The organism is Streptomyces mesophilus (assembly GCF_040300965.1).
GTDB lineage: Bacteria > Actinomycetota > Actinomycetes > Streptomycetales > Streptomycetaceae > Streptomyces > Streptomyces mesophilus_A.
Window position 1 is genome coordinate 54971 of sequence record NZ_JBEPEW010000012.1, and the last position, 40833, is coordinate 95803.

A 40833-nucleotide genomic window follows, 5' to 3' on the forward strand; every position below is an offset into this window, starting at 1 on the left:
AGAACTGGTAGACGAGGTTCGCCGAGGAGCAGAAGGCCAGCGCGGCCGGGTGCACACCGCAGGCGATCAGCGGCAGATAGAACGGCCAGGACGTCACCGAAGTCCAGGGCTGGCGCAGGGCGGTGGAGAGGTTGAACTTGCGGCTGGAGTGGTGGACCACGTGACAGGCCCACAGGATGCGGATGACGTGGTGGCCGCGGTGGGACCAGTAGTAGAAGAAGTCCTGCGCGAGCAGCATCAGCGGGACCGTCCACCACAGCACGGGCACGCGCGCGGGCGTGAGCTCGTACACCGCGGTGTAGATCGCGACGACCGGGATCTTCCACAGGAAGTCGAAGCCCAGACTGCCGAGGCCCATGGTGATGCTGGTGGCGGCGTCCTTGGTCTCGTAACCGGCGGCGTCCTCGTCGGGGTGCAGCCGCGTGCTGACGATCTCGACGATCGTGAGCAGCACGAAGGCCGGTATGGACCACAGCACGACATCGGGCAGGTTCGGCATGAGTGCACCGTAAGGGCGCTGGTCGGGGCTGGGCTAGAGGTAGTTACCGACAAGTATTACCGGGGGTACGGGCCGGTTGTTGGCCAGGTCCGCCAATGGCCCGGCCCTCAGTAGGTCCGCATCACCTCACTGAGCCGCGCGTCGATCTCGCCCAGGTCCTGCGTCTCGGCCAGGACCTGGGACGGGACGGCGCCGGGGTCGCGCACGATGGCGAGGAAGAGGTGCTCGACACCGACGTAGTCGTGCCCGAGCCGGACGGCGATCCGTGCCGCCTCGGCGATGACGTTCTCGTGGCGCGGTGTGGGTACGGGGGCGGGATCCGCAGGCATACGTTGCAGGGTCCACCCTCGGCACGACGGGAGGAACACCCGTGCAGGGACTGGAAGTTGCGCTCGCCGAACTGGCCGGAACCGTACTGTCGGCGGTGGCCAGGCCGCTGCTCAGCCGGCCCCCGGGCGCGGGTCCGGCCGCCGCCCGCTGCCCCGGCAGCAGCCCGGCACCCCCTCACCTCACACCCCCACCGCCCCCAACAACGACCCCGCCCCGTACGTCACCGCCATCGCCAACGCACCCCCGAGCACGTTCCGCAGCACCGCCGGCCCCGTCGGCGCCGATCCGAGGCGGGCGCTCCACCAGCCCGTGAGCCACAGCGCGGCGAGCACCGCGCCGACCGTGACGTACAGCCGTACGGACTCGGGCGGCAGCACGATGGCGAGCAGGGGCAGCAGTGCGCCCACCGTGAACGCCAGGAACGACGCCCACGCCGCGTGCCATGGGTTCATGAGCTCGTCCGGGTCGATGCCGAGCTCGACCCGGGCGTGTGCCCGCAGCGCGTCCTTCTCCGTGAGCTGTTCCGCGGCCTCGCGGGCCACGTCGGCGCTGAGGCCGCGGCCTTCCAACAGCTCGGTCAGCTCGTCGAGTTCGGCCGCCGGCTGGTCGCGCAGTTCGCGCTTCTCCATCGCGAGCGCCGCCTTCTCCGAGGCACGCTGCGTCGATACGGAGACGTACTCGCCGGCCGCCATGGACATGGAGCCGGCGAGCAGTCCCGCGAGGCCCGCCGTGAGCAGGGTCGAGCGGTCGGACGTGGCGCCCGCGACGCCGACCACGAGCCCGGCGGTGGAGACGATGCCGTCGTTGGCGCCGAGCACCGCGGCGCGCAGCCAGTTGAGGCGGGTGGACATGCCCTGTTCGTGCGGCTCGTGGGGCACTTCGGGCGCGTCGGGAGCGGTCATGCCGGGAGGGTCTCATATCCGACATGACCGACCCCGCACGCCACCTCGCGTGGGGAGTTCAACGTCCCCGGGGGTTCCGGGCGCTCCTGTTCGCCGCCCCTGGCGGCATCACCGGGTCACCACACGCGGACCTTGCCCCCGGGGGCGAAGACGGGGGAAGTCGCGTCCGCAGGCGGCTCCTTCAGCGGCTCCGCCAGCTCCTCGACCGTCGGACCGACCTTCGCCGCGATCGGGTCGAGGAAATCGAGGTCGAAGCCGTAGACCCGGGCCGCGTTGCCGCCGCACATCGCGGCGATCTCCGCGGGGTCGAGACCGGCGTACGCGATCCGCAGGCCCTCCCTCGTATACGGATACGTGCCTTCGTCGTGCGGGTAGTCGCTGCCCCACATGATCTTGTCGAGGCCGATCCGGTCGCGCAGCGGCACCTCGTGCGGGCGCATGAAGCTCGCGCCGACGAAGCAGTTCTCGCGCCACACCTCGGAGGGGCCCTTGCCCATGGAGGCCGCGAGGCCCTGGCCGAACTTGGACTCCGCCGTGTTCGCCTTCGGGCCCGCCGCCTTGGTCGCGGCCTTGACCAGGCGTGCGTGGTAGTAGTCCAGCATGTCCAGGACGCCGGGGATCCAGCCCGAGCCCTGCTCCGTCAGGACCAGCTTCAGGTCCGGGTGACGGCGGAACGCTCCGCCGAAGATCAGGTGCCACAGCGCCCGGTGCGAGAACCAGGTCGTCTCCACCATGAACACCGCGCGCGCCGCGGGCTCGTCGCCCAGTGGCGGGGAGGCCGATCCTGCGTGGTGGTTGACCGGGATGCCCAGCTCGGCGCAGGTGCTCCAGATGGGGTCGTACACCTGGGAGTACAGCTCGGGCAGACCCGAACCCGGCGGCGTACCGGGCAGGAGAAGTCCGCCGGTGAGGCCCGCTCCGTGGGCCCAGCGGATCTCCTTGACCGCCTCGTCCACGTCGTTGAGGAGGATCTGGAAGACGCCCGCGCGCCGACCGGGTGCTGCTGAACAGAAGTCCGCGAGCCAGCGGTTGTGGGCGCGCAGACCCGCCCACCGCTGCTCGAACTCCTCGGGCGTGGGCGCGGGAGCCATCAGCGCGGCGGAGGGGAAGAACGGCGGGATGGTGTTCGGGAACACCACCTCCGCGACGATCCCGTCCTCCTCCAGTTCGGCGACACGGCGGTCGGAGTTCCAGTTCTTGTCCGCGGTGTCGGCGAGCAGATCCTCGTACGGATTGACGTAGGTCGCCGCCCAGGCGTCGAAGGCCTCGTGGTGCTCGGCCGCCAAGTAGGGCTTGTAGTCGAGGAGATCGGCGCCGGCGTGGCAGTCGGCGGAGATCACCGTGTACCGGTCGGTGGGTGCGCTCGGCACTCCGCGGCTCTGGTTCACGGGTTCACCCCCAGTACGGGAAAGTCGTTGCCGGTGATCCAGTGCCGGCCCACCTCGCGCGAGCGCGCCCAGGAGGCCTCGACGGCGGCCTGGTCCTCGGGCTGTCCGAGGTCGGCGGGGGTCGGGCCGATGCGCCGGGCGATCGGCGCGAGCTTGTCGGTGTCGAAGCCGAAGACGTCGGCGGCCGCGAGCCCGAGCATCCGCCGGGTCTCGGACACCGGGATGTCGTGGAAGGTGTTCTTGAGCCAGTTGCGGGTGTTGGGCCAGGTCCCTTCCGGGTGCGGGAAGTCGGAGCCCCACAGGATGTTGTCCACGCCGATCTCGTACCGCTGGGCGAGCTCACGCCGCTTGGTGTTCGTCGCGCAGATGAACACCTGCCGGTCCAGATACTCGCTCGGCGGACGCTTCAGCGCGGAGAACGGCGAGAGCTTCTTGCCGCCGTGCGCGCCGAGGTAGAGCCGGTCCATGAACCACAGGAGGTTGGGCAGCCACCAGCAACCCGACTCCGCCACACCGAACTTGAGCCCCGGGTGCCGCTCGAACACCCCGGACCAGATCAGGAAGTGCAGCGGCCGGGCCGGCCACCACGTCACCTCGCTGACGTAGATGCCGAGGTGGTCGCCGTACTCGTGGCGCGGCGCCGCGCCCGAGTGCGTCACCAGGGGCATCTGGGCTTCGGCGGCCGCCGCCCAGATCGGCTCGTAACGGGCGTCGTGATACGGCGGGTGGTCCACCCACATCGAGGGGATCATCAGGGCGCCGAGCCCGGACTCCTTGGCCCGGTGGATCTCGGCGACGACCTTGTCGGGTTCGGCGGTGATGGGCAACAGGGCGACGCCGCAGTGCCGTTCGGGGTTCTGCGACACGAACTCCGCGAGCCAGCGGTTGTGCGCCTGCGCGCCCGCCATCCCGAGTTCGGGGTCCTGGTCGCCGGAGAGTCCGAGGCCCACGCCGAAGGGCGCGGCGGTCTGGCTGTCGACGGCGTCGGCGTCCGGGAAGACCACTTCGGCGGCCACCCCGTCGCCGTCCAGTTCCTTCAGGCGCTGGGCGACGTCCCAACCGCCCCTCAGACCCTCCTCGTTGTCGCTGAACCACTTGTCGGCGAAGGCCTCGTTGCGGATGCCGAGCCGGGTCGCCTCCTCACGGCGACGGTCGCGGCCCGCGAGGAACTCGTCGAACTCACGGTGGAAACGGGAGTCCAGATACGGCCGGTACTCCTCGGTCGGAAGCCCGGCGTGGCAGTCCGAGGAGATGATCAGGTACGGATCCTGCGCATCGGTCATGACGGGCACCTCTCAGTCCAGGATGAAGCTTTCGAGATACGCGGGGTTCGCACGGTCGAGCATCGACTGCGACCGCGCCTTGATCTGCCGGTCGCTGTGCTCGCTGGCCGGCATCATCCAGAAGCTCCCGGCCTCGATGCACTCGGCCACGAAGTCGGCGACCTCCTCGACCGGCGTGAACTGCACCTCGTGGCCGGCCTCCTTCATCGCCGACTCCCACTGGTCGAGGCTGCGGTACGGCGTCTTGCGCGGCCGCTCCTTGGCGAAGCGCTCGGGCCGGTTGCGGTGCGACTCCCACAGTCCGGTGCGCAGCATGTGCGGTCCGGGGAAGAGCACGGACGCGCCCACCTGGACGCCCTCCGCCTTCAGATGCGCGTACAGCGACTCGGTCATGGTCACGACGGCCGCCTTGGTGACCGCGTACACCGAGGCGGTGGGCAGCGGGGCGATACCGCCATCGCCGGACGAGGTGTTGACCACGTGGCCGGGCTGCCCGCTCTCGATCATGCGCGGCACGAAGGCCTGGATGCCGTGGAAGACACCCCAGACATTGACCGAGAACGCCCACTTCCAGTCGTTGGGTTCGTGCTGCCACATCCGGCCCTCGGCGCCCGAGCCGACACCGGCGTTGTTGCAGAGCACGTTGACGGCGCCGTACGTGTCGTACGCGGCGTCGGCGAGCGCGAATACGGAGTCGCGGTCGGAGACGTCGACCACGCGGGCGAGCACATCGGCCCCGTCCTCGCGCAAAGAAGCGGCGGCCTTCTCCAGGGCATCCTCCTCCACGTCCGCGAGGACCACCTTGAGGCCGCTCGCCGCGAACCTGCGGGCCATCGCGAGGCCGATCCCGCTCGCGGCGCCGGTGACGACGGCGACCTGTCCTGCTTCCAGCTTCATCAGGCGTCGACCTTCCCTGCCTCGGGCGCCTTGTCGCTGCCCTCGGGAGGCCCGTCGAGGATCTGCTGCGGGTCGTCGTAGCGCTGATGGATGTACGGCAACAGGGCCTGGGCGCTGACCCGTTCGACGACCCTGCCCTTCTGGTCGGTGGTCTTCTCACCGATGGTGATCTCCACGATCGTGCGGACGGGGAGATCCGCGATCGGATCGAACATGGACTCCCGAAGCACCACGTCCCCGGTGATCCGCTCCAGCTTGCGCACCTTCTCGTTGCGGGTGCAGTGCACGAGCACCGGATCGGCGTCGAAGCCCGAACCGTCCACGGCGGGAAGGAACTTGAAGTAGAAGTCGGTCTTCGTGGCCGGCTCGGGGATCGGCAGGTCACCGCTGACCGCTCCCCGTACCTCCACGAACGCGATGCCGTGCCGGGCCAGCTTGGCGTTCACGACGAGACCGTCCCGGTCGACGGTGACCTCGCCGAGCTTCTTCGGTTCGCCGAAGACCTCGCGGCCGCCGATCAGCGCCCGTTCATGGGTCATCGGCATGACGAGCGGATACCAGCCCACAACCCCGTCGTGCTCGGCGGCCACCGCGACCGAGCCCGCGCCCAGCGGATATCCGGGCAGGTCGACCTTGCTGATGTTCGCCCGCACCAGGGGCTTCTCGGCGGGCTTGAGCGGTGGCGGAAGGACCGCGGCCACCGCGTCGGGATCGCTCTCCCAGACGGCCACCACACCGGTCGACCAGATGTCGGGGAGCTTGGAACTCTTCTCGCGCGAAGCCTGGATCTCGGCCTCCGTGCGCGCGCCGTACCGTACTCGTGCCATGGCGTACCGCCCTTCGATGGGGGTGTTCCAGCGAGTCTGTAACACTGTTACACCGCCCGCGATGAAGGGTAAAGAGCCGTGCAGGAAACGGAAATTGGGGAGCCGATGAGCAGCCAGCCCAGCTCGCCGAAGCGCGCACTCACCCGGGACGCCGTCCTCGACGCCGCCGCGGCGATGGTCAAGAAGGACGGTCCGCGCGCGCTGACCATGCGCAAGCTCGCCGCCGAACTCGGCACGGCGGTCACCTCGATCTACTGGCACGTCGGCAATCGCGAGTCGCTGCTCGAAGCCCTGGTCGAGCGCACGGTTACCGACCTCGGCGAGATCCGCGCCCAGGGCCGCACCCCCGCGTCCCGCATCGTCTCGGTCACCCGCGCCCTGCGCGCCCAGCTGCGCGGGCATCCGCATCTGGTGGCGATGGTCCATGAACGGGGCCTGACGGAGCGGATGTTCCAGCCGGCGACTCAGGCCCTGGTGCACGAGGTCCATGCGGCCGGACTGCGCGGGACCCGGGCCGCCGACGTCGTACGGTCGCTGCTCTTCCAGGTGGTCGGCTTCGTCCTCGTGGAACGCAATCGCGAACGCGCGCCCGTTCAGTACCCCGGTGACGAGAGCCTCTGGGACGAAGCCACGGCCGAGCACGATCCCGCGCTCGCCAAAGGCCTTACCGGTCCGCCGGATCCGGAGCGGCTCTTCCTGCTCTCCGTACGCGCCATGGTGGACGGCTTGTTGGGGCCGGCGCCACGTTGAGCCCCGGCGGTCCGGAGTGTCAGTCGCGGGCCTTATCCTCGTGAACCATGCTCGAAGACCGCACGACCGCTACGCAGTGGCCGGCCGCCTACCCGTCGGGGTATGCGGTCGTCGACGTCGAGACCACGGGTCTCGCCCGCGACGACCGGATCATCTCCGCCGCCGTCTACCGGCTCGACGCACGCGGCGAGGTCGAGGACCACTGGTACACGCTGGTCAACCCCGAGCGTGATCCCGGTCCGGTGTGGATCCACGGTCTGACGAGCGATGTCCTCGAAGGAGCCCCGCTCTTCCCGGAGATCGCCGAGGAGTTCTCGGCGCGGCTCGAGGGCCGGGTGCTCGTCGCGCACAACGCGGTCTTCGACTGGCAGATGATCGCCCGCGAGTACGCGCGGGCCACGCTCACTCCGCCCGTACGGCAGCGGCTGTGCACCATCGCCCTGTCGAAGGAGCTGGCGCTCCCGCTGCCCAACCACAAACTGGAGTCGCTTGCCGCGCACTTCGGTGTCGTACAGCAGCGCGCGCACCACGCGCTCGACGACGCCCGGGTGCTCGCCGAGGCCTTCCGGCCGAGCCTGCGGGCGGCGGCACGGGACGCGGTACGGCTGCCGCTGCACGAGTGCCGGCCGCTGACCGAGTGGAACGCGCCGCCCGCGCAGCCGGGCATCGGCCACCAGTACCGTCCGCAGGCCAACTGGCGCCAGGCCCGCAAGCTCCCGCCGAGCCCGTACCCGAACCCGGGGCGTTACGAGGAGGGGCGGCCGCTGCGGCAGGGGATGCGGGTGGCGTTCTCGGGCGACACCTCGACCGAGCGCGAGCTGCTCGAGGACCGGGCGGTCGAGGCGGGGCTGCATGTGGCGACCAGCCTGTCGCGGCTGACGAGCCTGCTTGTCACGAATGATCCGGATTCCGGTACGTCCAAGGTCGTCAAGGCGAAGAGCTTCGGCACCCCGATCGTGGACGAGGCGGCGTTCGGCCAGCTGCTGCGGGATGTGGAGCCCGCGGCGGGCACCCCTGGGAAGCCCGGGCAGCTGTCCGGGTGATTATCAGCCCGCACGCCGCATGCCTCGGCGGCGAGGCGGTGTGCGGGTCCCACTCTGTGGCGCATGGCACGTTGTGAGGTCTGCGGAAACGACTACTCCATGAGCTTCGAGGTCCACGCCCAGGGCGCGGTCCACGTCTTCGACTGCTTCTCGTGCGCCATCCACCGTATGGCGCCCATCTGCGAGCACTGCCGGTGCCGGATCATCGGCCAGGGCGTCGAGGTCGAGGGGCACTGGTACTGCGGTGCGCACTGTTCGCGCGCGGAAGGGCAGGTGGGCATCGTCGACCGGGTGTGACCGCCTCGCGTCCTGACCGCTTACCGACCGATAACGCCCCCTACGGGACCCCTCCCGCAGGGGGCCTTCGTATGCCGGGGTACCGTCGTCGGCGTGTACCGCTTCCTGTTGACCCGGCAGTGGGTGTTCGTCACCCTGCTCGCCCTCGTGCTCATCCCCGTGATGATCGAGCTGGGCTTCTGGCAGCTGCACCGGCATCAGGCCCGCGTCGCACAGAACGCGCTGATCGCGAAGAGCCTCGACGCGAAGCCCGTCCCCGTCGAGGAGCTCAGCTCGCCGGGCGAGACCCTGCCGCGTGCCGACTACTGGCGCCGGGTCACCGCGACCGGCCGCTTCGACACCGGGCACGAGGTCGTCGTCCGCCGCCGCACCAACTCCGACGACCGGGTCGGCTTCCACGTCCTGACCCCGTTCGTGCTCCAGGACGGCAAGGTCGTCCTGGTGAACCGGGGCTGGGTGCCCACGGCCAGTGACCAGAAGGCGTTCCCGAAGGTTCCGCCGCCGCCGTCGGGCGAGCTCACGGTGACGGGCCGTCTGATGGCTTCGCAGACCACGGACGCCAGCGGCATCAAGGACCTCAAGGGCCTGCCGGACCGCCAGGTGATGCTGATCAGCAGCGAGCAGCAGGCCCAGCTCCTGAACAAGGAGGTGCTCGGCGGCTACATCGAACTGACCCACCCGGCGACCGACTCCCCCGAGCAGCTCCCCGAGCCGGACCACGACTCGATCGGCAACCACTTCGCGTACGCCATCCAGTGGTGGCTGTTCACGGCCGCCGTCCCGGTCGGCTGGGTCTTCCTCGTACGACGGGAAGTACGCGAACGGCGCGAGCGCTCGGCCGCCGCATCCGAGGAGCAGACCGAAGCGGTTCCGGCCTGACCCCCCACTCCCCTTGTCGGGGCGTGCACGGCAGGATGGGTCCATGGATCTTGGACTGAAGGACCGTGTGTACGTCGTCACCGGAGCCACCCGCGGCCTCGGATACGCGAGCGCCGCCGCCCTTGTCGCGGACGGTGCGAAGGTCGTGATCACCGGGCGTGAGGAGAAGGCCGCCGCCGAGGCGGCCGCCGCGCTCGGCGAGAACGCCGTCGGTGTCGGCGCCGACAATGCCGACCCGGCCGCCGCGCAGCGTCTGATCGACACCGCGCGTGAGCGCTTCGGCCGCTTCGACGGCATCCTCATCAGCGTCGGCGGCCCCGCTCCCGGTACCGCCGCCTCCAACACCGACGAGCAGTGGCAGGCGGCCTTCGACTCCGTCTTCCTCGGCGCGGTACGGCTCGCACGCGGCGCGGCCGCGGAGCTCGGCGAGGGCGGCGCGATCGGCTTCGTGCTTTCGGGTTCGGTGTACGAGCCGATCGGCGGTCTCACCATCTCCAACGGACTGCGCCCCGGACTCGCGGGCTTCGCCAAGTCCCTGTCGGACGAGGTCGGCCCGCGCGGCATCCGCGTCCTGGGCCTCCTGCCCGGCCGGATCGCGACGGACCGCATGCGCCAGTTGGACGGCCTGGCCCCCGACCCGGACGCGGCCCGCGCCGCCAACGAGTCCCGCATCCCGCTGCGCCGCTACGGCACCCCGGAGGAGTTCGGCCGCGTGGCAGCGTTCACCCTGTCGCCTGCGGCTTCGTATCTGACGGGTGTGATGGTGCCGGTGGATGGTGGGGCGCTGCGGGGGTTCTGATCCTCAGCGGGTTGTCAGTGGTGCCGGTGGATGGTGGGGCGCTGCGGGGGTTCTGATCCTCAGCGGATTGTCAGTGGGGGCCGATAGCCTGAGAAGGGCTTCGGCCCCCGGGCGGGCGGGGACTGTCCACCGGTGCACGTCAACTCACCCGCTGCGCCCGCCTCTTCACCGCCCCCATCTCCACCTCCGCCGGCAGCCGGTCGAGCCCGGCCGAATCCCGCGCCGTGGTCAGCGCCTCGTACGTGAGGTGCTGCAAGGTCTCGCGGGGAGCCGCATGCGCCTCCAACACGAGATGGACCTGCGCCGAAGGCGCATTGCGCCGCCCGACGAGCAGCACATCCGCCCGCCCGACCCCGTCCAGCTCCTCCGCGGCACCCGCCAGTACACCCGCCAGAGCCCGTGCCCGCAGCAGCGCCCCCTGTCCGTCCCCGCTGTCCACGAGCACCTCGGTGAGCCGGTTGCGCCGGACCTGGGCGACAAGCGACCACACCATCAGACCGAACAGCGCGCCCAGCGCCCCGAACACGGCCGGCCACCACCAGGTGTCCTGCCGGAACCGGTCCCGCGCGGACTCGGCGAGCAGCACATCGCCCTGGGCGTCGTAGAACCACCACGACGGCAGCGGCCCGCCCGCCCCCGCGATCAGCACGCTGACGCCCACGACCAGGAGCGCGAGCCCCACAAGCCCGAGCAGCACACGGTTGGCTATCCGCAGCATGGCCTCAGCCCTTCCCCGGTCGTGACACCGTCACCGACAGCGCGGGCCCCGCGACCAGGCCGAGGGACTTGATGCCGTCGCCGAGCGCGGTGTCCAAGTCGGCCCGTACCTCGTCGAGTTCACGGAAGTGCGAGACGGCCCGCACATCGACCTTCGACCGGTACACGCGTACCCGCACCGACTGCACACCGGACACCTCCATCGCCCGGTCCCGCAGGACGAGCGCGGCGGCGGCGCTGTCCAGCCACGCGCGGACGTCCGCGTTGCCGCTGCGCATCGGCAGTGCGGAACGGTGTCCGGGGGCAGCCGCAAGGACCAGGAGCCCGATCCCGAGCACCACGACCACCGCGGCCCCGGCGAGCACCCAGGGATCGTCCAGCGTCCTGACCGCGAGCTGACCGGCGAGCTCCTTGCGCCAGGCCATCGCGGACTGTTCGGCCCGTACCGCCGCGAGGTCGTAGATCAGCAGTCCCGCGCCGGCCGCGAGCAGCAGCGCGAGCACCGCCGCCGGGATCCGGCGCACGGACCACAGCCGGCCGCCGTCACCGTCCTCCTCGGGCGTGACCACCGGGCCGTAGCGCGCGGCGGAGGCCGACTGGTCCAGCTCGGACTGCGCCCGCTGCAGCACCTCGGCCTTCTCCAGGACGGGCAGGCTCCGTGTCGTGCCCTCGCTCTCGGGACCGGGCGGCGCCGCCCGCCCTTCGGGTCCTTCGCTCATCGTGTCCTCCCCACCGCCTGCGTCCGCACCGGATGCAGCCGCTCCACCTGGACCGCCACCTCGGGCACGGTCATCCCCGCCAACGCCTCTACCCGCCGGGCGACTTGACGACGCACGGCCGCGCACTGGGCGCCGATGTCGCTCGGGTAGCCGAGCTCGAGCGTGATGCGCGCCCGCACGACCGGTTCCCGCACGCGCACCGCGGCCTGTGGCACCCGGCCGGCCGCGGGCAGGCCCGGGCCGAGCGCTTCACGGGCCGCGTACGCGGCGATCTTCTCCACGACCCGGTCGGCGATGGTGGTCGCGCCACGGTCGCCCGGGGGCACCGCCCGCACGCCGGGACTGCCGGGACTGCCGGGACTACCAGGACTACCCGCCGCAGCCATCAGCGCCGCCGGTCGCCGCGTGACTCACCGCGGCCGCGGAAGAGATCGCCCAGGTCCAGATCTCCGTCCGCGTACCGCCCGACGAGAAACCCGAGCGCACCGAGCGCCGCCACGAGCAGGAACGCGCCGAACCCGCCGAAGTACGCGGCGAATCCGAGCGCCATCCCCGCGAGCAGCCCGATCGAAGCCCTGCTCATCGCTCACCCTTCTCACGTCCGCGTCGGTATGTGCCGGGCCCCGGGCGGCAGCCGGAGGCCCGGCGACCGTGGCCGGGGCTCACCTCGGGAGGTCTCACTGGAGCCGCGTTTCGTCGTCGTCCTCCTCGTCGGGAAGCTTCACATCGCCGACCGCGATGTTGACCTCCACGACTTCGAGTCCGGTCATCCGCTCGACGGCGGCGATCACGTTCTCGCGTACGGCGCGGGCCACATCGACGATCGAGACGCCGTAGTCCACGACGATCTCCAGATCGAGCGCCGTCTGCACCTCGCCGACCTCGGCCTTGACGCCCCGTGTCACCGACTTGGCGCCGGGCACGCGGTCGCGTACGGCGCCGAAGGTCCGCGACAGACCCATCGCGTGCACACCGACCACATCACGGGCCGCGAGCCCGGCGATCTTCTCGACGACGCCGTCGGCGATCGTGGTGCGTCCCCGTGTCGCGGGATCGCCGCCGCCCCGCTTCTTCACTCCCGTGCCGGTCTGTTCCTCAGACGCGGCCTCCAACGTGACTTCCTGGCCCGGTTGTACGGTCTCGGTCATCGCCTGTCCCCTCGCCGCCGATTGCGCTCCTTCGCCCACGGTAAGTGCGGGTGCCCCGTCGGTCACCGGGCAAGCTGCATCCATGGACGGTTTGGCACAGGCGATACGTCAACAACTGGGCCTGGGACGGCTGTTGGCGCTCGGCGGACCCGCCGACGGGGCGTGGATCGCGGAGTCGGCGGCGCGCGCGGTCCTGGTACGTGCCGCCGCCGCGTTACGGGGAGTGCGCCTCGATGCGGTACGCCTCGCACTCGCCGACCCGGACGCGGCCGCCGAGCCGGTGGTGCCCGGACCGCCGAGTGCGCTGCCGCCCGGGCCGCTGCGGATGACGGCCGAGTGCGCCGCGTCGGCGGATGAGCCGTTGCCGGTCGTCGCGCAGCGGCTGCGGTCGGGGCTCGCGATCGCCGCGCACGGGCTCGGCCTGGTGGTCGAGTCGGTGGATCTGCGGATCACGGAGCTGGTCGAACCCGAGGAGCTCACGGCCGCAACCCCCGTGCCGGGCAGGCGCGTTCGGACCGGCCGCACCGACCCCGGCAGCGACCCGGCCGCCCGCGCCGCCCTGGCCGTACCGGGAGTGACCCGGCTGACGGGGACGCAGGCGGGCACGGGCCGCGCCGTACTGGTGGAGGAGCGCCGCTCACCCGGTGCGCTTGCGGCGCGCCACCTCCGTATCGACCTGGCGACCGCCGCGCACCACAACGCACTCGAGGTCGCCCTGGCCGTCCGCCGCGCCGCTTCCGCCGCGCTCCCCGACCGGCCGACGGTGGCGGTTCTGGTCACGGAGATCGACGGACTCACGTAGGAGTACGGGGCTCGCGTAGCCGACAGGGCTCGGTACGGGAACGGGACGTCAGTCGCCCAGACCCGCCAGATCCCGCAGCCGCCGCGCCTGCGCCGCACGCTCGGCGACGCGCTGGTCCTCGTAGGAGCGGCTCACCGCACCCTGCAGCAGCGCCTTGGTCTCGACGACCGCATCGCGCGGCGCGGCGAGCAGGGCGCCGGCCAAATCGCGTACGGCGGCGTCGAGTTCGGTTCCGGGCACGACGAGGTTGGCGAGGCCGATGCGCCCCGCCTCGTCCGCGTGCACGAAGCGCCCGGTGACACAGATCTCCAGGGCGCGCGCATAGCCGACCAGACCGACCAGCGGATGCGTGCCGGTCAGATCGGGGACGAGCCCCAGGCTGGTCTCGCGCATGGCGAACTGGGCGTCCTCGGCCGCGACCCGCAGGTCACAGGCGAGCGCCAGCTGGAACCCGGCGCCGATCGCATGCCCCTGCACGGCCGCGATGGTCAGCACATCGCTGCGCCGCCACCACGTGAACGCCTCCTGGTACTCGGCGATGACCGCATCGAGCTCCGCGTCACCGCCGCGCGCCATCTCCAGGAACGAGGGCTCGCCCTCGAACCCCTCCGGTGTGAAGGCCTGCCGGTCGAGACCGGCGGAGAACGACTTGCCCTCCCCGCGCAGGACCACCACGCGCACGCTGCCCGGCAGCGCCCGGCCGGCCTCGGTCAACGCCCGCCAGAGTGCAGGACTTTGGGCGTTGCGCTTGGCCGCGTTGGCCAGGGTCACCGTGGCGAGCGTGTCGTCGATGGTGAGCCGGACGCCGTCCTTGTCGAGGACGACGGTGCCGGAAGTGTCGTACGAGGTCATGAGCGTCTCCGCGTGGCCGCAGTCAGAAACAGCAATGAAGTGACTGCACAGTAACCACCCGGTCGGCCATGCGACCGACCGGGTGGCCACCGCACCACTACCGAAGACCTCTGGGCAGCGGGAGGGTCAGGCTGTCGCCTTCTTGCCCCGCGTCGCCCCGCCGCGTCCCCGCAGCGTGACCCCGGACTCGCTGAGCATCCGGTGGACGAATCCATAGGAGCGGCCGGTCTCCTCGGCCAGCGCCCGGATGCTCGCACCGGAGTCGTACTTCTTCTTCAGGTCTGCCGCGAGCTTGTCGCGCGCGGCGCCGGTTACCCGGCTGCCCTTCTTCAGAGTCTCGGCCACCCGTGCCTCCTCATGGGAAGTGCGCTCTGGACTTCTCATGATCACCCCTCTTGAGCGTCCTGGCCACCCATTCGGCAAGGTCCGTCCGGCCGGAATCGGCGCTTCCAAGCGGGTCCTCACAAACGGAGGGAATGAATCCGGTGATCTCGGTTCACTCGGTCGAACACGTCCATGAACGAACCGGCAGGTCAAGGCGCACAAGGTCACGGTCAACCGCACACGGCCAGGCCATCCCTTGATCCGGTGTACGACACACCGCGGTACTAGGCGATCTCACTCATACGAAGGATCACGCGTCAGCAGAATGATCCAGACGAAGTGGATCAGGCTCGTCCTCCCGTGTTCGGGACGAGCCGTCCCGAGGCCGCACCGCCGCGAGGCGCTGCCCGCGCGGCCTTACGCGAGCGCCACCAGGTCCGCGTAATCCGCGCCCCACAGGTCCTCGACGCCGTCGGGCAGCAGGATGATGCGCTCCGGCTGCAGCGCCTCGACCGCGCCCTCGTCGTGCGTGACCAGGACGACCGCGCCCTTGTACGTGCGCAGCGCGCCGAGGATCTCCTCGCGGCTGGCGGGGTCGAGGTTGTTGGTGGGCTCGTCGAGCAGCAGCACGTTGGCGGAGGACACCACGAGCGTCGCGAGCGCGAGACGGGTCTTCTCGCCGCCGGACAGGACGCCGGCCGGCTTGTCGACGTCGTCACCGGAGAACAGGAACGAGCCGAGCGTCTTGCGGACGTCGACCAGATCGAGGTCGGGGGCCGCGGAGCGCATGTTCTCCAGAACGGTGCGCTGCGGGTCGAGGGTCTCGTGCTCCTGTGCGTAGTAACCGAGCTTGAGGCCGTGGCCGGGCGTGACCTCGCCGGTGTCGGGCTGCTCGACGCCCGCGAGGAGGCGGAGCAGGGTGGTCTTGCCCGCACCGTTGAGCCCGAGGATCACGACCCGCGAACCCTTGTCGATCGCGAGGTCCACATCCGTGAAGATCTCGAGCGAGCCGTACGACTTGGACAGGCCCTCCGCGGTCAGCGGGGTCTTGCCGCAGGGCGCGGGCTCGGGGAAGCGCAGCTTGGCGACCTTGTCGTTCACGCGCACGGCCTCGAGGCCGGAGAGCAGCTTCTCGGCGCGGCGGGCCATGTTCTGCGCGGCGACCGTCTTGGTGGCCTTCGCCCGCATCTTGTCGGCCTGCGAGTTGAGCGCCGCGGCCTTCTTCTCGGCGTTCTGCCGCTCGCGCTTGCGGCGCTTCTCGTCGGCCTCGCGCTGCTGCTGGTAGAGCTTCCAGCCCATGTTGTAGACGTCGATCTGGGAGCGGTTGGCGTCCAGATAGAAGACCTTGTTGACCACGGTCTCGACGAGGTCGACGTCGTGGGAGATCACGATGAAGCCGCCGCGGTACGTCTTGAGGTACTCGCGCAGCCAGACGATGGAATCGGCGTCGAGGTGGTTCGTGGGCTCGTCGAGGAGCAGGGTGTCGGCGTCCGAGAACAGGATCCGCGCGAGCTCGACACGGCGGCGCTGACCGCCGGAGAGCGTATGCAGCGGCTGGCCGAGCACCCGGTCGGGCAGTCCGAGCGCGGCGGCGATGGTCGCCGCCTCGGCCTCGGCCGCGTATCCGCCCTTGGTGAGGAACTCGGTCTCCTGGCGCTCGTACTGCCGCAGCGCCTTCTCGCGCGTACCGCCCTGGCCGTTCGCGATGCGCTCCTCGTTCTGGCGCATCTTCGTGATCAGGGTGTCGAGGCCGCGGGCCGAGAGGATCCGGTCGCGGGCCAGCATGTCGAGGTCGCCGGTGCGCGGGTCCTGCGGCAGATAGCCGACCTCACCGGAGCGCGTGATGGTGCCGCCCGCGGGCTGGCCCTCGCCGGCAAGGCACTTGGTGAGGGTGGTCTTGCCGGCGCCGTTGCGCCCGACCAGACCGATGCGGTCGCCCTTGGCGACGCGGAAGGTGGCGCTCTCGATGAGGACACGGGCGCCGGCGCGCAGCTCGATGCCGGTTGCGGTGATCACGGGACAGACTCCAGGCAGGGTGGGAAGACGGCGGAAAGGACGACAGGGCTGAGGGACGTGTCGACGCCGCCTAATGCACGAGGAGAATGGCCATACGGCAATTCTAGCGGTGGGGGGCAACTGCTTTTGGGGCCGGTGCGGCGGTCCGCGCCTTACGGCAGGTCATTGCCCATCGGGCGCCGGTGCGGGGCGATCCGGCCGAGGTCGTCGACCGCGACGACCTGCAGCGGCCAGGCTGCCGCGTCGCCCGCGCAGGGCTGCGCGAGCAGCCATGCACGGCCGTGACGTACCCCGCGTTCCGGCGCGAAGGCGCAGCCGCGCCGGGCCGGCAGCACCCAGCGCAGATCGCCGTCCGCGCTGCGGTAGGCGGTGATCCGCTGCGGGGTCACCACGGCCACCATCCGCGCCTCGGGGTCCAGGGCTCTCAGCACGCCTCGCGCCCCGCTCTCGCGCAGCCGGCCGGCCCCTCCGGGAATGGCCCGGTGCCAGCGCACCGCGCTGCCGTCGCGCACCGTGTCGGTGATCAGCCCGTCGTCCCAGAGCGTGACCGCGTGCCCGGTCGCGGGCAGCAGCGTGAGCGGCCGGCGCCCGTCGCGGGCGTGGGTCCAGCGGGTACGGCCGCTCTCCGCGTCGTACCCGCGGACCGCACCGCCCTCGATACGGAGCCGGGCCTCGCCCTCGGCCGCGGCGGCGTACCGCACCAGACGGTCGCCGAAGGGGGCGGGGCGTGCGTCATGGGCGGCGGTGATCAGCGGGGCGGCCGCGGCGAGGGCGAGCGCAAGCGGGAGCATCAGGCGGGACGTGCGGCGCGGGGGGCGTCGGGGTCCGGGCGGCCGGGGCGGTGCGTACGGGCCGCCGGCCGGGCGGCCGTCGGCGCGGGGCTCACGCTCCACGGCGGCAGGGGCTCCGGTCCGCATCGGTCCGCCGCTCACATAGGCCCCCTCGTCACTGCTCTTCGCCGGCCTGACCGCACAGGGCGCGCGGCCTCGGGTCCGGCGCAGAGCGTAGTCCCGGCGCCGCGCGCGGGCGGTCCGGAAGGCGCCCGACACGGCAGGCCGGCGGCCTCGGGTCGCCCGTTCGGTCCTCTGCCCACGCCCGTTGCGACCGGTCGTAACAGGATGAAGGAGCCGAGCCTCCGATATCGGCCTAAGGATGGTGCGCCCGTGCAGTTCGACGACAACGCCAATCTGGACACCTCGGAAGTCAGCGACGTCCGCGGCAGCCGGATGAAGAGCAAGGCGGCCATCGGCGGCGGATTCGCCGGCATCATCGCGCTGATCATGGGGCTCTTCTTCGGTGTCGGCCCGGACAATCTGGGCCTGACCTCGGGCAATGACGACCCCACGGACACCGCGTCGAGCGCCGCGCAGGTGCAGCAGACCTGCCGGACCGGGCAGGACGCGAACACCAAGGACGACTGCCGGATGGTCGCGGTGGTCAACAGCGTGCAGGACTACTGGCGCCAGGAGTTCCCGCGCCGCAACGCCCGCTACGGAGACGCGCAGACCGTGTTCTTCTCCGGTCGCGTCAACACCGCGTGCGGCGCCGCGACCTCGGCGGTCGGGCCCTTCTACTGCCCCGGGGACCGGAAGGTCTATCTGGATCTGGGCTTCTTCAACGAGCTGCGGACCAAGTTCGGCTCCAGCGGCGGCCCGTTCGCCCAGGCCTATGTGGTGGCGCACGAGTACGGCCACCACGTCCAGAACCTGGCCGGCACGCTGCAGCGCGCCCAGGACGGGCGGACCGGCGCGAACAGCAATGCCGTACGGGTCGAGCTGCAGGCCGACTGCTACGCGGGGGTGTGGGCCAAGCACGCGACGAGCACCCCCGACGAGGCCACCGGCCGGCCGCTGATCACCTCGCTCACCGACGCGGACATCCGCGACGGTCTGAGCGCGGCGGCCGCGGTCGGCGACGACCGGATCCAGGAGCGGTTCCAGGGGCGGGTGTCGCCGGAGAACTGGACGCACGGCTCGGCCGAGCAGCGGCAGCAGTGGTTCTACCAGGGTTACCGCACCGGCGACATGGCCCAGTGCAACACCTTCCGGTGACGGCGGGCGGCGCCTGATCCGCGCGCGACGGGATTGTCAGTGCCGGGTGCCAGACTGGGCCACAGGTCACATCCGCATGGAAATCCTCTGAGGAGTGGATCCCCATGGCACAGTCACCGACCATCGTTCCCACCCTGCTGTACGCGGACGCCAAGGCGGCGGTCCGCCAGCTCACCGAGGCCTTCGGTTTCGCCGAGGCCGCGCTGTACGAGGGTGAGGGCGGCGTCGTCGAGCACTGCGAGCTCACGTACGGCAACGGCGTGGTGATGTTGGGCTCGAAGGGCCGCGGCGGCGTCTTCGCCAAGGCGATGGAGCAGGCCGGGCCCGCCGGTGTCTTCATCCACGTCGACGACGTGGACACCCACCACAAGCGCTCCGTGGAGCACGGCGTCGAGATCCTGATGCCGCCCACCGACCAGGACTACGGATCGCGGGACTACATGGCCCGCGATCTCGAGGGCAACATCTGGAGCTTCGGGAACTACAGCCCGCAGGCAGGCTGAGCTCCGTCCTGCCGACGGGGGCGCTGCGCCGCTGAGCGCTGTCAGGCCCCGCCGGTGTGGACCTGGAAGGCCGCCCGCCGTACCGCCTTGGCGAGAGCCGGGTCGGGGTGGGCGGCCGCAAGCGCGACCAGGACCTGGACGGTACGGGGGTGGCCGACCGCGCGGATCTCGGCGAGCAGCTGCGGGATCGTCGGCTGCACCGCCGCTTCCAAGTGCCGTACCAGCAGGGTGGCTTCACCGTGGTCCGCGACCGCCGCGGCCGTGTCCACCCAGAGCCAGGTGGATTCCTCGCGGGTGAGCACCGTGTGCACATCCTCGGGGTCGTAGCCCTCGTGCTCGGCGAGCCAGATCAGGGCGTACGGACGCAGGAGCAGCTCGTCGGAGGCGGCGCGTACGTCCGGTTCGGCGGGGGCGCCGACCACGCGCAGGGCTTCGAAGGCGAGACCTCGCAGCAGGGAGTCGTCGCCGCGGGCCGCGTCGAGGAGTTCGGTGACGGCGCTGCCCACGGGGCGCGCGGCCAGCCAGGCGCGGTATTCGGCGCGGGCGGCGTTGGGGCGCAGACGGGCGCAGCCGCGGAGCATGCCCTCGGCGTGCTGCTCGATGTTCCCCGCGGGGCTCTGCGCGGCCACGATGATCTGTTCCAGCTTGACCCAGACCGCCCAGCTGCCGAGCGGTGTCATCGTCGCCTGGTCCGCGTCGAGGGTCAGTGCGCCGACAGCGGCGAGGCCGGTGAGCGCCCAGTCGAGCAGCGGGGCCGAGTCCGTTTCGGCGGGGACCGGTTCGGCCTGCGGTCCATACGGGATCTCGCAGCGCTCGTCGCGGAGTTCGGTGACGCGCTGCTCGAGGAGGTCGAGCAGCTGCGGCAGCGGGAGCGGGCCCTGGGAGAGCTGCAGCACGGACAGCAACTGCGGTACGGCCTCGATCACTTCGGCCACCGCGGCGGGTGCGAGTTCGGCGGGCGCCGGGTGCACCAGGGACCATGCGTCGAACAGGGCGACCCACCCGCGCAGGACCGCCGAGTCGTCCCGGTCCCAGGCGCGCAGCCGCCAGCCCGGACGGGCACTGTCGCCATGCACCTCGATCAGGCCCGCCAGACGTGCGGTGTCCCAGTCGGTGCGCACCTGCCGGGGAGTCAGTCCGAGTGCCGTGGCGGCCTGTTCGGCCGCGTCCGGGGTGAGGGCTCCGCCGGGTGCGGTGCGCAGCACGTTCGGCTGTCCCCCGCTGCCGGTGTCCCCGGCCCAGCGGGCGATCCGCGCGGCGGCGGCCAGGCCCTTGCGCGCCATCGTGGCGAGCTGCGCGGGGGCGGGTGTGCCCTCGGGCGGCCTGGGGGCGGGGCGGCGCCGGGCCTTGGGGGGCTGTGCTGCGGGGACGGGCGCCAGGGGGCGCGGGCGGACGAGTCGGAGCCTGGAGTCGCGCGGGTTACGGGACGTCACAGGGTGCAGTCTTCCCGCTCCGACCCCGAAAACCCAATCGGGCGTCCGGTGTGGGAGCTTCGCCCTGATCGGACCCCATCGGGGGACTACGGCTCGTGATATCCCGCAGGCGCCTCGCACACCTGCTAGGGCCTGCCCTGTGGACAAGGCCCGGCATGGTCCAAAAGGCGCTCTAGAGCAGCGGGGTGAGGAAGCGGCGCATGGTCTCCTCGTAGCCGCGCGGGTCCGCGTTCCACATCGCGCCGTGCGGGGCGTCTGGCACCGTGTGCAGGGTGATCAAGTCCGGGCGGCGGGCGGCGAATTCACGGGTGGCGGCCCAGGGCGCGAGGGTGTCGTCGGGGCCGTGGAAGACGAGGACCGGGACCTCGATGCCGTCGGGTACGGCCGCGCCCCTGGTCCGGTCGCCGCTCAGTCCGGTGCGGCCCTGTGCGGCGCGCACCGCGAGCGGCAGCAGCGGCGAGGGCGTACGGCTCGCGGCGGCGAGCGCGCGGACCGTGCTCTCCCAGTCGAGGACCGGCGAGTCGAGGATCAGTCCGCTGATGCGGTCGCGCAGGGCGGAGTGGGCCAGCGCGTGCAGCGCCATCGTGGCGCCCGTGGACCAGCCGTGGACGACGATGTTCCGTGCGCCGTAGCGGACGGCGTAGCGCAGGGCCGCGTCCAGGTCGCGCCACTCGGTCTCGCCGAGATGGGCGAGACCGTCCGGTGAGCGGGGTGCGCCGAGGTCGCCGCGGTAGGCGAGATCGAGTACGGGGATCCGCATGCCGTGCAGGAACTCCATGACGACCATGGGGTGTTCGCGCGTGGCACCCAGGCCGTGCACGGTGATCACCCAGGTGTCGCGGTGCGCTGGCACGAACCATGCGGGCAGCCCGCCGAGCTCACCGGGGATGTCGACATCGGCGTGGTCGAGGCCGAGCGCGGTGCGCGGGTTGCCGAGGTGGACCTGCGGGGTGAGCCACACCTTGGCGCCGGCGTCGAGGGTGCCGTGGGTGATGCGGTCGAGGCGCCGTACGACGGTGTCGGCCGTGTGCGGGGCGTCCTCCATGACCGGTCCGACGACGGCGTGGCAGCCGCGGCCGGTCAGTCCGTAGACACCGGGGCGCTGCGAGGCGAGGTCGCGGGTCAGCGCGACCTGGTGGCTCGACGTGGCGTGCACGGTGAGGGCGGGCTCGGTGGGCAGCGGTCTGCCCGGCTCGACCTTCAGAGCGGCATCGCTTGCGTGGCGGCCGGCCGCGAGCATGGCCGCGCCGGCACCGATCAGGGCGGTGACGGCTGCTGCCGTCGCGGTTGCGGGGCGCACGGGTCCAGTGTCGGTGCGTCACGGGTTGTCGGCCAGTGGGCGGGGTCCTTGTTCGGGTCCGGTCTCCTCCGGACCCGGCATCCGAACTTCGTTCGGATCTCTCCTCAAACGCCGGAGGGGCGGGGTGGGCTGGATGATTGCCCGTACCCCTTGAGCTTCTCCCCCACCTCCAGCAATTCGCCCTCGGAAAGCAAACGCGGTGCGCGTCCCGGTACCGAGTTCGCGGTCAGCCAGAGGTGGCAGAGCCATTCGAGTTGGGCCGTGCGGTCGTAGGCCTGGGCGAGAGTGGCTCCGTATGTGACCGTGCCGTGGTTCTGCAGTAGACAACCTGTGCGATCGCGAAGTGCGCCCAGCATGTTCTCGGCCAATTCGTCCGAGCCGTAGAGGGCGTACGGGGCGACACGGACCACTCCGCCGAGGGCCGCGGTCATGTAGTGGACGGGCGGCAGCTCGTCGACGAGCGTGGAGACGGCCGTGGCGTGGACGGCGTGGGTGTGCACCACGGCCAGCGCCTCCGTCGAGCGGTAGACCGCGAGGTGGAGAGGGAGTTCGCTGGTCGGCGAGAGCGCGCCGAGCACCTGGCGGCCGTCGAGGTCCACCGCGAGCGCGTCCTGGGGCCGCAGCCGCTCGTACGGGACTCCGCTCGGCGTCACGAGCACCAGGTCGCCGACGCGCACCGAGACGTTGCCCGAGGTGCCGACGACAAGGCCCTCGTCCGCCGTCCTGCGGGCCGTGGCGACCAGCGTCTCCCAGGCTTCCGCCACCGCCACCGCCTGCTCCCGCGCCTGTGCTTCCCGCGCTTCCCGCTCACCTCGCACCATGCGGCGATCCTGCCAGGGACGGACCGGGGGCACAGGGGCCGGGCACTGTAGTGCGGAGCCCGGCGCTCCGAAAGGGCGCAAATGCGCATTCATACGGTTCTCTCCGGATTGGCCGAAGATCGACGGGCATCGGCCGACGTAGCCGTAACCTCTGGGGGATTTGTCATGCACGTCGCCATCCGGGGGGAAATATGGCTCGTGGCAATGCGTCACGCCGTCGAAGCCGTCGCCTGAGCGTCCTTGCCGCGTCCGCGGCGACGCTCGCGCTGGGGGGAACCGCGCTCATCGAGGCGCCGGCTTCCGCGGCCTCGAAGCCGAAGGGGCACGATGTCTCTTCGCATCAGAAGAACGTGAACTGGCAGAAGGCCAAGTCCAAGGGCGCCAAGTTCGTCTACGTGAAGGCGACGGAGTCGCACACGTACAAGAACCCGTACTACAACCAGCAGTACAACGGCTCGCGCAGCGCCGGACTCATCCGCGGCGCCTATCACTTCGCCCTGCCGAACAAGTCGTCCGGCACCACGCAGGCCCGCTATTTCGTACGCAACGGCGGCGGCTGGCGCTCCGACGGCCGGACGCTGCCGCCGGCGCTCGACATCGAGTACAACCCGTACAGCAAGAAGAAGTGCTACGGACTGAGCAAGTCCAAGATGGTCGGCTGGATCCGCGCCTTCAGCAACGAGGTGCTCCGGGCGACCGGCCGGCGGCCCGTCATCTACACCAATACGAACTGGTGGAAGGCCTGCACCGGCAATTACTCGGGGTTCGGGGCCAATCACGCACTGTGGCTCGCGCGGTACGGCTCCTCGCCGGGGCCGCTGCCCGCCGGGTGGTCGTATCCGACCTTCTGGCAGTACGACAACGGGGGCACGCTGCCGGGTGATCAGAATCTCTTCAACGGGTCGACCGGAGGCTTGAAGAAGTTCGCCCGAGGGCGGTAAGCCCGGGTTTGCAGGGGTTGGCGTCTTTTGCCCGAGCTCGCGGCGGGCGCCACCCCTCAATCCGGCCACCCGGGCGCCCGGCCCAGTTCACCTTCCGTTCACCCAGGTTGCCTACGTTCGTCCAGCCACTGACATCGAACGATTGCCTGGGTAAATGGAACACTTCACGCTGCTGCTTGCGATCGTGATCGCCGTAGCTCTCGTGTTCGATTTCACGAACGGTTTCCACGACACCGCCAACGCGATGGCGACAACCATTTCGACCGGCGCCATGAAGCCCAAGGCGGCGGTCGCCATGTCCGCCGTTCTCAATCTCGTCGGAGCCTTCCTCTCGGTGGAGGTCGCCAAGACGATCTCCAGCGGCCTGGTGAGAGAGGACGGGATCCAACCCGAGGTGATCCTCGCGGCGCTCGTCGGCGCCATTCTGTGGAACCTGCTGACCTGGCTGGTCGGCCTCCCCTCCAGTTCCTCGCACGCCCTCATGGGCGGTCTGATCGGTGCCACCGTCGCCTCGATCGGCTTCGGCGGGGTCAACGGCGATGTCGTCGTCACCAAGGTCCTCATCCCCGCGATCGCCGCGCCCGTCGTGGCCGGCCTCGCCGCGATGCTGGCGACCCGCCTGACGTACAAGCTCGGCAAGAACGTCGGCGAGAAGTCCTCTGCCAAGGGCTACCGCGCCGGTCAGATCGCCTCCGCCGGTCTGGTCTCGCTCGCCCACGGCACCAACGACGCCCAGAAGACGATGGGCATCATCACCCTGGCCCTGGTCGCCGGAGGCGCGCTCGCGCCCGGCTCGAACCCTCCGGTCTGGGTGATCGTCTCCGCCGGTCTCGCGATCGCGCTCGGCACCTACCTGGGCGGCTGGCGCATCATCCGCACCATGGGCAAGGGCCTCACCGACCTGCAGCCGCAGCAGGGCTTCGCCGCCCAGACCTCGGCCGCCGCGGTCATCCTCTCCTCGTCCAACCTGGGCTTCTCGCTCTCCACCACGCACTCCTGCTCGGGTGCCGTGATGGGTGCGGGTCTCGGCCGCAAGGGCGGCGTCGTGCGCTGGTCCACCGCGACCCGGATGTTCGTCGCGTGGGGTCTGACCCTGCCGGCCGCCGCTCTGATGGCCGCGGGCGCCGAGTTCGTGGCCCGTCAGGGCGACTGGGGAGTCGCGGTCGTCGCGGTCTTCCTGGTGGTCTCGTGCGCGGCGATCTGGCTGTACTCGCGCCGCCAGGTCATCGACCACACGAACGTCAACGAGGTCGAGCCCGTCACCGAGGAGCCCGGCGTGGTGACCACCGCGATCGCCGCGGTGACCCCGCCGCCGACCGTCGCCGCGGAAGCCGCCGAGGCCCTCGACGCCACGGACGCCCCCGCCGTCAAGACCACCATCCCGGCCCGCGCGCCTGCTGCCGACTCCACGCAGCCGGCCGGTGCGACCGCCTGACGCGGCTCGCCCGACTAGTTAAGGAATCAGCAGTATGAAGATCGACTGGGCAGCTCTCGGCTCCGTCTTCGGCGTCAGCCTTCTGGCCACGGTGCTTCTCGTGGGCCTGTTCACCCTCGGCATCATGGGCCTCTCCAGGCAGGAGGCGGCCACCGCTCAGGGCGGTTCGGCGGCGCTGGCCCGCACGGGTGCGTATGCCTGCTTCGCGCTGTGCGCGGCGGCGGTGGCGTACGGGATCTTTCTGATCGTCACCTGAGGCACTCCGCGCCACACGGCACGGCCGCCCCTTGCCCGGACCTCGTCGGTCCGGGCAAGGGGCGGTTTCGCGTGCGCCGGTGTGTGTCTGGGCACACTCTTCCGTCGCAGGTCAACGCCGAGTTGACGGGTGTTCGCGGTGCGTGGTGGACTGCCGGAGCCAATACGGCAGCAGTAGAGGAAGCCGGTGTGAATCCGGCGCGGTCCCGCCACTGTCACCGGGGAGTTGTCCCCGGGAGCCAGGAACTCTCGCAGCCGTTCACGTCGAACCAGGGCGCGGACACCCTGAGTGAGGACATTTCGCCATGCCAGGCTGCATCGCTCTGCCAAGTACCCCAAGTTCCTCCTGTACGAAGGTTCTTCGAGGCGTATCGGCGGTCTGATCCGTGGGTGCCGATCGCACTTTCGCGTACGGCGCCGCGGCCGGCCTGCTCGGCGATCTGCTCTTCGGCGACCCGCGCCGTGGACATCCCGTCGCCGTGTTCGGGCGCGCCGCGAGCGCTGTCGAGCGCGTCCTGTGGCGTGACCACCGGACCGCCGGAGCCCTGCACACCGCCGTCTGCGCGGGTGGTGCGGTGGCGCTCGGAGCGCTCGCCTCCCATGCCGTACGCCGCTCCCCCGCCGCATCCGTCGCGCTGACCGCCGCCGCCACCTGGACGGTGGTGGGCGGGACTTCGCTCGTACGGGAGGCGCGGGCCGTCGCCGCCGCGCTGGACGCGGGCGATGTGGAGGCGGCCCGTGAGCGGCTGCCGCATCTGTGCGGCCGCGATCCCCAGGCACTCGACGAGGCGGGCATCGCGCGCGCCGTGGTCGAGTCGGTCGCCGAGAACACCTCGGACGCCGTGGTGGGCGCTCTGGTCTGGGGTGCGGTGGCAGGGGTGCCCGGGCTGCTCGGGTTCCGTGCCGTGAACACCCTGGACGCGATGGTCGGCCACAAGTCACCCAAGTACCGCCGCTACGGGTGGGCTTCGGCGCGGCTCGACGATGTGGCGGGCTGGCCGGGTGCCCGCCTGACGGCCGCACTGGCCGTACTCGCCGGCGGGGACCCGCGCGGCGCGGTGCAGGCGTGGCAGCAGGACGCGGGGGCCCATCCGAGCCCCAACGCAGGCCCGGTGGAGGCCTCCTTCGCTGGCGCGCTCGGCGTACGGCTGGGGGGTGTTCTCTCGTACGGGGGTCGAGTGGAGCACCGCCCGGTCCTCAATGACGCCGGGCGCGCCGTCCAAGTGGCGGACGTCGAGCGGGCCGTGCGGCTCGCGCGCCGTGTGAACGCCCTGGCGCTCGCGGTGTGTGCGGTAGGGAGTGTGCCTGCGGGCCGGGCACGTCACCGGCTGCGCGGACATCTGCGTACCGGAAGTACAGGAAGAGGAACGTCATGAGCGGTGGGCTGCTGGTCGCCGGGACCACATCGGACGCCGGCAAGAGTGTGGTCACCGCGGGGATCTGCCGCTGGCTTGCGCGGCAGGGGGTGAAGGTCGCGCCGTTCAAGGCGCAGAACATGTCCCTCAACTCCTTTGTGACGCGCGAGGGCGCGGAGATCGGCCGGGCGCAGGCGATGCAGGCGCAGGCCGCGCGCGTGGAGCCGACCGCGCTGATGAACCCGGTGCTGCTCAAGCCCGGCAGCGACCGCTCCAGCCAGGTGGTCCTCATGGGTAAGCCGGTGGGCGAGATGAGTGCGCGCGGGTACCACGGGGGGCGGCAGGAGTCGTTGCTCGGGACGGTCGTGGAGTGTCTGGAGCAGTTGCGTGCCGAGTACGACGCGGTGATCTGCGAAGGGGCCGGGAGCCCCGCGGAGATCAATCTGCGGCGCACCGACATCGTGAACATGGGGATCGCGCGGGCGGCCCGCTTCCCGGTGGTCGTGGTCGGCGACATCGACCGTGGCGGCGTCTTCGCCTCCTTCTTCGGTACGACGGCGCTGCTCGGCAAAGAGGACCAGGAGCTGGTCGCCGGGTATCTGGTGAACAAGTTCCGCGGGGATGTCTCGCTGCTCGAACCCGGGCTCGACATGCTCAAGGGCCTGACCGGGCGGGCGACTTATGGCGTCCTGCCGTACGCGCACGGGCTCGGCATCGACGAGGAGGACGGGCTGCGGGTCTCGCTGCGCGGCGCCGTACGCGAGTCGGAGGTCGCGTCGCCGGTCGGCGAGGAACTGCTGCGGGTCGCGGTCTGTGCCATCCCCCTGATGTCCAACTTCACCGATGTGGACGCCCTCGCGGCGGAGCCCGGTGTGGTGGTGCGGTTCGTGGACCGGCCCGAGGAGTTGGCCGACGCGGATCTCGTCATCATCCCAGGAACCCGCGGCACCGTCGCGGCGTTGGAGTGGTTGAGACGGCGGGGATTCGAGCGGGCGCTGGGGCGCAGGGCAGCCGAGGGACGTCCGATTCTGGGGATCTGTGGCGGGTTCCAGATCCTGGGCGAGCACATCGAGGACGAGATCGAGTCCCGCGCGGGAGCGGTGGACGGGCTGGGCTTGCTGCCGGTCCGGGTCCGCTTCCGGCGCGAGAAAACGCTGACGCGTCCAGTGGGCAGGGCACTGGGCGAAAACGTCGAAGGCTACGAGATTCATCACGGGGTCGCCGAAGTGCTCGGTGGCGAGCCGTTCTTGGACGGCTGCCGGGTGGGCGCTGTGTGGGGGACGCACTGGCACGGGTCGCTGGAGAGCGACGCGTTCCGGCGTGCCTTCCTGCGCGCGGTCGCGGCCGACGCGGGCCGGCGTTTCGTGCCCGCGCCCGACACGAGCTTCGGTGCGCTGCGCGAGGAGCAGCTGGACCGGCTCGGCGACCTCATCGAGGAGCACGCGGACACCGCTGCTCTGCTGCAACTGATCGAGACCGGTGCGCCGCCCGGTCTTCCTTTCATCGCTCCGGGGGCACCTTCATGACGGTTCTGCTTCTGTCCACCGCCGATACGGATCTCCTTGCGGCGCGGGCGTCCGACGCGCCGTATCGCATAGGCAATCCGATGCGCGTGGACGTGGCCGATGAGCTGCCCGGGCTGCTCGACGGCGCGGACATCGCGGTGGTGCGGCTGCTCGGTGGCAAGCGGGCCTGGGAGGACGGTCTCGCGGCGCTGCGTGCGGCGGGGATCCCGACCGTGCTGCTCGGTGGCGAGTCGGTACCTGACGCGGAGTTGATGGCCGAGTCCTCGGTTCCGGCCGGGGTCGTGGCGGAGGCGCTGCGGTATCTCGTCGAGGGCGGGCCGGGGAATCTGGCCGAGCTGGCGCGTTTCCTGTCGGACACGGTCCTGTTGACGGGTGAGGGGTTCGCCGAGCCGGAGAAGATGCCGGAGTTCGGGCTCCACGGCTCGTACGCACGCGTGGCGGGGCGGCCGACGGTCGGTGTGCTGTTCTACCGGGCGCATGAGCTGTCCGGGAACACCGCGTTCGTCGACACCCTGTGTGAGGCGATCGAGGACGCGGGCGCCAATGCGCTGCCGGTGTTCTGCGGTTCGCTGCGGGGCGCGGATCCGGCGCTTTACGAGCTGGTCGGGCAGGCCGACGCGCTGGTGGCCACCGTGCTCGCCGCCGGCGGTACGCATGCGTCCGAGGCCTCGGCGGGCGGGGACGAGGAGGCCTGGGACATCGGGGCGCTCGCGGACCTGAACATCCCTGTGCTGCAAGGACTCTGCCTCACCTCGTCGCGGGCTGCCTGGGAGGCCTCTGACGCCGCGCTCTCCCCCATGGACGCGGCGATGCAGGTGGCGATCCCGGAGTTCGACGGGCGGCTGATCACCGTGCCGTTCTCGTTCAAGGAGCAGGGCCCGGACGAAGTGCCGGTGTACAAGGCCGATCCGGGGCGGGCCGCGCGCGTGGCTGGGATCGCGGTGCGCCATGCGCGGCTCGGGTACAAGCCGAATGCCGAGAAGAAGCTGGGCATCGTCTTCACCGCGTATCCGACCAAGCACTCGCGGGTGGGCAATGCGGTGGGCCTCGACACCCCCGCCTCCGCGGTGCGGGTGCTCGATGCGCTGCGGGATGCCGGGTACGGGGTCGTCGGGCATCCGGACGAGGGCGACGAGCTGATCCACCGGCTGATCGCCGCCGGCGGGCATGACGTGGAGTGGCTGACCGAGGAGCAGTTGGCGGCGGCGCCCGCGCGCGTGCCGCTGGCCGACTACCAAGCCTGGTTCGACAAGCTGGATCCCTCGTTGCGCGAAGGGATGATCGAGGCGTGGGGTGAGCCGCCCGGCTCGCTGTACGTCGACGGGGACGACATCGTGCTGGCGTCCCTGCAGTTCGGGAACGTCGTGGTGATGATCCAGCCGCCGCGCGGCTTCGGCGAGAACCCGATCGCGATCTATCACGACCCCGACATGCCGCCCTCGCATCACTACATGGCGGCGTACCGGTGGCTGGAGACTGTGACATCGGAAGGCGGTTTCGGCGCCGACGCGATCGTGCACATGGGCAAGCACGGGACGATGGAGTGGCTGCCCGGCAAGGGCCTCGGTCTGAGCGGGAGTTGCGCGCCGGACGCGGTGCTCGGCGAGCTGCCGCTGATCTACCCGTTCATCGTCAACGACCCGGGTGAGGGCACCCAGGCCAAGCGGCGCGGGCATGCCACGGTGGTGGACCATCTGGTGCCGCCGATGGCCCGGGCCGATACGTATGGCGACCTGGCCAAGCTGGAGCAACTCCTGGACGAGTACGCCCTGGTGAGCGATCTCGATCCGGCCAAGGCCCCGGCCGTACGGGCGCAGATCTGGACGCTGGTGAAGGCCGCCGAGCTGCATCACGATCTGCATGTCGACGATCAGCCGGACGACGAGGCGTTCGACGAGTTCGTGATGCATATCGACGGCTATCTGTGCGAGATCAAGGACGTGCAGATCCGGGATGGTCTGCACATTCTCGGCGGCGGTCCGGTCGGTGAGGCCCGGGTCAATCTGGTGCTCGCGGTGCTGCGGGCCTCCCAGGTGTGGGGCGGGACGGCGAACGCGCTGCCGGGGCTGCGGGCCTGTCTGGCCGAGCATTTCGGCCTGGTGGAGAAGGAGTTGCTCGCCGAGCCCGGAGCGGCCGTGAAGGTGGCGGACGGTCTGACCTCGCTGGTCGACGGGCCCGCCCGTACCGGCTCGGACGCTCTGGATCTTCTGGAACAGCTGTGCCGGCGGCTCGCGGAGGGCATGGAGGCGCAGGGCTGGCAGCTCTCGGCGGTACGAGGTCTGGTACGGGAGGTCATCGGCGTCGAACTGCCGCCCGCGGTAGCCGTGTTGGGCTTCGCGTGCGAGGAGGTCGTGCCGCGCCTGGAGCGGACCACGGACGAGATCGGGCACATCCTGCGGGCGCTCGACGGCGGGTACGTACCGGCAGGACCGTCCGGATCGCCGACGCGCGGCCTGGTGAACGTGCTGCCGACCGGGCGGAACTTCTACTCGGTCGACCCCAAGGCCATTCCCTCGCGGCTCTCGTGGGAGGTGGGCCAGGCGCTCGCCGACTCGCTCGTGGCGCGGTACCTCACGGACACGGGCGAATACCCCAAGTCGGTCGGCCTCACCGTGTGGGGCACCTCCGCGATGCGGACGCAGGGCGACGACATCGCGGAGATCCTCGCGCTGCTCGGCTGCCGGCCCGTATGGGACGACGCCTCGCGGCGCGTGACCGGGTTCGAGATCGTTCCGGCCGAGGAGCTGGGGCGGCCGCGTATCGATGTGACCGTGCGGATCTCCGGATTCTTCCGGGATGCGTTCCCGCATGTGGTGGGGCTGATCGACGATGCGGTGCGGGCGGTGGCGGAGCTCGATGAGCCGGCGGATGCGAACTACGTGCGGGCGCACGCCGACGAGGACACCGCCGAGCATGGCGACCGGCGGCGTGCGACCGCGCGGATCTTCGGGTCCAAGCCCGGCGCGTACGGGGCCGGTCTGCTGCCGCTGATCGACGCGCGCAACTGGCGCTCCGACGCGGATCTCGCCGAGGTGTACGCGGTGTGGGGCGGCTATGCGTACGGGCGTGGCCTCGACGGCCGGGCGGCGCGCGGGGACATGGAGACGGCGTTCCGGCGGATCGCGGTCGCCGCGAAGAACGTGGACACGCGGGAGCACGATCTCGTCGACGCCGACGACTACTTCCAGTACCACGGCGGCATGGTGGCGATGGTGCGCCATCTGACGGGTGAGTCGCCCGAGGCGTACGTGGGTGACTCGGCCGTGCCGGATCAGGTGAAGACGCGCACGCTCGGGGAGGAGACGCATCGCGTGTTCCGCGCGCGGGTGGTCAATCCGCGGTGGATGGCTGCGATGCGGCGGCACGGGTACAAGGGGGCGTTCGAGATGGCGGCCACCGTGGACTACCTGTTCGGGTACGACGCGACGGCCGGGGTCGTGGACGACTGGATGTACGAGAAGTTGGCGGCGGAGTACGTGTTCTCGCCGGAGAACCAGGAGTTCATGCGGAAGTCCAACCCGTGGGCTCTGCGGGGGATTACGGAGCGGTTGCTCGAGGCGGCGGATCGGTCGCTGTGGGCTGCGCCCGACGCCTCGACTTTGGAGCGGCTGCGGGAGCTGTACCTCCAGCTTGAGGGTGACTTGGAAGGTGACGGCTCGTGAGGGTTGCTGTGGTGGCGCCTGCGGCGGGCTTTTCTCCCCGCCCCGCCCCTTCCCGAAACCGGGGACTTCGCCCCCGGACCCCGATGGGGCTTCGTCCCTTGCCCCCACTGGGGGCTGCGCCCCCAGACCCCGCCATCCGAACTTCGTTCGGATCTGCTCAATCGCCGCAGGGGCTGGATGTGCCGCACAGGCTGAAAGGTGAGCTGACAGTGGAGGCCAGCGCATGAGTACCCCCTATCCCTTCACTGCCCTCGTCGGGCAGGACGATCTGCGGCTTGCGCTCGTGATCAATGCCGTCTCCCCCGCCGTCGGCGGTGTGCTGGTGCGTGGGGAGAAGGGGACCGCCAAGTCGACTGCCGTGCGGGCGCTTTCGGCGCTTCTTCCTGCGGTCGAGGTGGCGCCCGGGTGCAGGTTCTCCTGTGATCCGCAGGCTCCCGACCCGCAGTGCCCCGACGGGCCGCATGACGCGGCGGGTTCCGTCGCGCGGGACGCGCGCATGGTCGAGCTGCCCGTCGGCGCGTCCGAGGACCGGCTCGTCGGGGCGCTCGACATCGAGCGGGCGCTCGCCGAGGGTGTGAAGGCCTTCGAGCCGGGGCTGCTCGCCGACGCCCATCGCGGGATCCTGTACGTCGACGAGGTCAATCTGCTGCATGACCATCTTGTCGACCTGCTCCTGGACGCCGCGGCCATGGGTGCCTCCTACGTGGAGCGTGAAGGTGTGTCCGTACGGCATGCCGCGCGGTTCCTGCTCGTGGGGACCATGAACCCCGAAGAGGGCGAGCTGCGGCCGCAGTTGCTCGACCGGTTCGGTCTGACCGTGGAGGTCTCGGCCTCGCGCGAGCCCGACCAGCGGGTGGAGGTCGTCAAGCGGCGCCTCGCGTACGACGCCGATCCGGCCGCCTTCGCCGCGCGGTGGGCCGACGAGGAGCGGGCCGTACGGGCGCGGATCGTGGCCGCACGGGCGCTGCTGCCCTCCGTGCGTCTCGGGGACGGGGTGCTGCGGCAGATCGCCGCGACCTGTGCGGCGTTCGAGGTCGACGGGATGCGGGCCGACATCGTGATGGCCCGTACGGCCACCGCGCTGGCCGCGTGGGCCGGGCGCGAGGAGGTCACGGCGGAGGACGTACGCCAGGCCGCGCTGCTCGCGCTGCCGCACCGGCGGCGGCGCAATCCCTTCGACGCGCCCGGCCTCGACGAGGACAAACTCGACGAGACGCTCGAGGAATTCGGCCCCGATGAGCCCGAGGAGGGCCAGGACGGCCAGGACGGCGAAGGGGACGAGGATCCTGACGGGCCCGACGGGGGTGGGGGTCCGGGAGGCGGCGGTGGTCAGCCGTCCGAGGACGACGGACCTCAGCTGCCGGGGCAGGCGCGCTCCGGGCAGGACCGTGACAAGCAGGATCCGTCCGAGAGCGAGCAGCCGCAGGGCTCCCCCGGCGCCGGTGAGCAGCGGCCCGCCGCGGCCGCCGAGCCGTTCCGCACGAAGCTGCTCAGCGTGCCTGGTACGGGTGCCGGAGCGGCGGGGCGACGGTCACGGGCACGGACCGACCATGGGCGTACGACCGGGGCGCGCCGGCCTCGAGGGGCGCTCACCAAGCTGCACTTGGCGGCCACCGTGCAGGCCGCCGCGCCCCATCAGCGGGCGCGCGGGCGCGCGGGGCGTGGTCTCGTCGTGCGCAGGGACGATCTGCGGCAGGCGGTACGGGAAGGGCGCGAGGGCAATCTCGTGCTGTTCGTCGTGGACGCCTCCGGCTCGATGGCCGCGCGGCAGCGGATGAGCGCCGTGAAGGGCGCCGTCCTTTCGCTGCTGCTGGACGCGTACCAGCGCCGGGACAAGGTGGGGCTCGTGACCTTCCGGGGCGCGGCAGCGGAGGTCGCGCTGCCGCCGACGTCTTCGGTGGACGCCGCCGCCGTACGCCTGGAAGCGCTGCCCACCGGTGGACGCACTCCGCTCGCGGCCGGGCTCCTCAAGGCGCATGAGGTGCTGCGGGTGGAGCGGCTGCGCGATCCCGTACGCAGGCCGCTGGTCGTGCTCGTGACCGACGGGCGCGCCACCGGCGGGTCCGAGCCGGTGGCGCAGGCGGCGCGCGTGGCAGGACTGTTCGCGGCCGAGTCGATCGCCTCGGTGACCGTCGACTGCGAGTCGGGGCCGGTGCGGCTCGGGCTCGCCGGTCAGCTGGCGCAGGGGCTCGGCGGCGCCGTCGTCACGCTCGACGAGCTGCGTGCCGACTCCCTCGCCGGGCTCGTCAAGGACGTTCAGGACCACAGGAACCGGAGGGCCGCCTGATGCCCCAAGGACAGCCGGCCGTCGTGCCGGACGACGGACTCACCACCCGCCAGCGCCGCAACCGCCCCCTGGTCGTCGTGCATACGGGGATCGGCAAGGGAAAGTCGACGGCGGCGTTCGGGCTCGCGCTGCGCGCCTGGAACCAGGGCTGGCCGATCGGGGTGTTCCAGTTCGTCAAGTCGGCGAAGTGGAAGGTCGGCGAGGAGAACGCGCTGCGCGTGCTGGGGGCGTCCGGCGAGGGCGGCCCGGTCGACTGGCACAAGATGGGCGAGGGCTGGTCCTGGATCCAACGGGCGCCCGCCGACGGCGAGATGAGCAACGAGGACAAGGCCCGCGAGGGCTGGGAGCAGGTCAAGCGCGACCTGGCCGCCGAGACGTACAAGCTCTACGTGCTCGACGAGTTCGCGTACCCGATGCACTGGGGGTGGATCGACACCGACGAGGTGGTCTCCGTCCTGAAGGACCGGCCCGGTACGCAGCATGTGGTGATCACCGGGCGCAATGCCCCGGCGGCACTCGTGGAGTACGCGGATCTCGTCACGGACATGTCCAAGGTCAAGCACCCGATGGATGCGGGGCAAAAGGGCCAGCGGGGGATTGAATGGTGAGCCCTCTTCGTCCGGCGGGCGCCTCGGGCTCGCCGGGCGCCGCGGGCTCAGGGAGTGCCGCGGGCTCGGGAAGTGCCGCGGGCTCGGGAAGTGCCGCGGGCTCGGGAAGTGCCGTGCCGCGGTTGGTTATTGCCGCGCCCGCTTCCGGGTCCGGCAAGACGACCGTGGCGACCGGGTTGATGGCCGCGTTCACGGCGGCCGGTCTCGCCGTGTCGCCGCACAAGGTGGGGCCCGACTACATCGACCCGGGCTACCACGCGCTGGCCACGGGCCGGGCCGGGCGGAACCTGGACTCCTACCTGTGCGGCCCGGAGTTGATCGCGCCGTTGTTCGCCCATGGGGCGCGTGGCTGCGATCTCGCCCTGGTGGAAGGCGTGATGGGCCTGTACGACGGGGCGTCGGGACAGGGTGAGCTGGCCTCCACGGCCCAGGTCGCGAAGCTGCTCCGGGCGCCCGTGGTCCTGGTCGTGGACGCCTCGTCGCAGTCGCGGTCCGTGGCGGCGCTGGTGCACGGCTTCGCCTCCTGGGACCCGCAGGTGCGGGTGGCCGGCGTGATCTTCAACAAGGTCGGCTCGGACCGTCACGAGGAGCTGCTGCGCGATGCGCTGGACGAGTCCGGGGTGCCGGTCTTCGGCGCACTGCGGCGCGTGCCCCAAGTGAGCCAGCCCTCGCGGCACTTGGGCCTGATCCCGGTCGCCGAACGCTCGACGGAGGTCGTCGCGTCGGTGGCCGCGCTGGCCGAACAGGTGCGCCAGGGCTGTGATCTGGAGGGGCTGCACGCGCTGGCCCGCAGCGCACCCTCGCTGGATGTCGAACCGTGGTCGCCTGAATCGGCTCTGGCCGCGGAGTTCGCGGCGGCTGCGGGCATGGCGCCGGGCGCCGGGCTCATGGCAGACCCGGGCGTCGCTCCGGGCGCCGGGCGTGCGGCGGCCTCGGGGACCGCCCCGGGCGCCGGACATACGGCCGGCGCGGAGATCGCGGCGAGCGCCCCGTCCGTGCCCTCGCGGGCGGGGCGCAGGCCCGTCGTCGCGCTCGCCGCCGGACAGGCGTTCACCTTCTCGTACGCGGAACAGGCCGAGCTGCTGACCGCGGCCGGCGCCGAAGTCGTCCCGTTCGACCCGCTCCACGACGAGCAACTCCCGGACGGGACCCGCGGCCTGGTGATCGGCGGCGGGTTTCCCGAGGTCTACGCGCCGGACCTCTCCGCCAACGAGGCGCTGCGCAAGACCGTGGCCGACCTGGCGGCCGGCGGCGCGCCGGTGGCCGCGGAGTGCGCCGGGCTCCTGTATCTCGCGCGCTCCCTGGACGGGCAGCCCATGTGCGGCGTCCTCGACGCCGAGGCACGAATGACGGAGCGGCTGACGCTCGGCTACCGGGAGGCCGTCGCCGTATCGGACAGCGTCCTCGCGCCCGCCGGGACGCGTGTGCGGGGGCATGAGTTCCACCGCACCGTGATCGAGCCGGGTGCGGGGACGGTGCCCGCCTGGGGCATGCACGCTCCGGAACGTCGCGTCGAAGGCTTCGTACAGCAGAGCGTGCACGCGAGTTATCTGCACACGCACGCCGCCGCGCTGCCCGCCGCGGCCCGCAGGTTCGTCGAAAGGTGCACGCAGTGGACAGCGCAGTGAGCCGCAGGCTCATCGGGGTCGGAGTCGGTCCCGGAGACCCCGAGTTGGTGACGGTCAAGGGCGTACGGGCGCTGCGCGAGAGCGATGTCGTGGTGGTGCCGGTGATGGCGGCCGCGGACGGTTCGGACGGCGGGGAGCCGGGCCGCGCCGAGACGACGGTGCTCGCGTACGTGCCGCGCGAGAAGGTCGTCCGGGTGGTGTTCGCGCTCAATGAGCGGTCCGACCGCGGGCGCCGCGAGGCGGCCTGGGACGCGGCGGGAGCCCGCGTGGCGGAACTGCTCGCCGAGCACCCCGCGGTCGCGTTCGCGACGATCGGGGACCCCAATGTGTACTCGACGTTCACCTATCTCGCGCAGACCATCGGCGAGCTGGCCCCGGACGTGGCCGTGGAGACGGTGCCGGGGATCACCGCGATGCAGGACCTCGCGGCGCGCAGCGGCGCCGTACTGACCGAGGGCACCGAGCCGTTGACGCTGGTGCCGGTGACCGCGGGGTCGGCGGCGCTCAAGGAGGCGCTGGACGGTCCCGGCACGGTGGTGGCCTACAAGTTCGGCCGCCACGCGCAGGAAGTGGCCACCGCGCTGCGGGAGTCGGGACGCACCGAGGGTGCGGTGTGGGGTTCGGCGCTCGGGCTCGAGCAGGAGTCGATCCGGCCGGCGAGTGAGCTGGCCGAGGGTCCGCTGCCGTATCTCTCGACGCTGATCGCTCCGGCGCGGCGCGGGGACGGGCGGGGAGGCAAGCTGTGAGGACCGCCCCGCACGGCTCACTCCGCCGCGCCCACCACCAGCCAGATGAAGCCCACGCCCGCGATGGTGCACAGCACCGTCGACTTGGCGGGATGGTCGTGGTGCGCCTCCGGCAGGATCTCGGCCGCCGCCAGATAGAGCAGGGCGCCGCCGAAGAAGCCGAGGTAGGAGCCGAGCAGTTCCTCGGGCAGCGTGAAGAGCAGAGTGGACGCGGCGCCGACGACCGGTGCCGCGGCATCGGCGAAGAGCATGGCGACGGCTTTGCGGCGGGCGTTCCCGTACAGGCGCGTGATCGTGTACGTGTTGAAGCCGTCCGCGAAGTCATGGGTGATGACGGCGAGCGCGACGGTCAGGCCCATCGCGCTGCCCGCCTGGAACGCGGCACCGATCGCGATCCCGTCCATCAGGCTGTGCCCGACCATCGCGGACGCGGCGCCGAGGCCGACCTGCGGGACGCGTTCGCCGTCGGCGCCGTGGGCGGCCTGGCGCAGGGCGAGCAGCCGCTCCAGGAGATGGGCGGTGAGGAAGCCGCCGACGAACAGCAGCATCGCCTGCGGTACGCCCCAGACCTCCCGGCCCGCCGCGTCCATCGCCTCGGGCAGCAGATCGAGGCCGACCACACCGAGCATCAGGCCGCCGGCCAGACCGAGGACGAGGTGACGTCGGTCGGTGACGCGCTGCGCCGTCCAGCCGCCGACCAGCGTCATGAGGAACGCGCCGAGCGCGACGAACACCGCCATGCGCCTTTGCTAGCCGATCTTGCGGGCCGTCGCGCGTACGGCTCGCCGCGAGCGGCCGAGGGCACCCCGGACGGGTTGCGCCCTGGGCCGTCCCGACGCCCCGCAAACCCTCGTCGCACCGCGCCTGCCCGTACCACCCGTCGCCGCAGCACCCTTCGCTGAACCACCACCGAACCACCTGGAAGGACCCCCACCCATGGCAACCGAGGACGCTCCCGTGACCGGCAGGGTCACCTTCGTCGGCGCGGGGCCCGGCGCCGCCGATCTGCTGACGTTCCGGGCGGCGCGGGCCATCGCGGACGCGGACATCGTGATCTGGGCGGCGAGCCTGGTGCAGGCCGAAGTCCTGGAGCACGCACGCGCGGACGCCGAGATACTCGACTCCGCGACGATGTCCCTGGAGGACGTCGTCGCGGTGTACGAGCGGGCCCTGGCCGAAGGTCTCAAGGTGGCGCGGATCCACTCCGGGGACCCGGCGCTGTGGGGCGGTACGCAGGAGCAGTTGGACCGGTGCACCGCGCTCGGTCTCGAGACGGAGATCGTGCCCGGGGTCTCCGCGTTCTCCGCGGTGGCCGCGCTGGCCCGGCGCGAGCTCACCATTCCCGAGGTGGCCCAGTCGGTGGTCCTGACGCGGCTCGGCGGCGGCAAGACGCCGATGCCGCCGGGCGAAGAAGTACGGGAGTTCGCGCGGCACGGCACGACCATGGCGATCTTCCTGTCGGCCGCGCGCTCGGGGCAGTTGGTGCGCGAGCTGCTCGAAGGCGGCTATCCGACGTCGACGCCCGTCGTGGTGGCGTACCAGGCGACCTGGCCCGAGGAGCTGATCGTGCGCTGCACGGTCGGCACGCTCGAGGAGACGGTCAAGGAGCACAAGCTCTGGAAGCACACGCTGTTCCTGGTCGGCCCGGCCCTCGACGCCTCGGGGACGCGCTCGCATCTGTACCACCCCGGGCACTTCCACGGGTATCGCAAGGCCGACCCGGAGGCCCGCAGGGCGCTTCGGACGCAAGGTGCCGGGTCATGACGAGCGGGCGTGACGTGCAGATCGGCCAGGGCATGACGAGCGGGCGTGACGTGCCGATCGGGCAGGGTGTGACGAGTGGGCAGGGCATGACGAGCCCGGCCACGGGTGCGCTCGCGGTCATCGGTATGGGGGCGGGCGGTGCGCCGCTGGACGCGCGTGCGCGGGAACTTCTCGCCGGGGCCACGGTGGCCGTGGGCGGGAAGCGGCATCTGGACGCGGCCGACCTGCGGGCGGGCGTGGAGCGGATCGAGCTGGGTCCGCTAGCGCCCGCGCTCGATCTCATCGCCGAGCGCCTCGCGGACGAGGACGCGCGCGTGGTCGTGCTCGCCTCCGGCGATCCCGGATTCTTCGGGATCGTACGGGCGTTGGCGGAGCGCTTCGGTCCTGACGCCCTGGAGATACGGCCCGGGGTGTCCTCCGTCGCGGCGGCCTTCGCGAAGGCGGGCCTCGCGTGGGACGACGCCGTGGTGGTGAGCGCGCACGGCCGCGATCTGCGCACGGCCGTCAACGTCTGTCGTGCGCACCCCAAGACGGCGGTGCTCACGGGCCCGGGCGCGGGCCCCGCCGAACTCGGTGCGGAGCTGGTCCACCGGGCCGAGGACCGGGTGTTCCTGGTGGCCACGGCCCTCGGTGACCCCGAGCACGAGCGGCTGGAGCGGGTCACGCCCGCGCAGGCGGCCGAGCGGGAGTGGGACGCGGTCGGCGTGGTGCTCTGCCTGGACGAGGCGCGGGCGCTTTCGCCCGTACGTACGGTGGCCGGGCCCCGGCCGACGCCCGGCCGATGGGCGCTCGATGAAGCCGAGTTCGCGCACCGTGACTCGATGATCACCAAGTTCGAGGTACGGGCCCTCGCGCTGGCCCGGATCGGTCCACGGACCGGTGACCTCGTGTGGGACGTCGGCGCCGGATGCGGATCCGTGGCGATCGAATGCGCCCGCTTCGGGGCGGCCGCGGTGGCCGTGGAGAAGACGGCGGACGGCATCGAGCGGATCCGGGCCAATGCCGCCGCGCACGGCGTGGGCGTCCGCCCGGTGCACGGCTCGGCGCCCACCGTGCTGTCCCATCTCGCCGACCCCGACGCGGTGTTCATCGGCGGGGGCGGCCGTGAGCTGCCCGGGATCGTGAAGGCCTGTGCCCGGCGGACACGGCGCACCGTCGTGGTGGCCCTGGCGGCGCTCGACCGGGTGCCGCAGGTGCGGGCCGCGCTGGCGGAGGCGGGTTTCGCCTGCGACGGCGTGCTGTTGCAGTCCTCGCGCCTCGCGCCGCTGCCCGGCGAGGTGACCCGGCTCGCGGCGACGAACCCGGTGTTCGTGCTGTGGGGCGACCGGGTCGGTGCGGGCTCGTCGTCCGTGTCCGGCGAGGGCGAGGCGCGGCGGCGCAGGACTCTGGCGCAGGGGCCCGCCTCAGCGCTCGGCGCTCCTTCGGGAGCGCCCGCACCACAAGGGCAGCCCGGGCTCCGCCCGCACCCCGACCCCCTGGCAGAACCGCGAGAAGGAGCAGTCAAGTGATCGGCCTCATTTCCGCCACGGCGGCCGGGGCGTCGGCGTGCGCACGGCTCGCCGCGGCCTGGCCCGGGCGGGTCCGTGTGTACGAGGGCCCGGTGGGTCCTTCCGTACGGCGGGCGTTCGGCGAGTGCGAGCAGCTGGTGTGCTTCCTCGCCACGGGCGCGACGGTGCGGCTGCTCGCGCCGCTGCTCACGGACAAGGCGTCCGACCCGGGTGTCGTATGCGTGGACGAGGCGGGCCGCTTCGCGGTGTCGCTGGTCGGCGGGCACGGGGGCGGCGCGAACGCGCTGGCCCACGAGGTGGCGGAGGTGCTCGGCGCCCGGCCGGTGGTGACTACGGCGACGGATGCCGTGGGCGTGCCCGGCCTCGACATGCTGGGGCTGCCGGTGGAGGGCGATGTGGCGGGGGTGAGCCGGGCGATACTCGACGGTGAACTCGTCGACCTGGTCGCGGACTTCGGCTGGCCGCTGCCCGCGCTGCCGCCCCATGTGCGGTGGTCGCACGCACCCGGAGGGACCCACCCGGCGGACGCACCGCAGCA

At 71.5% G+C, this 40833-nt stretch carries 40 protein-coding genes, 1 pseudogene and 1 riboswitch (1 of these 42 running past the window's edge); of the genes and pseudogenes, 21 read left to right on the forward strand and 20 right to left on the reverse strand.

Going from position 1 to position 40833, the window contains the following annotated elements; all coding sequences use genetic code 11:
* The 7 genes from ABT367_RS07140 to ABT367_RS07170 all read right to left on the reverse strand — a co-directional run.
* A protein-coding gene (locus ABT367_RS07140) for a sterol desaturase family protein (protein ID WP_352250439.1) crosses the window boundary here: on the reverse strand, window positions 1-499 show its 5' portion. The gene continues 401 nt to the left of window position 1, outside the view; only the first 499 of its 900 coding nucleotides appear in the window; its start codon is at window positions 497-499; its stop codon lies beyond the left edge, outside the window.
* A gap of 107 nt (window positions 500-606) precedes the next feature.
* Window positions 607-828, reverse strand: coding sequence for a Clp protease N-terminal domain-containing protein (locus ABT367_RS07145; RefSeq protein ID WP_352250441.1), 222 nt, complete (start codon window positions 826-828; stop codon window positions 607-609).
* Between the two features lie 180 nt (window positions 829-1008).
* Window positions 1009-1731 (reverse strand): VIT1/CCC1 transporter family protein, encoded by a 723-nt coding sequence (locus ABT367_RS07150; RefSeq protein ID WP_352250443.1) that lies wholly within the window; start codon window positions 1729-1731, stop codon window positions 1009-1011.
* A gap of 116 nt (window positions 1732-1847) precedes the next feature.
* Window positions 1848-3119, reverse strand: a complete 1272-nt coding sequence (locus ABT367_RS07155) for an amidohydrolase family protein (protein ID WP_352250445.1) — start codon at window positions 3117-3119, stop codon at window positions 1848-1850.
* Window positions 3116-4402: an amidohydrolase family protein gene (locus ABT367_RS07160; RefSeq protein WP_352250446.1), complete on the reverse strand. Its 1287-nt coding sequence runs from the start codon at window positions 4400-4402 to the stop codon at window positions 3116-3118. The genes ABT367_RS07155 and ABT367_RS07160 overlap by 4 nt, the downstream gene beginning before the upstream one ends.
* A 12-nt stretch (window positions 4403-4414) precedes the next feature.
* On the reverse strand, window positions 4415-5299 hold the full coding sequence (locus ABT367_RS07165) for an SDR family NAD(P)-dependent oxidoreductase (protein ID WP_352250448.1): 885 nt from the start codon (window positions 5297-5299) through the stop codon (window positions 4415-4417).
* Window positions 5299-6126, reverse strand: a complete 828-nt coding sequence (locus ABT367_RS07170; RefSeq protein WP_352250450.1) for an acetoacetate decarboxylase family protein — start codon at window positions 6124-6126, stop codon at window positions 5299-5301. The genes ABT367_RS07165 and ABT367_RS07170 overlap by 1 nt, the downstream gene beginning before the upstream one ends.
* Before the next feature lie 105 nt (window positions 6127-6231).
* On the opposite strand from ABT367_RS07170, the gene ABT367_RS07175 reads away from it, so the two are divergent.
* The 5 genes from ABT367_RS07175 to ABT367_RS07195 all read left to right on the forward strand — a co-directional run bounded on the left by ABT367_RS07175 (window position 6232) and on the right by ABT367_RS07195 (window position 9894).
* Window positions 6232-6876 (forward strand): TetR/AcrR family transcriptional regulator, encoded by a 645-nt coding sequence (locus ABT367_RS07175; protein WP_352250452.1) that lies wholly within the window; start codon window positions 6232-6234, stop codon window positions 6874-6876.
* 47 nt (window positions 6877-6923) lie between these two features.
* Entirely contained in the window at window positions 6924-7919 is a 996-nt protein-coding gene (locus tag ABT367_RS07180; protein WP_352250454.1) for a DEDDh family exonuclease, read from the forward strand.
* A gap of 63 nt (window positions 7920-7982) precedes the next feature.
* A complete protein-coding gene (locus ABT367_RS07185) occupies window positions 7983-8216 on the forward strand; it encodes a hypothetical protein (RefSeq protein WP_165336597.1) in 234 nt (77 codons plus the stop codon).
* A 93-nt stretch (window positions 8217-8309) separates the two neighbouring features.
* Window positions 8310-9095, forward strand: coding sequence for an SURF1 family cytochrome oxidase biogenesis protein (locus ABT367_RS07190; RefSeq protein ID WP_352250456.1), 786 nt, complete (start codon window positions 8310-8312; stop codon window positions 9093-9095).
* Window positions 9096-9138: 43 nt separating this feature from the next.
* Window positions 9139-9894: an SDR family oxidoreductase gene (locus ABT367_RS07195; RefSeq protein ID WP_352250458.1), complete on the forward strand. Its 756-nt coding sequence runs from the start codon at window positions 9139-9141 to the stop codon at window positions 9892-9894.
* A 139-nt stretch (window positions 9895-10033) separates the two neighbouring features.
* On the opposite strand, the gene amaP is transcribed toward ABT367_RS07195, so the two are convergent.
* The 5 genes from amaP to ABT367_RS07220 form a co-directional block, all read right to left on the reverse strand.
* Entirely contained in the window at window positions 10034-10612 is a 579-nt protein-coding gene (amaP, locus tag ABT367_RS07200; RefSeq protein WP_352250460.1) for an alkaline shock response membrane anchor protein AmaP, read from the reverse strand.
* A 4-nt stretch (window positions 10613-10616) separates the two neighbouring features.
* On the reverse strand, window positions 10617-11330 hold the full coding sequence (locus ABT367_RS07205; protein ID WP_352250462.1) for a DUF6286 domain-containing protein: 714 nt from the start codon (window positions 11328-11330) through the stop codon (window positions 10617-10619).
* Window positions 11327-11716, reverse strand: a complete 390-nt coding sequence (locus tag ABT367_RS07210) for a hypothetical protein (RefSeq protein ID WP_352250464.1) — start codon at window positions 11714-11716, stop codon at window positions 11327-11329. The genes ABT367_RS07205 and ABT367_RS07210 overlap by 4 nt, the downstream gene beginning before the upstream one ends.
* On the reverse strand, window positions 11716-11913 hold the full coding sequence (locus ABT367_RS07215) for a hypothetical protein (protein WP_093614553.1): 198 nt from the start codon (window positions 11911-11913) through the stop codon (window positions 11716-11718). Before ABT367_RS07215 ends, ABT367_RS07210 begins: the two co-directional genes overlap by 1 nt.
* A 94-nt stretch (window positions 11914-12007) precedes the next feature.
* Window positions 12008-12478 carry an Asp23/Gls24 family envelope stress response protein gene (locus ABT367_RS07220; protein WP_352250466.1) on the reverse strand — a complete coding sequence of 157 codons (471 nt, stop codon included), beginning with the start codon at window positions 12476-12478 and terminating at the stop codon, window positions 12008-12010.
* Between the two features lie 82 nt (window positions 12479-12560).
* On the opposite strand from ABT367_RS07220, the gene ABT367_RS07225 reads away from it, so the two are divergent.
* Window positions 12561-13280, forward strand: coding sequence for a nucleopolyhedrovirus P10 family protein (locus ABT367_RS07225; protein WP_352250468.1), 720 nt, complete (start codon window positions 12561-12563; stop codon window positions 13278-13280).
* Between the two features lie 48 nt (window positions 13281-13328).
* Here the strand turns inward: ABT367_RS07225 and ABT367_RS07230 are convergent, their stop codons facing one another.
* The 4 genes from ABT367_RS07230 to ABT367_RS07245 all read right to left on the reverse strand — a co-directional run bounded on the left by ABT367_RS07230 (window position 13329) and on the right by ABT367_RS07245 (window position 17404).
* Window positions 13329-14132: an enoyl-CoA hydratase/isomerase family protein gene (locus tag ABT367_RS07230; protein ID WP_352250470.1), complete on the reverse strand. Its 804-nt coding sequence runs from the start codon at window positions 14130-14132 to the stop codon at window positions 13329-13331.
* Window positions 14133-14258: 126 nt separating this feature from the next.
* Window positions 14259-14477: a helix-turn-helix domain-containing protein gene (locus ABT367_RS07235; protein ID WP_185035675.1), complete on the reverse strand. Its 219-nt coding sequence runs from the start codon at window positions 14475-14477 to the stop codon at window positions 14259-14261.
* Between the two features lie 396 nt (window positions 14478-14873).
* On the reverse strand, window positions 14874-16472 hold the full coding sequence (locus tag ABT367_RS07240) for an ABC-F family ATP-binding cassette domain-containing protein (protein ID WP_352250471.1): 1599 nt from the start codon (window positions 16470-16472) through the stop codon (window positions 14874-14876).
* Between the two features lie 152 nt (window positions 16473-16624).
* Window positions 16625-17404: a hypothetical protein gene (locus ABT367_RS07245; RefSeq protein ID WP_352250472.1), complete on the reverse strand. Its 780-nt coding sequence runs from the start codon at window positions 17402-17404 to the stop codon at window positions 16625-16627.
* Between the two features lie 231 nt (window positions 17405-17635).
* Here ABT367_RS07245 and ypfJ point away from each other — a divergent pair, with 231 nt between their 5' ends.
* Window positions 17636-18523 (forward strand): KPN_02809 family neutral zinc metallopeptidase, encoded by an 888-nt coding sequence (ypfJ, locus tag ABT367_RS07250; RefSeq protein WP_352250474.1) that lies wholly within the window; start codon window positions 17636-17638, stop codon window positions 18521-18523.
* Window positions 18524-18627: 104 nt separating this feature from the next.
* Entirely contained in the window at window positions 18628-19026 is a 399-nt protein-coding gene (locus ABT367_RS07255; protein WP_352250475.1) for a VOC family protein, read from the forward strand.
* A gap of 41 nt (window positions 19027-19067) precedes the next feature.
* Here ABT367_RS07255 and ABT367_RS07260 read toward each other — a convergent pair whose 3' ends face one another.
* From ABT367_RS07260 to ABT367_RS07270, 3 genes are all read right to left on the reverse strand, one after another.
* Window positions 19068-20459 carry a hypothetical protein gene (locus tag ABT367_RS07260; RefSeq protein ID WP_352250477.1) on the reverse strand — a complete coding sequence of 464 codons (1392 nt, stop codon included), beginning with the start codon at window positions 20457-20459 and terminating at the stop codon, window positions 19068-19070.
* Window positions 20460-20631: 172 nt separating this feature from the next.
* The gene (locus ABT367_RS07265; protein WP_352250479.1) at window positions 20632-21759 is read right to left on the reverse strand and encodes an alpha/beta hydrolase; all 1128 of its coding nucleotides are present in this window, start codon (window positions 21757-21759) and stop codon (window positions 20632-20634) included.
* A 104-nt stretch (window positions 21760-21863) separates the two neighbouring features.
* Window positions 21864-22580 (reverse strand): class II aldolase/adducin family protein, encoded by a 717-nt coding sequence (locus tag ABT367_RS07270; RefSeq protein ID WP_352250481.1) that lies wholly within the window; start codon window positions 22578-22580, stop codon window positions 21864-21866.
* Between the two features lie 191 nt (window positions 22581-22771).
* On the opposite strand from ABT367_RS07270, the gene ABT367_RS07275 reads away from it, so the two are divergent.
* The 10 genes from ABT367_RS07275 to cobI all read left to right on the forward strand — a co-directional run bounded on the left by ABT367_RS07275 (window position 22772) and on the right by cobI (window position 37023).
* A complete protein-coding gene (locus ABT367_RS07275) occupies window positions 22772-23521 on the forward strand; it encodes a lysozyme (RefSeq protein ID WP_352250483.1) in 750 nt (249 codons plus the stop codon).
* A gap of 154 nt (window positions 23522-23675) precedes the next feature.
* Complete coding sequence (locus ABT367_RS07280; RefSeq protein ID WP_352250485.1) at window positions 23676-24956, forward strand: inorganic phosphate transporter; 1281 nt, start codon at window positions 23676-23678, stop codon at window positions 24954-24956.
* Window positions 24957-24990: 34 nt separating this feature from the next.
* Complete coding sequence (locus ABT367_RS07285) at window positions 24991-25212, forward strand: hypothetical protein (RefSeq protein WP_352250487.1); 222 nt, start codon at window positions 24991-24993, stop codon at window positions 25210-25212.
* Window positions 25213-25342: 130 nt separating this feature from the next.
* Window positions 25343-25481, forward strand: a riboswitch (cobalamin riboswitch).
* A 116-nt stretch (window positions 25482-25597) separates the two neighbouring features.
* Window positions 25598-26587 (forward strand): cobalamin biosynthesis protein, encoded by a 990-nt coding sequence (locus ABT367_RS07290; RefSeq protein ID WP_352250489.1) that lies wholly within the window; start codon window positions 25598-25600, stop codon window positions 26585-26587.
* Complete coding sequence (locus ABT367_RS07295) at window positions 26584-28092, forward strand: cobyric acid synthase (RefSeq protein ID WP_352250491.1); 1509 nt, start codon at window positions 26584-26586, stop codon at window positions 28090-28092. The genes ABT367_RS07290 and ABT367_RS07295 overlap by 4 nt, the downstream gene beginning before the upstream one ends.
* The gene (cobN, locus tag ABT367_RS07300; RefSeq protein WP_352250493.1) at window positions 28089-31754 is read left to right on the forward strand and encodes a cobaltochelatase subunit CobN; all 3666 of its coding nucleotides are present in this window, start codon (window positions 28089-28091) and stop codon (window positions 31752-31754) included. Before ABT367_RS07295 ends, cobN begins: the two co-directional genes overlap by 4 nt.
* Window positions 31755-31977: 223 nt before the next feature.
* A complete protein-coding gene (locus ABT367_RS07305; protein WP_352250495.1) occupies window positions 31978-34041 on the forward strand; it encodes a putative cobaltochelatase in 2064 nt (687 codons plus the stop codon).
* Entirely contained in the window at window positions 34041-34649 is a 609-nt protein-coding gene (cobO, locus tag ABT367_RS07310; RefSeq protein ID WP_199552340.1) for a cob(I)yrinic acid a,c-diamide adenosyltransferase, read from the forward strand. Before ABT367_RS07305 ends, cobO begins: the two co-directional genes overlap by 1 nt.
* Window positions 34643-36277 carry a cobyrinate a,c-diamide synthase gene (locus tag ABT367_RS07315; protein WP_434975418.1) on the forward strand — a complete coding sequence of 545 codons (1635 nt, stop codon included), beginning with the start codon at window positions 34643-34645 and terminating at the stop codon, window positions 36275-36277. Before cobO ends, ABT367_RS07315 begins: the two co-directional genes overlap by 7 nt.
* Window positions 36274-37023: a precorrin-2 C(20)-methyltransferase gene (gene cobI / locus ABT367_RS07320; RefSeq protein WP_352250506.1), complete on the forward strand. Its 750-nt coding sequence runs from the start codon at window positions 36274-36276 to the stop codon at window positions 37021-37023. The genes ABT367_RS07315 and cobI overlap by 4 nt, the downstream gene beginning before the upstream one ends.
* Window positions 37024-37040: 17 nt before the next feature.
* On the opposite strand, the gene ABT367_RS07325 is transcribed toward cobI, so the two are convergent.
* Window positions 37041-37763, reverse strand: a complete 723-nt coding sequence (locus tag ABT367_RS07325; RefSeq protein WP_352250499.1) for a ZIP family metal transporter — start codon at window positions 37761-37763, stop codon at window positions 37041-37043.
* A 196-nt stretch (window positions 37764-37959) separates the two neighbouring features.
* On the opposite strand from ABT367_RS07325, the gene cobM reads away from it, so the two are divergent.
* From cobM to ABT367_RS07340, 3 genes and pseudogenes are all read left to right on the forward strand, one after another.
* Window positions 37960-38787: a precorrin-4 C(11)-methyltransferase gene (cobM, locus tag ABT367_RS07330; protein WP_352250500.1), complete on the forward strand. Its 828-nt coding sequence runs from the start codon at window positions 37960-37962 to the stop codon at window positions 38785-38787.
* A gap of 86 nt (window positions 38788-38873) precedes the next feature.
* Complete coding sequence (cbiE, locus tag ABT367_RS07335) at window positions 38874-40295, forward strand: precorrin-6y C5,15-methyltransferase (decarboxylating) subunit CbiE (protein WP_434975421.1); 1422 nt, start codon at window positions 38874-38876, stop codon at window positions 40293-40295.
* A pseudogene (locus ABT367_RS07340) lies at window positions 40292-40833 on the forward strand (precorrin-3B C(17)-methyltransferase); the annotation flags it as partial. The gene cbiE and the pseudogene ABT367_RS07340, both read left to right, overlap by 4 nt.

Bases quoted from the DNA above. Each gene is read 5' to 3' on its own strand.
- ABT367_RS07315 (WP_434975418.1), top strand. From the start codon at position 34,643: ATGGTGAGCCCTCTTCGTCCGGCGGGCGCCTCGGGCTCGCCGGGCGCC.
- ABT367_RS07305 (WP_352250495.1), top strand. From the start codon at position 31,978: ATGAGTACCCCCTATCCCTTCACTGCCCTCGTCGGGCAGGACGATCTG.
- ABT367_RS07185 (WP_165336597.1), top strand. From the start codon at position 7,983: ATGGCACGTTGTGAGGTCTGCGGAAACGACTACTCCATGAGCTTCGAG.
- ABT367_RS07145 (WP_352250441.1), bottom strand. From the start codon at position 828: ATGCCTGCGGATCCCGCCCCCGTACCCACACCGCGCCACGAGAACGTC.
- cobO (WP_199552340.1), top strand. From the start codon at position 34,041: ATGCCCCAAGGACAGCCGGCCGTCGTGCCGGACGACGGACTCACCACC.
- ABT367_RS07175 (WP_352250452.1), top strand. From the start codon at position 6,232: ATGAGCAGCCAGCCCAGCTCGCCGAAGCGCGCACTCACCCGGGACGCC.
- ABT367_RS07325 (WP_352250499.1), bottom strand. From the start codon at position 37,763: ATGGCGGTGTTCGTCGCGCTCGGCGCGTTCCTCATGACGCTGGTCGGC.
- ABT367_RS07215 (WP_093614553.1), bottom strand. From the start codon at position 11,913: ATGAGCAGGGCTTCGATCGGGCTGCTCGCGGGGATGGCGCTCGGATTC.
- ABT367_RS07270 (WP_352250481.1), bottom strand. From the start codon at position 22,580: ATGGTGCGAGGTGAGCGGGAAGCGCGGGAAGCACAGGCGCGGGAGCAG.
- ABT367_RS07225 (WP_352250468.1), top strand. From the start codon at position 12,561: ATGGACGGTTTGGCACAGGCGATACGTCAACAACTGGGCCTGGGACGG.
- ABT367_RS07170 (WP_352250450.1), bottom strand. From the start codon at position 6,126: ATGGCACGAGTACGGTACGGCGCGCGCACGGAGGCCGAGATCCAGGCT.
- ABT367_RS07160 (WP_352250446.1), bottom strand. From the start codon at position 4,402: ATGACCGATGCGCAGGATCCGTACCTGATCATCTCCTCGGACTGCCAC.
- ABT367_RS07220 (WP_352250466.1), bottom strand. From the start codon at position 12,478: ATGACCGAGACCGTACAACCGGGCCAGGAAGTCACGTTGGAGGCCGCG.
- ABT367_RS07150 (WP_352250443.1), bottom strand. From the start codon at position 1,731: ATGACCGCTCCCGACGCGCCCGAAGTGCCCCACGAGCCGCACGAACAG.
- ABT367_RS07230 (WP_352250470.1), bottom strand. From the start codon at position 14,132: ATGACCTCGTACGACACTTCCGGCACCGTCGTCCTCGACAAGGACGGC.
- ABT367_RS07210 (WP_352250464.1), bottom strand. From the start codon at position 11,716: ATGGCTGCGGCGGGTAGTCCTGGTAGTCCCGGCAGTCCCGGCAGTCCC.
- amaP (WP_352250460.1), bottom strand. From the start codon at position 10,612: ATGCTGCGGATAGCCAACCGTGTGCTGCTCGGGCTTGTGGGGCTCGCG.
- ABT367_RS07165 (WP_352250448.1), bottom strand. From the start codon at position 5,299: ATGAAGCTGGAAGCAGGACAGGTCGCCGTCGTCACCGGCGCCGCGAGC.
- ABT367_RS07285 (WP_352250487.1), top strand. From the start codon at position 24,991: ATGAAGATCGACTGGGCAGCTCTCGGCTCCGTCTTCGGCGTCAGCCTT.
- ABT367_RS07255 (WP_352250475.1), top strand. From the start codon at position 18,628: ATGGCACAGTCACCGACCATCGTTCCCACCCTGCTGTACGCGGACGCC.
- cobN (WP_352250493.1), top strand. From the start codon at position 28,089: ATGACGGTTCTGCTTCTGTCCACCGCCGATACGGATCTCCTTGCGGCG.
- ABT367_RS07205 (WP_352250462.1), bottom strand. From the start codon at position 11,330: ATGAGCGAAGGACCCGAAGGGCGGGCGGCGCCGCCCGGTCCCGAGAGC.
- ABT367_RS07195 (WP_352250458.1), top strand. From the start codon at position 9,139: ATGGATCTTGGACTGAAGGACCGTGTGTACGTCGTCACCGGAGCCACC.
- cbiE (WP_434975421.1), top strand. From the start codon at position 38,874: ATGACGAGCCCGGCCACGGGTGCGCTCGCGGTCATCGGTATGGGGGCG.
- cobM (WP_352250500.1), top strand. From the start codon at position 37,960: ATGGCAACCGAGGACGCTCCCGTGACCGGCAGGGTCACCTTCGTCGGC.
- ABT367_RS07280 (WP_352250485.1), top strand. From the start codon at position 23,676: ATGGAACACTTCACGCTGCTGCTTGCGATCGTGATCGCCGTAGCTCTC.
- ABT367_RS07275 (WP_352250483.1), top strand. From the start codon at position 22,772: ATGGCTCGTGGCAATGCGTCACGCCGTCGAAGCCGTCGCCTGAGCGTC.
- ABT367_RS07295 (WP_352250491.1), top strand. From the start codon at position 26,584: ATGAGCGGTGGGCTGCTGGTCGCCGGGACCACATCGGACGCCGGCAAG.
- ABT367_RS07180 (WP_352250454.1), top strand. From the start codon at position 6,924: ATGCTCGAAGACCGCACGACCGCTACGCAGTGGCCGGCCGCCTACCCG.